Origin of the sequence: Tepidanaerobacter sp. EBM-49, from assembly GCF_001896645.1 — a bacterium.
Taxonomy (GTDB): Bacteria; Bacillota; Thermosediminibacteria; order Thermosediminibacterales; family Tepidanaerobacteraceae; genus Tepidanaerobacter; species Tepidanaerobacter syntrophicus.
This window is the reverse complement of sequence record NZ_MPPE01000054.1, coordinates 1-43,795: the sequence shown is the minus strand read 5'-3', so window position 1 is coordinate 43,795 and position 43,795 is coordinate 1. Positions and strand designations below refer to the sequence as shown.

Below are 43,795 nucleotides of genomic sequence, written 5' to 3'. Positions count from 1 at the left end.
TATAAACACTACAACTGCGCCTATTATCATGGCATTGTGCATACCTTTTGTATCTTTATACATTAGGCAACCCATAGCTCCATGCGGTTGACCTATAGTGACAAGCCCTAATGAAACAAACATTGAAAATGCATAGGCTGGGCTCCAAACCCATGGAGACACTAAATCAGGATTGATGTCAATTATAGTTTTGTAAGCTGCTTCCATTGGACTTATTTTTATTATTAACATAATAAACAAGACTACTATCGCAAAGGTCATAACTATACCTTGAAAAACTGTAGCTGCTGAGACGCCTTTTATTCCACCTGTGACGGTATAAATCAAAATTACTATACCAAACATCATCAGTGCTGTAACATAAGGCAATCCAGTCATTACTTGGATTAACCTACTTCCTCCACTGAGTTGAGCTACTATATTAGAGGTGTAAAAAATCCAAATAGCAATAGCACTAAACCAGCGCACAGCTTTGCTGTTGTTGTATCTATATGTCAAGATATCCTGATATGATTGAGCATCTATGCGTCGTGCAATAATTCCCACCTTTTTACCTATTTGTCCCAGCACCACAAAGTTCATAAAGCTTTGAGATAAAACTACAAATGGAAATACCAGACCGACGCTGTATGCAAGTCCTGGACTGCCTAAAAATGTGCCGGCGCTGCATAAGCCTGCAGCAAGCATAAATACAATTACAAGTGTTCCCATTCCGCGACCGCCGGTATAAAATTCGCTAAGGTAATCGTCTAATTTTGTTTTAGCCATTGATCGCCTAGAATATTCCGCTATGCCTAGCAAAATCAGAGAATATGCTATAAAAGAAATTATTACAGTAGTTCTGGCACCTGATATATCCATGCGTCATTCACCTCTTTTTTTCTTTTATTTGTTCAATTGTTTGTTCAATCCACGGTTCTACGCTAATAGGAATGAATATTTTTGAAACTAGATAATATATTAAAAAGAGAAATATTACTGTAATCAACAAAGAATAAAACCACCAAGCAGGCATACCTAATATAAAATTGTAATTTCTAGGATCGCCTTTGCCTACAGTATATGCAACTATAAGCATTATAAATGTGTAGCATAACTGCACCGCGAAAACAATCAGCATTTCCTTTTTGGCTATAACAAATCTTTCATCAACTTCTACTTCTTTTATGTCATAGTCTTGGTCATTTTTCATTCTTTTCACCTCCGTTAAATTTTTTAACTAATTTAATTAAATCTTAAGACCTTACCTGCTTTTACAGGCTGCGGCTTGCCATTATTTACAAGTATTTGCCCATTTACAATTACATAATCAATTCCCTCGGGGTACTGGATAGGATTAACATAATCGGCGGTATCTTTTACTTTTTGTGGATCAAAAATAACTATATCTGCTGCATAATTTTCTTTTAGCAGTCCCCTATCTTTTAAGCCAAGAACGCTTGCGGGCTTGCCGGTCATTTTATAAATCGCTGTCTCTAAATCCAGTACCTTTTCTTCCCGAACATATTTTCCTAAAATACGAGGAAATGTCCCGTACAGCCGAGGATGAGGTTTTGCTCCCATAATGCCATCGGTGCATACATTATGTTCTTTCCTTTTCATAATCTCTACAACATGTTCTTCCTTTCCATAGAAGTCCACCATACCTACAACATTTTCTTCTTCGAGCAGTAAATCAAATACTGCATCAAAGGGGTCTTTTCCCCTTATTTCTCCGATTTCAACTAAATTTTTGCCAACAAGATCACGGTTCTTTTCTGTTTTAACAAATGTTACATAAATTCCGTCTAAGCCTGCAAAGTCAATGAAATTATCCCATCCCGGTATTCCGTTGATTATGTCCTCTTTCATCTTTTTCCTTAATTCCGAGCTTTTAAGTCGTTCCAGAAGTTTATCTGTTCCTCCGTCGTGGACCCAGGGCGGTAAAATTACTCCAAGCATTGTACTGCCTGCTACATAAGGATATTGATCAAAGGAAACTGTAATACCATCCTTATTTGATTTATCCAGCTTTTCCATTACTTTTGGAAATTTATCCCAATTTTTCTTACCGGCAACTTTAAAATGGGAAAAATGCACTCGGCAGCCGCTTTCTTTTCCGATAGTAAGAATTTCATCCATAGAATCTAATATACTATCTGCTTCGCTACGCTGATGTGTTACAAAAACAGCGCCTGCATCATGAAGTATTTTCCCTAAAGCAATAAACTCATCGATTTTGGCATAGCAACAAGGTGGGTATATCATCCCTGTAGACATACCAAAAGCGCCTTCTTGAATGCTTTTTTCTAAAAGTTTTTCCATTGATTTAAGCTCTTCCGAAGTCGGTTGGCGATCATCAAGCCCCATAGCTGAAAGGCGTAGATTGCCATGAGGTGCTAAGAATGCAATGTTCGGGCCAAGCTCAAGCTCTTCTAACCGGCTTAAGTATTCACCAGTGGTCCTCCAGGTCCACTCTACTTCATACTCGCCTTCTAAGCCTGCCATAGCTTTCTTCCAAGAAGAAATGTATTCATCTTTTATAGGTGCAAGCGACATCCCATCTTGACCAATAACTTCAGTTGTAACTCCCTGGCGAATCTTTGGCGAAACAAAAGGTTCTGCAAATACGTGTAAATCCGAGTGACTGTGGGTATCGATGAATCCGGGGGATACTACCTTATCTGATGCATCAATTATTGTTTTACTTTCAGCATCCTTAAGGTCGCCGTCTATTGCTTCGATCTTACCATCATTTATACCTATATCTGCCTTCTTGCCTTTGGCACCTGTTCCATCGACTACAAGGCCATTTTTAATTATGATATCGAAAACGCTCATCTAAAACCCTCCTTGATTTAGCTTAATAAAGCCTTGATTATTTCATAATAGCCGCATGTTGCTTTTAGAAGCTGCTCGATTTCTATATATTCATCTACTATATGTGCAAGACTCTCTTTAGACGGACCAAAGCCAAGTGTTTTGATATTCGCTTCTCCCGCATAGTGACTGCCGTTAGTGCAAAAAGAGTAATGGGTTATTTCAGGCTGAAAGCCTGCGCTTTTTAGCCCCTCATAGGTTTTTTGGATAAAATCTTCTTTTTCATCGTAGAGCCATGCCGGGAAAAATCTTTCTCCCTGTATTTTTGTGCCTGTATAGCACTTTTCCTCCCCTAAAGCATAGGACACTTTTGCTTTAAAGTTCGGGTCATCTTTTTCCATCCTTGCAATAATATCTTTTATCGGCCGCAAAACGCTTTCTTTTGTTTCGCCCACTAAAAGTCTCCTGTCAAATGTTGCTCTGCAATAATCAGGCACCACGGATGCTCCGGGATAAGGCGATGATTTTATATCTGTAAGTTCTAAGATTCCATCTCCCAAGAAGTCGTGATGAATGGGCTTTATTTTGCGGATTTCATCAATCAAATTTGTCATACTATAGACAGCATTTATTCCTGCTTTAGGATTTGAAGAGTGGGCGCTTTTGCCAAAAGTCTCTATGACTATTTCCGCTCTTCCTCTCTGCCCGCGCTTAATGTTGCACTCTGAAGCTTCTCCTATGACAACATAATCAGGGTTTACTTTTTCGCTGACTTTTCTAGATGCTATTCCCTCAAAGCATTCCTCGTGGACAACACCTGCAATGTATATATCTCCAGCAAAATCCTTCTTTGTGCTTCTTGCATAATTTGCAGCCGCACACACCATTGCGCTTATAGCGCCTTTCATATCTGAAGCTCCTCTACCATATATCCTCCCTTCTTCAATAATCCCTTCAAAAGGTGCCTTGCTCCACTGACTTTCGTCAGCAGGTACAGTATCCATATGACCGTCAAACAAAATAACTTTGCCGGGTTTACTGCCTCTCATATGGCCTATTACATTACCATAATCATCAGTTAAAATCTCATCAAACCCCATTGCCTTGAAAGTATCATCCAGTTTTGCGGCAAGCATTTCCTCCTGGCCGGAATAGCTTCTGATTCTTATTAAATCCTGACATAGATTTATTACTTCTTTTTGTTGATTTTCTTTTAGCATTTCTTTTTCACCTCTCATATTTTTACAAAAGATCGTATGAAGGATATTTTCCATCCCAAACTATTTTTCTGTAATCCACCGGATCTGTATCGCCTTCTGTGCTTATAAGGAGGATTTTTGACTTTTCGTCAATCCTAAGTAGATCCTTCATTTTGCTGAGTTTTTCAGCTTCTGCTATCAAACTTAAAACTCCCATGCCTACAGCTCCTGACTCTCCGGAAATTACTTGCGCATCTCCTTTTATCGGGCTGCCAAGTATCCTTACACCTCTTGCTGCCGTATTATCAGAACATATAGCATACATATCAGCATAATCTCTTAAAATTTCCCAACTTATTATATTTGGCACGCCGCATGCAAGCCCTGACATAATGGTATCAAGACTGCCTTTTACGGCATGGGGCTTTCCGTCATTTGCCTTCGCTGATTCATATATGCAGGCAGCTGTTTCAGGCTCAATTATAAGTGTTACAGGTCTTTCTTCCTTATAGCGCGATGCTAGATAGCCCTGGACAGCGCCTGCAAAGGAACCTACTCCCGCTTGGAGAAAAACATGCGTAGGCTTATCTTCACCAAGTGCCTCGATTTGCTCTATCGCTTCGTCGATTAACGTACCATATCCTTGCATTATCCAAAGGGGTATGTCTTTATATCCTTCCCAAGCCGTATCTTGTACAATAACTCCTCCGTGCTTTTCGGCATATTCCATTGCAATTTTTACAGAATCGTCGTAATTGTATTCTGTAATCGATGCCTCAGCGCCCTCATTTATTATATTTTGCAGGCGAATTTTTGAAGAACCCTTTGGCATAAAAACTACGCATTTTTGCCCCAGCTGCCTTGCTGCCCATGCTACGCCCCGCCCATGATTACCATCGGTAGCAGTTACAAAAGTGATATCTCCTATTTTTTCTCTAATTTCCTTCGAACGCAGTTTTTCAAAGGTTATTTCTTCTTGTGGCATGCCAAGCTTTTGGCTTAAATACATGCCTATAGCAAAGGAACCGCCCAAAACTTTAAAAGCATTAAGACCGAATCTATAAGATTCGTCCTTTACCCAGATTTTATTTACCTCAAATCTTTTGGCAAGGTTGTCTAAAGTATGCAGCGGTGTCACTGAATATTCAGGAAAGCTTTTGTGAAAATTACGCACCTTTTTAACTTGCTCTTGTGACATAACATCTACAGAAACCTTTTCGCTATAATTTTTTCTAGCATTTTTATTATAAATAAACTTAATCGGTAAATCGTTCATTAGTCGATACCTGCCTTTTAGTATTTTAAAGCTTCATGATTCTTTGCTAAAATATAATGCAAGTATTATGCCTAAACTTTCAAAATCAATGATAAAAAATAAAAGCCTTGTATCAGAAGGCTTTAGGCGGTTTTTCGTATGATTAATTTTTATATTGTTTCTTTGAAGTTTCGATTATATTTATCATTATGATAAATATAATCACCTAAAAGCAGTTTTGGCTAATGTTGAAGGCGTGACATCATTTATCAAAATGATAGATGATTATCAAAATGATAATTGGTAAGTTTATTGTATATCATACTTTTTAAGTTTTCTGTACAAGGTAGCAATTCCTATACCCAGCGCATCCGCAGCTTGCTGCTTCCCTGCTACGGTATTTCCGTATAAATGAAGGGCACGTTCTATTAAACCTTTTTCCAGCTCTTCCAATGTAATTAAGCTGTCATCTCTATTTAAATCAGTCTTTATTTTTTGAGGAAGTAAGTTTACAGTTATTATGCCTTTGTCGTCTAGCATGTTTATCATGTACTCCACTGCATTCTCAAGTTCACGGACATTTCCGGGCCAGCTGTAACTATATAACAAATCCCAAACCTTGCTTTCAAAGCCGATAACTTTCTTTTTAAAGAGCGCCGAATATTTATGAACAAAGTAATCTGTCAGCACCCGTATATCATCTTTACGTTCACGAAGGGGCGGTATATAAAAGGGTATGACATTGAGCCTGTAATAAAGATCCTCGCGGAACGCCCCTTCTTCAATAAGTTTTTCAAGGTTTTTATTTGTTGCGGCAATTATCCTGACATCGACAGGCACAGGCGTATTTGAACCTAACCTTACAATCTCTTTTTGTTCAAAAACTCTAAGAAGTTTTGCCTGCAGATAAAGAGGCATATCCCCTATCTCATCCAGAAAAAGGGTGCCCTTATTGGCAAACTCTATTTTGCCAATTTTTCCATTGGGGTCTGCTCCGGTAAAAGCTCCCTTTACATATCCAAAAAGCTCACTTTCAAGAAGTGTATCAGGCACTGCTGCACAGTTAATTGCTACAAAAGGTTTGTTTTTCCTATCGCTTTCGGCATGTATGGCTCTGGCAAATATTTCTTTTCCGGTGCCGCTTTCCCCTGTGATAAGAATCGTTGAAGATGATGGAGCAATCTTTTTGACCTTATTTTTAAGCATTTTTATTGACTCGGACTCGCCGATAATATTTTCGAGATTCACATTCTCTCTTGTAGTTGTTGCAGAAAACATTTTCTGTTTTAGTGAGTTTAAATCAGTAAATATGAATACTTTGCTATAATTAAAGTCACCTTCGAAAATTTCATATTCCTCTCCAATTAAGATATAATTTTTAGTTCCTGCCTTAAGCTCATATTCTTTCATATTTAAAAGAGAATTTCCGGTTGTTCTTATTTTTATTTCGGGGAATGTATCTGCCGTATCATTTATACTGAAAATACTCTTTGCTATACTGTTTGCTTTTAAAATTTTTTCATTCTTATCTAACACAATGACCCCTTGATCTATTTTATCGATTATGTCATTTAACATATCTATAAGAGTGAGCATGTTCTGTTTTTCGATTTCTTCTTTTGCTTTTGATGAAATAAGATCAGACATCTGCTCTAAAAATTCCATAAAAGTCTCTGAATTACTTAAAATGTGCTCCTTCTGTATCTCGCTAAAGCACACAAAGCCCATCACACCTACAACATTTTCTCCAATTTTTATAGGCATGCTCATTTCAAAGGTTTCTTCGCAATGACCTTCTTGAGCGATTTTAGGGCAGTTTTTGCATATTTCATGCTTACCGGGTTCTGAAATAATTTGCTGTTTACCTGTTTTCATGACATTCTTATACACATAGCCTTCATTTTCCATATTCTTGTTTATTCTGCCGGAAAACATGCCTGTGCCCGCTATACGCTCAAAATTATCGTCTACGATTTCTACATCAACACCCAAAACCTGAGATAAGACTTTGGCATATTTTTCAACAGTATTCTGCATGCTTTTTAAAATACTTGCCAACTTTATTTCCTCCTGTAGGCTATCTTTTAGTAAAAATTTTGTTTTTATCACTTTGATAATTTAAGTTTATCAGTTTTAAAAAATAATACAATCAAATTTGTTCTTTAAAAAATATTTATCTTACTCAGGATGCATTATACACTCACAATACACATTAGCAATATCTATTAAACTTTATAATACATATTAATACACATATGAAATTGCCTTGATAAAATCAAGCTTTTAAGTTATGGCATAGTTTTTGCTTCTATGTTAATTCCGGATAATATTATAAGATAAAAAAGAAGGGATGATTATTTTGGACGCTATCATGAATTTTTTAAATGATCACTTTATGCCTTTCGCAGGAAGGCTTGCGGAACAGAGACATCTTAAAGCTTTGCGTGAAGGAATTGTTGCTGTAATGCCACTTTTGTTGGTTGGCTCTCTATTTTTAATAATAGCTTACCCGCCTATAGAAGCTCTAGATACCGCAGTTGCACCTTTTAGAGGCGAACTTTCCAAGGTTTCTAATGCTACTTTTGGAATCCTTGCACTTGTAGCATCTTTTTCGGTTGCATACTCACTTTCGAATTCTTACAAGCTTGACAGCCTAGCATCCGGTATAATAAGTGTATCGGCATTTTTACTTTCGATGCCAGCTACAGATAATGGTAATATTCCTGCAGAATGGCTAGGAAGCAAAGGCTTATTCGTTGCTATGATAATAGCAATACTAGCAGTAGAAATTCAAAGATTTTTCATGGAGAAAAACATTTTTATAAAAATGCCGGCTGAGGTTCCGCCTTTTGTTGCCAGGTCTTTTGCAGCTTTGCTTCCGGGATTTGTTGCGTTGCTTTTAGTTTGGATTGTTAACATTGTATTATTGACAACTACAAAATTAACCTTGCCTGAAGCAATTAACATTGTTCTCGGTATACCTATCATGAACCTAGGCTCTTCTTTACCTGCTACTCTCGTAGCAATAGTTGTAATTCAACTTCTCTGGTGTGTTGGTATACAGGGAGCCGATATTGTAGCAGTATTTTTAGGACCAGTATGGTTATCTTTATCTGAACAAAATGCAGTAGCTAAAGCAGCTGGGGAAATGCTGCCGAATATAATAACAAACCAGTTTATTTATGTATTTGTTTTTGTCGGCGGTGCCGGTGCAACTTTTGCTCTTGCTCTTTTGTTATTAAAGGCTAAGTCTTCGCAGTTAAAAGCTATTGGCAAAGTTGGAATCTGGCCCGCAATATTTAATATCAATGAGCCTATAACCTTTGGCATGCCAATAATAATGAATCCTGTAATGTTTATTCCGTTTATATTGGCTCCTTTGGCAGCAGCCATTACAACATATATTGCAATGGCAACTAATTTAGTCGCTAGACCTTATGCGATAGTCCCATGGACAACTCCGGTTTTTATCAGCGGTTTCTTAACAACCGGGGATTGGAAAGCCATTATACTGCAATTAGTTAATATTATTATTGCCGCTATCATCTATTATCCATTCCTTAGAATGTGGGATAAGATGAAATTTGATGAAGAAACAAAACAAGCAATGGAGGAAGATGTATGAAAATATTATTAGTTTGTGCAGGCGGTATGTCAACAAGCCTGATTGTTGAAAAAATGAAAAAAGAAATTGAGAAGCGAAAAATAGAAGATATTAAAGTTGACGCTAATACTATTGAAGAATTAGAGCAAGTCATCGATGACTATGATGTAGTTATGGTTGGTCCGCAAATTCGATATAAAGAGCCATATATCAAAAACCTATGTGCTCAAAGAGGCAAAAAATATACAATAATTCCACCTGCTATATATGGATCGGTAGACAGCACTAAGATTTTAGATCTTGCTATAAACCTTATAAACAATTAAAGGAGTTCTCGAAAATGGATTATGAACAGATAATTTTATCTATTATAGCTCACGCTGGAAATGCACGCAGTCTCTCCTTTGAAGCATTGCAGCTTGCAAAAGAAGGCAACTTTCAAGAAGCCCGTCAAAAAATAAGTGAAGCCAAAGAAGAATTGATCAATGCCCATAATGTGCAAAGTGATATTTTGCACAAAGAAGCTGCCGGTGAAAAATATGATATTAGTTTACTGCTTATCCACGCTCAAGACCATCTTATGGCAGCAACATTGGCAAAGGACCTTATAGAAGAGTTTATCGAGCTTTATGAAAACGCTTTTAAAAACAAAAAATCGATAGAATAAATAGAAGCTGGAGTGAATTTTTGTGAAAAGAACATTTGAATTAAATTTTGAAGACATGATGAATATCTCAAAAAAGGATTTGCTTTTATCAATAAGCTCATCAGAAGGCAGAACAGTAATGGCGGAAACCGATGTCGCAAAACAACCCATAGTATACGGTGTAAGCAATCCGGAACTTGCTGCCGCCTTTGGTGCAGATATGATTACACTGAATTCATTTGATTTTGACGCACCGTTCATCTTTGGTATAGATGATAAAGACTTGGCAATATCAGATGCATCTGATATGGTAAATAAATCTGCTGAAATTCAAAAAATCCTTCGTAGAAATTCTGCTGATAGAGATTATATACGCAAAATAAAAAATGTAGTTGGAAGATTGTTGGGTGTAAACATGGAGCCGGTTCCAAAAAATACTAATTATTGCGAGGGCAGAAAATTAAACAAAAAAAATTTGGAGAAAGCGTCAGCATTGGGTTTTGACTACATAGTCATAACCGGAAATCCCAAAACAGGAATTACAAATGAGGATATTTTAAAAGGAATCGAGGAAGCTGCAGATGTTTTAAGTGATAAAGCTGTAATAATCGCGGGGAAGATGCACGGCGCCGGCAGTGATAATATCTATGATCCAAAAGTGCTCCAAGACTTTTCTAAGGCAGGTGCAGACATTATTTTAATAGGGGCGCCGGGAACGATACCCGGCTTAGATTTTGAGTTATGTCGCCGTCAAATAAGCGCAATTCACGAAACTGGAAAAATGGCTTTAACTGCCATAGGGACTTCGCAAGAAGGTGCCAATTTAAACGTGATACAAGATATGGCCTTAATGTCAAAAATGGCAGGAGCAGATATTCAACACATCGGCGATGCAGGTTATGGCGGTATTGCTTTACCGGAAAATATATCAGCCCTTTCTATTGCAATAAGAGGAAAAAGGCACACATATCGCCGGATGGCTTATTCATTAAGAAAATAAATCTTAAGTATAAGTATCGCTGAACATTAATGTGTTCCGCGATACTTTTTTATATTTTCCTGTTATTTTATTGTATCTTATTGACACATCAGGGCACTTTATTATCCATTCGTTATCATTTCGAGCAATATGTTGTAATTCTTAGCGCAGCGAAGAATATATTGGTGAAACAATTGTTATTACAAGAAATGAATTACCTTCACTAAATTTGAATATATTTCATCAGGGAAACTAATATTAAATGATTTCTCCATGGATTCCAGTGCTGAGGCGACTGTCTTAAAATCTTCCGGATATTTCTCTTTTAGAGAGCTTATTTGAGCGGTATTGATTTTAGGCTTAAAGGTGCCTGTTTGGATTTTCTCTATTGCGCAGGAAATGTGAAGGATAAAGCCTACTATCATATCCTCGTTGAGTATTATGTTGTGCTTTTTTAAGCTTTTATAGAAAGTGATAAAGTCTTTAATATACTTTTCCGAATCAATACTTGTATTTTCCTTGACTACTTCTTTCATTTGCTCTATAAGAACAATATTTTTGTCCAAGAGCTCTGATTTCAAAAAGCTTTCCGCTTTATTTTCAAGAAGGTCTTTTGGTGAAAGATATTTTAATGTAATATCTTCCGGTTTTACAGAACTAATTACTGCAAGGATATTTTTTTCTTGTTTTATCTGAGCGATTTTTCTATTGTAATCTTCCACTGAATTTATATCTATAGGAATAACATCTGCATTTTTACAAGTGTTATCTAAATATCTTTCCACAATATCCTTCATTTTCAAGGCTGCACCTTCGCCTGTAAAGCACGCAGTTACTATTACATCATCTCTTATGCCCTTGTTATAGTTTAGGTTATCAGCATAATAAATGCGGCCAATATAAGGACTAAAATTTATGACTGCATCATACACTTCATCAAGGCTTGCCGCCATTGTCGCTTTTCTTGAAGCTTCAAGTACCATTGGAGTGCTTACCATTTCGATGGTCTTTATGGGTATACCGGTTCTCTCATGGATAATATCGCCAAAAAACACCAGGGACCCCATGTCTGCCAAAACGATTACACCTTTGCCTTCATTTATTTTAATTACCAATTCAGTTAGTTCTTCAAGAGCTATTTCCGGCTTTTTATCAAGAGGCAAATTATAGCCTACGGCGTGTCTTTCGCCCAGCAGTTTTGCAGCTACATCCACCATAGAAGTAGCTGTAGTTTCCCCATGCATTGCAACCACTACCCCGACGCGAGACGACTTGTTTTCTTTTCCGTTTTCTTCTGTTATTAAGAACATAGTAATAAATCCTAATTCATCTTCCGGTATATCAACTCCAAAATTATTTCTTAATAGTTCAGCCATTTTAAAAGAAACACCGAATTCTTTTGGATACAGTGTCTTGATTTCATTGGTACGTGGATTAAAAATAATTTTATTGGCTTTAATCCTTTCTAAAGTGCTGGAGACATGCATAGAAATGCTGTACAATATTTTTTCGCTAAAAACTCTATTCAATTGGCTTGCTGCATAATCCAAAAAACACTTAGCTATGGCAACAATTTTTTTATCGACTACTTTGTAAAGTTGCTCCATGCTTTGCTCATTAAGTCTTGAAATATATTTTTTTAAAATGTTTTCTATGTCAAGCGATAGCATTAAGTCAATATCTTTCTCTGTCAATCCCTTTCGTTTTAAGACATTTCTTTTTTCTTCAATAACCTCATAAATATTAAGTGTATTTGTTTTATCAAGGATTTGAGGTTTATCCTTTTCTGCTCCAAAAACTGCTTCACTTTTCAAGTCAAGCCTTTTAAGTTCCTCTCGGTGTTCCCTGTAATGCAGTATGCCGTTTCTTACATACTCGGGCAAATCTTCGCTTCTAATCTTGAGGCAATCCTCTTCTTTGCCGGATATGTAACGGATAAAAGACTTTGCGCAGCTTAATTTTATATCACTTTTAAGCTGCCCTATATTATTTGGACAATCATAGAGTAATAAGGCTCTCATGGAATTTTCAGTTACATGAATATCAGTTTTTAGATATTTTGCTTCTTCTGTAAAGAAAGTTTTTATGAGTTCTAAGCGCTCGCTAAGTGTGCGCTGCCTAAGGGGTGGAAGTTTTACTATCATCGGTATTCGCCTTATAAAGGTTGAAAGAAGAGAAGATTCCGGCTCCTCTGTAGTAGCGCATATAATTAGAATTCGCGCTTCATGTAACGCATCTATTTCTCCAAGCCTTCTATACAAACCTTTATCTATAAGATAAAAAAGCATTTCTTGTCCCTCGGGCGGCAGTCTATGAACTTCGTCAAGGAAAAGTATTCCCCCATCAGCTTTGGCCACAAGACCCGCTTTATCCTTATCAGCCCCTGTGTATGTCCCCTTTTTTACTCCAAACAATTGAGAAATAAGAAGCTGTGGATTATGGGCATAGTCGGCACAGTTAAATGTTACAAAGGGAGCCTCTTTTTTTAGTATTCCAATTTCCTTAGCATGTCTATAAATCGCTTCAGCAAACATAGATTTCCCTGTACCGGTTTCGCCCAGCAGTAAGGTATGAAGGCCCATAGGTGGATACATAATAGCCGCTTTTGCCTGCAATACAGCTGTCTTAAGACTATCATTTGCTCCGATAATTTTATCCAAAACCCCCTGAGCTTTCTGATTGCTCTTCTCTATGGAAAGTTTATGTCTTGTTAATAAATCAAGATCTTCTGCTTTAATCTTATAAAAAACGGGTTTTCCACTTACTTTTTCCAGCTTTCCCTCTCGCACAAGGTAGTTCAAGTCGCTGGAAGCATTAGAACGGTATATCTTTAAAATCTCTGCAACTTCTTTGGCACAAACTCCGAAAAGTTCACCATTTTGCTCTAATTGTCGCATACACTCAGATTTTACTGTTTCATATACTTTCTGATATCGCTTCATTACGGTAGCTCCTACTTACTGTATTTTGTGAATATCTTAATATCTTGCAGTATTCCATGGCAATAAACATTCACTAAGCTATACTCTTATATCCATAATAACACATTTCTTATTCACAAAAGCCCGAACGCGTAATTAAGCATTCGGGCTTTTGTGATAAACGTATAGGTTTTAGCTAATATTTCTATTATTTTGCAGTGGCGCATTTGTTGTTAGTTTTTATCTCTTTTTCGCCGTCACGCACCATTTCGATAGCATTCATGCGACATTTTTCCTGACAAATCCCGCATCCGATGCACAGCTCCGGATTTACGGTATGAACTTTTTTTACCTCTCCCGTAATTGCCTTTACCGGGCAATTCCTGGCACACACGGTGCAACCGGTGCACTTTTCTTCGATAATTACCGCTTTTTTACGCTGGCTAAATGCTGAAACAATTGATTTGGTCGGACATTTCTCAACACATAGCATGCAGCTGCGACATTTTTCATAGTCAATTACTGCCACGTTATTGTTGACATGGATAGCATCAAAAGGACATACTTTTTCACATTGTTTGCAAGCTATACATCCTTTGCTGCACACCTGCCTTGTCTCTTTTGGTTTCATCGTGGCCCGGCAGCTTACCCATACCTCATTTTTCTCGGAAACTAGCGCTAAAACGTTTTTCGGACATGCTTCGGCACAAAGGCCGCAGCCAATACATTTTTGTTCGTCTATTACAGGAAGACCATTATCTCCCATAATTATAGCATCAACAGGGCAAACAATTGTGCAGTCGCCAAAACCTAGGCAGCCAAAAGGACAGGCTTTTGGGCCGCCGTTTACCATGGATGCTGCTTTACATGTTTTTACTCCATGGTATTCCGCTTTTGTTTTAGCTTCATTATTTCCTCCTTGGCACAGAACCCTTGCAATTTTTCTATCTCCTGAGGCACCTATATCATCAACGCCCATAATCTTGGCAACCTTTTTCGCAACCGCTTCTCCCCCTACAGGACAAGTATTAACCGGTGCTCTCCCCTCAGCAATTGCTTTTGCCGCGCCTGAACAGCCGGGATATCCGCACGCACCACAGTTAGCTCCCGGCAGTACTTCAAGAATGGCATCTACTTTCGGATCCGTCTCTACTGCCAGCTGCTTGGACGCTATTGCAAGACCTGCACCCAGCAATAAGCCCAGGCCACCCATGCTCAATATTGAAATTAATATTATATTAGACATTTTTTTACCTCCCACGCTTTGTCTTACGCTAGTGGCACAAGTCCTGTAAAACCTAAAAATATCATCGACAGCAGACCCGCTGTAATAAATACAATTGCAGGCCCTTTAAGTGCATCCGGAACGTCTGCAAATTCTAATTCTTCCCTTATGCCGGACATTAAAGCTAGTGCCAATGTAAAACCTACTCCTGCTCCAAATCCCAGGGCAATACTTTCTACTAAATTATAGTTGTTCAGCGGTATCAAGAGCGCAACAGCCATAACAATACAGTTGGTAGTAATTAGCGGCAGAAATATGCCGAAGGCATTATATAAAGTAGGACTTACTTTTAAAACTATCATCTCCACAAGCTGCACCAATGACGCTATAACAAGGATAAAAGCAACTATTTGAAGAAAATCTTCCAATCCGAAGGGAACTAATACATAGTTTTGAATAAGATATGCCGCAACTCCCGTCATGGTAAGTACAAATGTTGTTGCTATACCCATTCCGATTGCTGTTTCAGTTTTATTGGAGACGCCTAAGAATGGACAGTTGCCAAGAAATCTGGAAAAAACAAAGTTATTTACAAAAATCGAACCAACAATGATAAAAAATAATTCTTTTGCCATATATAATCACGCTCCTTTAACGGCCGTCCGCGCTATTGGCTGTTTTTCTAGTTATAAGATTCATGAGGCCAACCAAGATACCCATAACTATAAAGGCTCCGGGCGGCAAGATTGCAATAACCCATGGCGTAAAACCTGCTCCGAGAATTTTATACCCAAAAACCGATCCTGTTCCCATAATTTCTCTTATTATACTGATTAGAGTAATTGCCCATGTGTAGCCTAAGCCCATGCCAAGTGCGTCAGCAGTTGCTCTAAGAGGGCCTACTTTTGAAGCAAACGCTTCTGCTCGTGCAAGGACAATACAGTTAACCACTATTAGAGGGATAAATATTCCCATGACATTGTATAATGCAGGAAAGTATCCTTTCATAAAAAGGTCGACCACGGTAGTAAAAGTAGCTATTACTATAACATAACACGGAATCCTGACCTTTGAAGGAATTATGTTTCTGAGCAGTGATATTAATATACTTGAACATGTCAGCACAAAAGTAAGAGCCATTCCCATTGCAATACCGTTGTTTGCTGAAGTAGTTACTGCAAGTGCTGAACATATACCTATAACTATTCGAAATATTGGATTTTCGTTCCAAATACCATTTACAAAATCCTTTATTAGCTGCATAACTAAAAATCACCTCCTACAGGGTACAGTTTTACTATTTCATCTAGCGAGGCCTTTATTGCCTTTGTTACCGCGGTAGAGGATATTGTGGCACCCGAAATCGCCTGTACATCTTGTTTGACTATAAATTGGTCTTTAACCGACTTGCCATTAAATTGTCCCGTAAAAGACTCTTCCGTGATTTTTGCGCCAAGACCCGGTGTCTCGCTCATAGACAGCACTTCAACACCTGTAAGCTTGCCTTCAGTAGGATTATATCCCACCATAAGCTCAATTACACCATTAAAGCCGGAGCCTGACGCAGGGAATGCTATCCCCTTCTTGTTTCCTTGATCATCAAGTCCAATATATACTGTAATTCCGTCTTTTTGCACCTCTTCCATTTTGGTTGCACCCGGAATTACCTTAAGCACTGATTCTTGCAACTTTTGTAGCTCCTGCTGTTGAATTTTCGGATTAGTAACTGCATAAGACAAGGCTAGAACCGCCCCAGATGCGCACGAAATAACAAGAAGCACTACTATCATTTTTACATATTGGTTCATTTGGCTTTCACCTCACCATAGATTCTAGGGACGGTAAATCTATTGATTATCGGTGTAAAGGCGTTCATAAGGAGAATAGAAAACGACACGCCCTCCGGATACCCGCCGAAAAATCTTATCAAAACTGTAAAAAACCCTGCTCCAATACCAAAGATTATTTTTCCTTTCTTTGTAATAGGTGTTGTAACCATATCTGTTGCCATAAAGAATGCCCCTAGCATAAGGCCGCCTGCAAGTAAATGAAAAATAGGATCCCTGCCTAGAATAAGAGATAAGATCGCAACTGTACCTAAATAGCTTGCGGGTATTCTCCAATCTGCATAACCTTTAAATATCAAAAACAGACCTCCGATAATAATAAGTAATGCTGATGTCTCTCCTAATGATCCGCCTACATTTCCTAGGAATAGTTTCATATAATCTGTTGATATTCCCTGCATTTTCATCAGCGAAAGGGGTGTCGCCCCAGTAGTCCCGTCTACGGGATTTATCCATGTGGTCATCGGGCCTGTGAATGATACCATCAAAAATACTCTGCCTATAAGGGCGGGATTAAACGGATTGGCTCCTATTCCACCGTAAATTTGTTTGCCTAAAGATATAGCCACCACAGCACCTACTGCTGCCATCCAGTAAGGCAGTCCCGGTGGTAGATTAAGGGCCAGAAGCATTCCTGTTACCAGAGCACTTCCATCTTTAATAGTGATGGGTCTGTTTCTAAGTTTTTGAAAAATGGCTTCCGTTATTACCGCAGCCACGCTGCTTACTATCACAAGAGCTAAAGCCCTAGGTCCAAAGAAATATATGCTTCCAATGGTGGGCAGTAACAAAGCTGCGGCTACTGTTAACATTATCTTTGACGTGCTTTCTCCTGAATGTATATGAGGAGAAGACGTTACAATCAAATTATAGTCCTCCATTATACAGCTACCTCCTATCTTGTCAGAAAAAATCTACTTCTTATTTTTCTTCCTTAAAGCTGTTATAGTATTCTTTGCAATCCTTATATGTTGTGTCAGCGGTATATGTGCCGGACATACATATGCACAGCAACCGCATTCTATACAATCCATTGCGTGGTAGTCTTCAGCGTCCTTCCATCTGCCTTTTTCCGAGAATTTAGCAAGTCTTGTAGGTAAAAGGTTTATGGGACAAGCATCTACGCAACGCGCACAATTAATACAGGTCGATGGTTCAAAAAGCTTTACATCTGATTTTTCTAAAACCAATATGCCGGAGGTGCCCTTTATGGCCGGAACATCCAGTGTAGACTGGGCCAGGCCCATCATCGGGCCACCCATTAAAACCTTGCCGGGAGTGCCTTTAAAGCCGCCACACTGTTCTATAATATCAATAAGGGGTGTGCCTATTCTTATTAAAAGATTGCTTGGCTCGTTTATCCCTGAACCGGTTACCGTGGTTATTCTTTCAATAAGAGGCATACCGGTTTTTAGCACTTTTGCAATAGCCGCACACGTGCCGGCATTGTTAACTATTACTCCTACATCCATAGGCAGGCCGCCGGAGGGAACTTCTCTATCAGTTACAGCTTGTATAAGTTGTTTTTCGCCGCCTTGAGGGTACTTTGTAGCTAAAATTATAACTTGAATCCCTTCGCTTCCGGCGATGGCTCGGTTTATACCGTCTAACGCATCTATTTTATTGTCTTCTATTGCTATAATTCCTTTGTTCACATTGACTGCTTTCATAATGGCCTTAAGGCCTAAAACCACATCTTCCGGATGTTCTAGTAACAGCCTGTGGTCTGCTGTGATGTAAGGTTCGCACTCTGCAGCATTTACAATGATTGTATCTATATTTTTTTCCGGCGGTACCGCAAGTTTAACATGTGTGGGAAAACCTGCGCCTCCTAGTCCCGCCATGCCGGCTTCGCGTATTATACTTTTTATCTCTTCTGGCGTCAGCTTATCTAACGGTTTAGGAGGGTTAATATCCTCATAGGCCTCGTCTTTCCCGTCAGATTCGATAACAACGGACATCATTAAACCTCCGCCCGGCCATAATCTAGGCTCTACTGCAATTACCTTCCCTGAAATGCTGGCATGAACCGGCACCGAAACAAAGGCTTTGGAATCTCCTATTTTTTGGCCTTTCTTTACCATATCTCCAACTTTTACCAGCGGCTCACAGGGAGCACCTACATGCATACCCATAGGGAGTATAACCTTGCTGGGTAAAACAGTTTCCTTTATAGGTTTATTCTTGGTCAATTCTTTATTGTATGGTGGATGTATACCACCGTTAAAGGTCTTAACCATTCTTTCGCCTCCTTCTTTGAGCTAACCTAGTTATTATTCGACAAGTTTTACTAAAAACCTTCATTTAAAAATAATATTATGGCGATTTAAGAATTGCGTCTGTATACATACCAATAAGCAATTCCTATTACAATAGCTCCTCCTAATATATTGCCTATGGTAACAGGAATTAAATTTGAAAAAAGACCCACCGCGTTCAAAACACCTATTGAAGACGGATCAATCTTGCCTACTTCAAGATAGGCCGCATTTGAGGCGGCAAAAATTCCGGCAGGTATAAAATACATATTGGCCACGCTGTGCTCAAAGCCTGACATCACAAAGAGCATAATAGGAAACCAAATAGCGCAAATTTTGCCTGCGATATCTTTTGCGGCAGTAGCCATCCATACAGCAAGTACCACCATTATATTACATAAAATTCCTCTAACAAGGGCCTGGCTAAAAGGTAATGATGCTTTTGTTATTGCTGTTTTAATTACGGTAGCTCCTAAAAGCTGACCGCCACTGTCAAGTAAGCCGCTGCAGCTTATCAGGTATGCAATAATTACTGAACCTATAAAATTTGATATGTAAACCGTAATCCAATTTCTTAAAAGCTGTTCCAAGCTGATTTTTTTATCCATAAGGCCTATTATCATAAGGTTATTTCCTGTAAAAAGTTCGGCTCCGCAAATTACTACTAATATAAGACCGGTTGGAAAAACTGCTCCGCTTGCAAACTTTGCAAGGCCGGGATTTGTTATACCATAGGATATCATTTGTGATGCAAAACCCGCAAAAGCAATATAAGCTCCTGCTAAAATTCCTAAAATAATTAAATTTACCAGTGAATTTTTTGCTTTACCCACAGACACATTGTCAAATGCCTCTGCTATTTCTTTTGGACTTAAGAAATTATTCATTTTTTCACACCTCCGCTGTTATTTTTGTTTTATTTAAAAAATGAAAACGACGGTTAAATTATATACCAGAAATACAATCTATTCAAGGAACAGCAATTTTAGTTTCCGCCATAGTCTAGCTAAAATTTTATTAAAAGAAAGTGGAAAGCGGGCTTTTCTTATTCTCTAAGCTTTCGCTTTCCACTAATATATTTAATTTATGAGATTTAAAGATTTGGTTTACGTCTTTTCTTATTATTTCATAACGGGATAGAGCTCGCGTTTTACATAATGAGTGTGAAGCAGCTCATGAGATTTTTCGCCAAGGGGTTTGCCTAAAAACTCTTCATAGACAGCTTTAATTGCAGGATTTTCATGGGATTTTCTAAGGGGCATATTCCGATCTACTTCATATATTGCTTTTGCCCTTTCTTCCCTATAATCTATCTCCCAGCGCTCGTCTGAACTTAGTATCGGCTGTCCGCCTCCGCCAACGCAGCCGCCGGGGCATGCCATTATCTCGATAAAGTGATAGTTGGCTTCGCCATTTTTAACTCTTTCAAGTACGGCTCTTGCATTTGAAAGACCATGGGCAACAGCTACGTTTACTTTAAGTCCGTCTATGTCGATTGTCGCTTCTTTAACGCCTTCTACTCCTCTTACCTGAGTAAAATCTATGTTTTTTAGCTCTTTCTTGGTAACAATCTCATATACGGTTCTTAAGGCAGCTTCCATAACACCGCCGGTTGCACCGAATATAGCGCCTGCGCCGGTGGATATTCCAAGAGGCTCGTCAAAATCCTCATCGGGAAGAGTATTAAGATTTATTCCTGCTTCCTTTAGCATCCTTGAAATTTCCCGAGTAGTCAGGACCGCATCTACGTCCTGATATCCGCTAGAGAACATCTCGGGACGCTGGCACTCGTATTTTTTGGCAGTACAGGGCATTATAGATACTGAAAAGATCTTTGCAGGGTCTATTCCGATTTTTTCAGCATAGTACGTTTTTACCAGAGCTCCAAACATCTGCTGCGGAGACTTGCATGTAGAAACATTTTCAAGAAATTCCGGATAATAATGCTCACAGAATTTTATCCACCCCGGACTGCAGGAAGTTATAAGGGGAAGTTTACCCCCGTTTTGGAGCCTGTCTAAAAACTCAGATCCTTCTTCCATAATTGTAAGGTCGGCTGAAAAATCCGTATCGAATACCTTGTCAAAGCCAAGCCTTCTGAGGGCAGCAGGCATTTTATTTGTTACAATTGCTCCACGCTTTTTGCCGAATTCTTCTCCTAGAGATACCCTTATTGCAGGAGCGGTTTGAACTACGACAAATTTTTCCGGATCGGCCAAAGCCTGCCATACTCTGTCTGTATCATCTTTTTCCTTTAAAGCTCCAACTGGGCAAGCTGTTATACACTGACCGCAGTTAGTGCAGGGAACATCATTTAAGCTCATATCGTATACCGGAGCAATTACCGTATTGAACCCTCTGTAGTTAGGCGATATTACACCTACACTTTGCACATCATGGCATGTGCTTACACACCTGCGACATAATATGCATTTTGATGTATCTCTCACTATTGAAGGTGAGAAATCGTCATATTGAGACTTGCTTTTTTCTCCGGGATATCTAAGAGACTTTATACCTAATTCTTCTGAAAGCTTTTGCAGCTCACAGTTTAGATTTCTTATGCATGTGGGACATTCCAAATTATGATCTGAAAGTAAAAGTTCCAAAGTCACCTTTCTTGATTCTCTTACTGCAGGAGAGTTAGTAATAACTTCCATGCCTTCTGAAACCGGTAAAACGCAAGCAGTCTGCAGAGCCTTGCCGCCTTTTACCTCTACAACACACATGCGGCAAGCTCCTATTTGGTTTACTCCTTTTAAAAAGCAGAGCGTCGGAATTCTGATTCCAGCTTTTCTTGCGGCTTCAAGCACTGTAGCATCTTTGGAAACTTCCACTTTTACTCCGTCTATAGTTAATGTTACCATATCACCCATGTTTTTCTCTCCTTCCGCTATATCTTGACAATGGCGTCAAATGGGCATCTGTCAAAACAGCTGTTGCATTTTATGCATTTATCCGTATCTATTTTATATGGCTGCTTTCTTTCACCGCTGATCGCACCTGCCGGGCACACCTTTGCGCAAACACCGCAGCTCTTGCATTTTTCAGGCACAACTTCATAATGTATTAAAGCCTTGCAAGCACCGGCCGGGCATTTTTTATCCCTTATATGTGCCTCATATTCATCTCTAAAATATCTTATTGTAGAAAGCACAGGATTGGGAGCTGTCTGGCCAAGGCCACATAAAGCTGAAGCTTTAACGCTGTTTGCCAGATTTTCTAAAAGCTCAATATCTCCTTCTCTTCCTTCACCGTTTGTTATTCTTTCTAAGATTTCAAGCATTCTTTTGGTACCGATTCTGCACGGCGGGCATTTCCCACAAGATTCTTCCTGGGTAAAGGTTAAGAAGAATTTTGCTATATCTACCATGCAGTTATCTTCATCCATGACTATCATACCGCCGGAGCCCATCATAGAGCCTGCTTGTACAAGAGTGTCATATTCAATTGGCATATCCAGCAAGGATGCCGGCAGACAGCCGCCCGAAGGTCCGCCAGTCTGGACAGCCTTAAATTTTTTGTTGTTGGCAATGCCTCCGCAGATATCGTATATTACCTCTCTCAGTGGTGTTCCCATCGGGATTTCTACAAGGCCTGTATGGTTGATTTTTCCTCCTACTGCAAATACCTTAGTTCCTTTGCTCTTTTCTGAGCCGATGCTTGAAAACCAGTCAGCACCTTTTAATATAATTTCAGGCACATTAGCAAAAGTTTCTACATTATTTATTATTGTAGGCTTGCCCCAAAGTCCCTTGTTTGCAGGAAATGGCGGTCTTGGTCTTGGCTCTCCACGGCGCCCCTCGACTGAAGCCAAAAGTGCTGTTTCTTCTCCGCATACAAAAGCTCCTGAGCCTAGTCTTAAGAAGATATCAAAATTAAAGCCGGTTCCAAGGATATTTTCCCCTAAAAGTCCATGGTTTCTAGCCTGTTCAATTGCTATTTCCAATCGTTTTACAGCTATAGGGTATTCAGCTCTTACATATATATAGCCTTCGCTTGCACCAATGGCATAACCTGCAATTTCCATCGCTTCCAATATAGTATGGGGATCTCCTTCCAAAACGCTGCGGTCCATAAAGGCACCGGGATCTCCTTCATCAGCGTTGCATACTACGTACTTTATATCTCCTTCAGCATTTGCAGCAAACTGCCACTTGTTGCCTGTGGGGAATCCACCGCCTCCACGACCTCTTAAACCCGATTTTTTAATTTCATCAATTACTTCCTGCGGTTTCATTTGAGTCAGTGCTTTGGCTAAAGCAGCATAACCGTCATTTGCTATATACTCTTCAATTATTTCAGGATTTATAAGCCCGCAGTGTCTAAGAGCTATACGTTTTTGCTTCTTGTAAAAATCGATATCCATCAGTGAGCGGAAACGTTCTTTGGTATCAGGTTCTTTATATAAAAGGCGTTCTACTATGCGGCCTTTAAGCAAATGCTCTTCAACAATTTCGGGAACATCTTCGGGTTTGACTGTGCAGTAATAACTTCCTTCAGGATAAATTAGTACATTTGGTCCAAGTTCACAAAGACCAAGGCAGCCTGTTTGAACCACCTTAACCTCTTTTGAAAGACCCTTTTTTTCTATTTCTTTTTCAAAAGCATCCAGGACTGCTTCGCTGCCGGAAGCTGTGCACCCGGTTCCTTTACACACAAGGACATGGGCTCTGTATATTTCCATTTCTATAACCTCCTTAAGTTATCCCATCTGTTATACATTTGGCACTACATATTCATCAACAACTTGATTATTTATTATATGCTTTACTACAACCTCTCTTGCCTTTTCTGGCGTCATATTGACGTATGTCACCTTCGGCTTACCGGGTTGAATGACATCTACTAATGGCTCATACTGGCAAAGACCTATGCAGCCGGTTTCAGTAACAATTACGTTATCTATATTCCTCTTCTTTAATTCATCTAAGATCGCAAGCATGACAGCTCTTGCACCGGCGGCGATACCGCAAGTTCCCATACCCACTACTATACGGGTCTTTGTTTCATTGTCCACTCTTAGATTTATCATATCTTTTGCTTGCTCTCTAATCTTTTCAAGCTCCTCTATCGACTTGATTACTGGCATTTTACGCACCTCCATCAATTTCCTTCAAGCCGCTCTCGATGAATTTTTTTATCCAGTCGAGAACCAGCGGATTATTTATAGGCACTTCATGTAGTATCTTTTTTATCTCGCGAGTATCAAAAACAAATTCCTTATCTTGCACTTTATGTCTGTATACAAAGTCAATTTCCGGGTGTGATGCAACAAGCGACACCATCGTATCTGACATACTTCCCAAGGGAGCTCTGTCAATATGGCTTAATATAAATGTGGCTTCAATTGTTGTTCCTTTACCTTTTTTAGAGTAGATCTTTAAATCTCCTCCGCAGCTTTGGGCAGCTTGTGCAAAAAGAGGGATGCCCATTCCTACTTTTCGAGTTGTCCTCGTAGTAAAAAACGGGTCTGACACTTTGCGAGATGTTTCTTCGTCCATACCTGTTCCGTTGTCTTTGATCTTGATAGTTAATAAATCTTTCTTTTTGTCTTCTTCAATTTCAATTTCCACAAGGGATGCTTTTGCTGCTATTGAATTTTGAGCAATATCTAAGATATGCAGCGAAAGTTCTTGCATGATTACTCAAATCTCTTTAAGATATCCGGAACTTTATCAGGGGTCATTCTTCCATAAACTTCATCATTGATAATCATAGCGGGGGCAAGTCCGCAGGCGCCTATGCAGCGGCAGGAATTAAGGGAGAACTTTCCATCGTCTGTGGTATCTCCTACATCGATACCTAACTCAGTTTTTAACCTATCGAGGACTTTCTCTGCTCCCCTTACATAGCAAGCTGTTCCAAGGCATGTTCTTATTTGATATTTTCCTTTTGGTTTTAAACTGAAAAACGAATAGAAGGTAACAGTACTGTAGACTTCACTTAATGTAATATTTAGTGCCTCTGAAACCATCTTTTGAACTTCCATCGGTAAATATCCGACGATATTTTGAGCTTCTTGCAGTGCTTGTAATAGAGTACCTCTTTTACCTTTGTATTTTTCCAACATTACTTCTACTTGTTTTAGTTTTTCAGCAAACTCTTGTTGCTGATTTAAAACTACTGACATTATTTCTTCCTCTCCTTCGCTTTAAATGTTATAATGAGTTCTTTCACAATATGAATAAGCATATGCATTTATATCTACCTAAGTTACTACTACCTTCCTCCCTTCCAAACCCTTAAGAGCCATAACAACTTCGGCATAATTTAAAGATTCTATATGGAAAAAAGTTTTTTGATAAACCATGTCTTTTAATCTATGAGCATCAGAAGATGTAATCAAGGTGTACCTCTCAAGGCCCGGAAATTTAGTTATAAAATCATTTTTGGAGATCATCCTGGAAAATTCTACTCCGTCAATTCTTAGGCTTTCAGGTATAAAACCAAGCTGACTTATTATGCTGTAGCTACCTCTATCTACATGAGCAGGGATAAGCAGTCCACCAAGCTCTGCCACCATTTTAGAAATATCTTCTACCGTAAAAGAAGTTGATGCAAGCAGCATCCGACATTCTTCATCTAAAATATTGCCTTGGCCGTCTACTATCCACTGATGGCCAAAATACTCAGGCCTATTTTTTATAGAAGGCAGAGAACCGTATACGTATTCTTGCCACTTTAAAAGTGTTTGCATTTTTTCAAAAAAACACAGCAGATGAACTTCTTCCACGCTCTGCACTTCCATACCCGGCACCACTAAAATATCATAGCCACTAGCCAAGTCTATTATTGCTTGAATATTCTTAGCTGAATTGTGATCGCATATTCCTATTATTTTAGTGCCAAGCAGTTTTGCCATATTTAAGATGTTTACGGGAATCATCTCGTCATCGGCGCACGGTGACAAACAGGTATGAATATGAAGATCTGCGCCAAATTCTTTAAGCATTGCCTAAGTCTCCGATAACAATAAATTATACAGTATACCACAGAGCTCAAAAATCGATTTTTCGCTGGAATATATTGCAATATTTTCGGCTTCGGCCTTTTTTATGGTATCTTCGCCTACGGTTACACTTTCGGCAACAATTATTGCCGCAAGATTTAAGAGTGAGGCTACTGCTACTATATTCTGATGGCTTTGAATCGTTATCCAAACCTCATCTTCTTTAGCATGGGCCATGACCCAGCTTAAAAGGTCTGAAGCGTACCCGCCTTTAACTTTTCTATCGAGGTTTGTGATTTTTGTAACTAACTTTAGCGCGAGTAAATCTTGCATAGTTTTTAAATCCATTTATATTTCACTCCTGCCTTTCCTTTGCATCTAAGGTTGGAGGCAGCTTTTGTGCAAGATCATACATCTCGCCGGCCAGCTGCTTTACTCTGTCTCGCAGTTTAAATATACAATCTTCCTCATTCGCTTGTCCTTTTACAATATCTTCAGCCAGTGCCCTGCAGTTTGGAGAGCCACAGCTTCCGCAATCAAGGCCCGGCAAATCCTTTACAGTTTTTTCTAAAAGCTCCATCTTGCGGATAGCCTCTGACAAATCATCATCCAATTTCATTGAAGGCTTTGGTAAAATTGCATTTTCTAAGTCGAAATAACCCTTACGAAAATCTTCGATTACCTTTTCTTTCTTAATTGGGCTTTTGGTGCCCAGTTTTTCTGACAAACGTCGTATCTTGACTCGCGCAATATATTGGCTTTCAACTGCAAGTGCGCCGCCTATGCAGCCGCCTATGCACGCCTGGCATTCAATGTAATCTATGTCAGGGAGTTTGTTCATCTCAATTTCTTCTAGCACTCCAATGCAGTTGTGTATACCATCTACTGCCAGATAATTATCTCCGCCAATTGCTAAATTTTCTCCTCCTGCTCTGCCCCAGCCGATTCCAAGGCCGGAAGCTTCACCGAATATTGATGCCTGTTCTTCTTCATCATCTCCCAGATTTTTTACTATGTCTCCAAAAATCTCTGATATTGAGATTACTCCGTCTACCGACGATTTATTTAATCCTAACGGCTGCCTTACAGCAGTAACTTTAGCAGGGCATGGGCTTATAAAGAAGGCGCCAATTTCTTCGGGCCTCAATCCCATTTTTTCGATTATAATTTCCTTTGCTCTTTGTGCGGCAATTTCCATAGGAGGTTTCACCGGCATTATATTTTTTATAAGTTCCGGAAATCTCACCTGTATAAGCCGTAAAACAGCAGGACAGGATGATGAAATAAGCGGCCGCATTTCTTTGTGCGTATTAATATACTCACGAATTGCAATCGAAACTTCCTCCGCTGCCAAAGGAACCTGGTAGACTTCATCAAAACCGATTTTCTTGAGAGCGAAAATAATGCTTTTTATAGAAGCTTCTTTTTTAAATTGTCCAAAAAAGCTGGGGGCGGGAAGTGCAACATTAAATTTAAACTCTTTTAATTTAGATAAATTATCTGTAATTGCATATTTTGCACCGTTAGGACATATCCTTATGCACTCGCCGCAATCAATGCACTTATTCTCCAAAATATGTGCCTTTCCTTTTCTAACTCTTATCGCTTCCGTCGGACACCCCTTTATACAATTTGTGCAGCCCTTGCATTTATCAACATTAAGAGTAACAGAGTGATAGTACTCTTGTTGCAACGATATCACCAACTTTCAGCCACACTATAGGTAAACAACCATTCTGACCTTTGTGCCCTTTCCAACAACTGAATCTATCTCAAATACATCTGAGAATTTTTTCATATTTGGTAAACCCATTCCAGCTCCAAAGCCTAATTCTCTTATATGTGCAGGAGCAGTAGAGTAACCTTCTTCCATAGCCTTTTGGATGTCTGGTATACCCGGTCCTTCATCTTCTGCAACTATTTCGATGTATGAAGGTGTAATTTCAAAAACTAGCTGTCCTTTATATGCGTGTATCACTATATTCATTTCAGCTTCATATGCAGCAATTGAGACTTTCCGTGCGATAGCAGAATCTATGCCAAGCTGCTTTAAAATCATTTTTGCTTGTTCTGTAGCCCTGCCTGCATTGTTAAAGTCATTACCGGATATACTGTAAACGAGTCTCATAGTCTGTGACCGCTCTTTTTCTTTAGCTTTCGCGTTTTCTGCGGCCCTTCGTTCATCTACACGCTGTCTTAAGCCGGCTTCATATAAAATGCCGCATGCTTCATACAGCGGCAGCTTTGTATTTAAAAGGGGAATTTTAACCTGTTTTGCAAGACTTATAACATCAGCTGGCGGAACCTTGCCCCTGACGAACATAATCGCCACAAAATCGCTCATTACAGCTGTCTGGATAATCTGTCTATGAGTAAGTCCCGTAAGAAGCAAAGCATTTGTTTTAGTATCTGCAAGAATATCGCTCATCAGATCAGCACCGCACGCGCTGGTAACTTCAGCCTCTAAAAATTCTTCTCCCCACAATACATTAGCCTGAAGGAGCTCCTTTATTTCTGACAGCTTCATTAAATTTCCTCCAAATAGTAGGTCAAATATTCAAGTTGAGCAGATAAATCTACCCTCCTTAATACAATATTATCAGGCACCGTAATATTTATAGGAGCAAAATTCATTATTCCTCTTATGCCGGCTTTTACCAATTTGTCTGCAACTTCTTGAGCTGCTTGTGCCGGAACTGCAATAATACCAAGTTCGATTTTAAATTCTTTTACCTTTTCTTCTAAAACATCTAAATGATAAATATTTATGTTGGAAAGTTTTTTGCCTATTTTCTTAGGATCATTATCAAAAATGCATGATATGTCAAAACCTCGTTCATGAAAACCTTTGTACTGAGAAAGCGCTCTGCCTAAATTCCCGGCTCCTATGATTGCCACAGGCCAACGCTTGTCAAGGCCTAAGATTTTCATTATATGCATGTAAAGTTCTTTAGAATTATATCCTACGCCTCTTGTTCCAAATTCCCCAAAATACGCTAAGTCTTTTCGCACTTGGGCAGGAGTTACACCTGTGGCATCTGCAATACTCTGAGACGAAACAGTCGTTACTCCTTTTTCATAAGCTTCTATCAGATATCTTGAATATAATGATAAACGTCCAATTGTGGCGTCTGGAATTTTGGCTTTTTTAATCATCTTTCAAACGCTCCTTCGCAATTATTTTAGCATAACGTATTTGATTTTACAATAGAAAAAGTGAAATAAGTCACAATGTTATATTATTGTCAAATGTTTGTTAAAAATTTAACAATATGCTAAATATCTTCTTGTCCGAAAGTTTTATCTATTATCTTAAAATTATAATTTTTAACTCCCGAAGTTGCATATACCTTACGGTCAGTCGTTACAAAAATTGCTTCTACACCTTTTTGCCTTTCAATAAATTTTGTTCCTAAATCTAAACCCATAGAAAATACCATAGTTGACATAGCATCTGCATCTATTGAGCTTTCCGATATAATTGTTACACTTGCAAGACCGTTTTCTACAGGAAAGCCTGTTGCTGTGTCTAAAATATGATGATATCTTTTTCCGTTTTCTTCAAAATATCTTTCATATATCCCTGAGGTAACCAATGTTTTATCAGCGACTTCTAAGGTTGCAAAACTGCTTCCGCGTGGTTCAAAAGGATTTTGCACTCCTATCTTCCACAGCTTTCCATCCGGTTTTTTCCCTAGAGCATAGATATTTCCTCCCAAATCAATTAAACCACTTTTTACTCCGTTTTCTCTTAAAATTCGTGCCGCTTCATCGGCGGCATAACCTTTTGCAATTGCTCCTAAATCTAGAGCCATTCCTTCTTTTTTTAAAAAAATTGAGTTGCTCTTTTCATCCAGTAGCACTTGGGTGTAATCTACCAATTCTAGAGCTTTTTCTATTTCATCAGGTCTAGGAATGCGAGCTTTGTCAGTTCCTATTCCCCATAATTTTACCAAAGGCCCGATTGTTATATCAAATCTTCCCTGGGATAACCGAGAATATTCCAGCCCTTTTTTAACTACATAAAATGTGTCAGGGCTTACCTTGTAAGATTCCTTTCCTGCTAATTTATTTACTTCAATTATTTCACTAGAATCAGCATTTACTGTCATCTTACTTTCGATATCGCCAATTCTGGCAAATGCCTCATCGATACTAGAAGACGCATTTGGCCCAAATGCCTCGATTTTTATTATTGTATCAAGCATAAAATTTGTTTTTTCGATTACTTTCTCGTCTTCTTGGTTATTTTGGCAGGCACAGGCGCAAAGCGTACATATAAAAATTAAGAGAATAAATTTTGATTTTGCTTTACCGATATTGTGTTTCGCAGTGGATTCCTCCCTTTTAGTCTTCTAAAGAATGGATGAATATTCCGCTTTGCAGTTTGGGCTCAAACCAAGTAGACTTTGGCGGCATTATCAAACCCATATCCGCAATTTTTATAAGATCGTCGATAGGTGTTGGATACAGCGAAAAGGCAATACTTGCCTTTCTGCTGTCAACGAGTCTCGCTAATTCATCTATGCCTTTTACGCCTCCGACAAAATCAATTCTGTTATCTTCTCTTGGGTTTGTAATTCCAAAAATAGGTGATACTACAAGATTTTGCAGTATAGACACATCAAGGCTTCCTACGGGATCATTTTCATCAAAGCTATTTTCTCTTACCCTAAGTCCATACCATTTTCCGTTTATATACATTCCAAAAAAATGCTTGGCCCTTGGTTTAAAAGGATCTTTTCCTTCATAAACCAACTCAAAATTTCCTTCGATTTTCTCCAGCAATTCTTTTTCACTAAAGCCGTTTAAGTCCTTTATTACTCGATTATATTCCATAATAGTGAGCTGTTTATCCGGGAAAATTACTGAAAGAAAGTAATTATACTCTTCGTCGCCGGTATGATTAGGATTGCTTTGCCTCATTTCTAATCCAACCTTTACAGCTGCAGCCGCCCTGTGGTGTCCATCAGCTATATATAATGAACTTACTTTAGAAAACATTTCAGTCAATTTTTTGATAGTAGTTTCATCATCTACAATCCAAACAGTTTGCTTTACGTTGTCAACTGAAACAAAATCATAAATCGGTTTATGATTTAAAATCCATGATTTTATTTCATTGCTTATCTGTGGGTCTTCCTGATAAAACATCATAATCGGCCCGGTATGGGCTTTAGTATATTTTACATGGTTTATTCTGTCCTGTTCTTTCGCTTGAAGTGTGTTTTCATGCTTCTTTATAACATTGTTTACATAATCGTCTATCGAGGTGCAAGCCACTATCCCTTGTTGGATTTTTTCATCTCTAGTCAATTGATAAATATAAATACAGGGATTTTTATCTTTTTTATATACTCCTTCCTTAATCATCTGTGACAATTTTTCGCCGGCTTTTTTGTAAACCCTAACATCATACGGATCGACAGGTTCGTCGAAATCGATTTCCGGTTTATCCACATGCAAAAAAGAATAGTTGTTGTCTTTAACTAGCTTTTTTGCTTCCTCGGTTGTAACCACATCATACGGCAACGCCGCAACCTGTGCCACTTTATCTTTTGTAGGTCTTAATGCTCGAAACGGTCTTATTACTGCCATAATATTCCCCCCGGTGTCAAGATTGGTTTTGTCAAACTACAAATTAAGGCCATCAAGCAATACAAAGCAATCATTACCTGATGACCTGATTTTAGCATATGTAGCATTTGCCTTTCAACAATAAATAGTAAACTTGGTAAAATTAATATAAATGGCATGCAACAAAATGTTCATTACCGATATCTTTTAAAATTGGCTCTTGCTGGCTGCACACAGGCATAGCATATTGGCATCGGGTATGGAACCTACAGCCAGTTGGCGGATTTATCGGCGTTGGCACGTCACCTTCCAAAATAATCCTTTCTCTTTTTGCTTCCGGATCAGGAATAGGTATTGCAGAAAGAAGTGCTTTAGTATAAGGGTGGAGTGGATTTGAATAAAGTTCGTTTTTCTCCGAAACTTCAACTATTTTCCCTAGGTACATCACGCACACCCTATCGCTTATGTGTTTTACTACGCTTAAATCGTGGGATATAAATAAATAAGTTAGTTGAAATTTTTGCTGTAGTTCTTGCATAAGATTCAATACTTGTGATCTTACAGAAACATCAAGAGCAGAAACCGGCTCATCACAAATAATAATTTCCGGATTTACAGCAAGGGCTCTGGCTATTCCTATCCTTTGGCGCTGCCCGCCAGAAAACTCATGAGGATATCGCCGTATATGCTGGACATCCAGACCTACAATATTTAAAAGCTCGAGTATCCTTTCTTCTTTTTCTCGGCCTTTTGCAAGCCCAAAAATATCCATAGGCTCTCCTACGATATCGCCTACTGTCATTCGCGGGTTAAGTGAGGCATAGGGATCTTGAAATATAATCTGCATTTTTTTTCGTAGTTCCCTCATTTCTTCTTTTGTCAGCTCCAGTATGTTTTGGCCATTGTATGTAATCTCCCCTTCAGTTGCATCAATAAGCCGTAAGATAGCTCTACCCAACGTTGATTTGCCACAGCCGGACTCGCCGACAAGGCCCAAAGTTTCTGCTCGCTTTATAAAAAGGTCCACACCGTCTACTGCCTTAACATATCCCACTGTCTTTCGCAGCAAGCCGCCTGTAATGGGAAAATACTTTTTTAATCCCTTAACTTCAAGGAGTCTACCGTTTTTAAATTCCAATATCCTCGCCCCCTTCCCACTGGTCGCTGTATTTCCAGCAGCTCACCTGATGATTATTGCTGCTAATTAATTCCGGCTCACGGTTTACACATATATCTTTCGCTTCAGGGCAGCGCGGGTGAAATCTGCATCCTTTTGGCATGTCAAAAGGATTTGGCACCGTTCCTTCAATGACGTAAAGTTTTTCTCTGGGCTGATCTAGCCTTGGGATCGACTCCATAAGGCCTATTGTGTAAGGATGTTTCGGTTCCTTGAAAATAGTTCTGACATCTGCATATTCCACAACTTTCCCTGCATACATAACAAGTACATTCTCCGCCATTTCTGCTACTACGCCCAGGTCATGAGTTATGAGCATGATAGAAGTATTAAGTTTTTTCTTTAGGTCCTTCATCAACTCCAGTATCTGTGCCTGAATGGTCACATCTAAAGCTGTTGTGGGCTCATCTGCTATAAGAAGAGACGGATTACATGAAAGAGCCATTGCAATCATCACTCTTTGCCTCATGCCGCCACTCATCTGGTGTGGAAAATCATAGACCCGTTTTTCGGCCGAGGGTATCCCAACCAATTTTAACATTTCCACAGCTTTATCCATTGCCTGTTTTTTATCTAGGCCTTGATGTAGTTCAATTGCTTCTGCTATCTGCTCGCCTACTGTAAAAACAGGATTAAGTGATGTCATTGGCTCTTGAAATATCATCGATATATCATTTCCCCGAATTTTGCGCATTTCAGCTTCAGATTTTTTGAGAAGATTCTCTCCTCTGAATAAAATTTCACCATCCACAATCTTGCCCGGAGGGCTGGGAACAAGACGCAAAATTGAAAGAGATGTTACGCTTTTACCACAGCCTGACTCACCTACTATTCCAAGCGTTTCTCCCTCTTTTATGGAAAAGTCTACACCGTCAACAGCAGGAACAACTCCATCCTCAGTAAAAAAATATGTTTTGAGGTTTTTTACTTCAACTAAGTTTTTAGACATAATGCGCCTCCTTACTGCTTAAGCCGGGGATCTAGAGCATCCCTTAAGCCGTCGCCAAAAAGATTAAAGCCCAACACTAGTAGCATTATAGCTAAACCCGGAAATACAGACCACCACCACTGGCCTGAAAGAAAATATTGCTTGCCTTCGCTAATCATATATCCCCAGGCAGGTTTAGGGGGTTGGATACCGAATCCCAAAAAGCTAAGAGACGATTCGAGCATAATTATGCTTCCTATTTCTAAAGTTGTTTGAACTATAATAGGTGCCAAAATGTTGGGCAATATATGTTTTAGCAAAATCCTGCTGTCTTTTCCCCCCATGGCTGTTGCAGCTTCCACGAACTCCATCTCTTTTACTTGAATAACCTGGCTTCTGGCAACTCTGGCAAAAGACGCCCACGAAACTATACCAATAGCCATATACAAAAGAGGCAGACTTGGAGGCAGATAGGCTACAAGAGCCAAAACAAACAGCAAAAATGGAAATGCAAATATTACATTTGTCAGCCATGTTATAAAATCGTCAATGAAGCCACCATAATAACCGGCAATGCTTCCAAGTGCAACTCCTATGACAACTGATATGGCCGTAGCCGCAAAGCCTATCTGCAGTGAAATTCGTGCGCCATAAATTACTCTTGTGTAAATATCTCTTCCGTATACATCAGTTCCAAACCAATACTTAGCACAGGGTGGGCAAAGTCTTGCAGAGGGGCCCTCTGTCCAAATAAATTGTTCGTAAGGATCATATCGTGTTATATAGGGTGCAAAAATCGCAGCAAGACAAATAATTATAATGAGCCACATGCCAAACATGGCGAGCTTATTTCTTTTAAGTCTACTCCACCCATCTGCCCAAAGACTGCGGCCTTCCATTTTTTGATTAGGTTTTGTTTCTTTTTGCTTATTTTCTGCTTTCATTTCCATGATTCTACCTCCAATCAATCGTATTTAATTCTTGGATCAAAAAATGGATAGGAAAGGTCTACTATAAGGTTGGCTAAAACAAAGATAAAAGCCATGAATAGAACCACGCCTCTTATAACCGGAAAATCCCGATTTGTCAGCGCCTCTACGCTAAGTCTTCCAAGGCCAGGCAATGAAAATATCTGTTCTGTGATGACCACACCGCTCAAAAGACTTGCAACTTCAATACCGATTACAGTTACAACTGGAATTAAAGCATTGCGCAGTGCGTGTTTCATTATAACAACCCGTTCAGATAAACCCTTAGCTCTTGCAGTGCGGATATAATCTTGTCTTATTATCTCCAGCATGCTCGAACGGGTAAGCCTTGCAATGAGAGCTGCAGGTCTAAGTCCTAGAACAATTGATGGCAAAACATAATAAATAAGCTCGCCGTTTCCGGTGCCGGTCCCAGGAATCCAACCAAGTATCACACAGAAAAGCACCACAGAAAGCAGAGCCACCCAAAACACAGGCGCAGATATACCAAGAATCGCAAAGAACATCGCCCCATAATCAATCCACGAATACTGCTTTACAGCAGAAATAATTCCTAGAGGCACGCCTACGGCAACGGCTATAATTATAGCAAAAAATGCCAGCTTAAAAGTCACCGGTATTCGCGTTGCTATTGCCTCCACTACTGTCATATTATTTCTATATGAACGTCCAAGATTGAGAGTAAGGGCATTTTTCATAAAGTCGAAAAATTGGACAGGCAAAGGTTTGTCCAGCCCCATTTCATGCCTTATTTTTGCTATAGTTTCAGGATTACCCCTTTGCCCCATCATAATTCTGGCTGGGTCTCCTGGAACAATCGTGGTAAGTATAAACACTACAGCAATTACGCCTATTAGTACAGGAATTGCTCCTACAAGCCTTCTTATAACATAGTTTAGCAAATCCCCTTTCCCTCCTTTTACGATACTTTCGAAGAATTTGTGTATGGCTTCCTTAAATAAGGAAGCCATATGGTAAAACTTTTATTTTTGTATGTCAAGCTCGGTGTATTTAAGTGAATATGCTCCAAAGAAAGGCACTCTCATATTTTTAACGTATGGCTGAGCCAGACCATGAGTGGTATAGTGATATATAAAGAGCCACGGTGCCTCCTCGCGAGCTATCGCTTCAGCCTCTTTATATAGTTTTTCACGAACTGCAGGGTCTGTTTCTTTTCTGGCTCTTAAAGTTAGGTCATCGAATTGCTTATTGCTAAAACCTGTATAGTTGCCATTAGGTCCGATGTTATTTGAATGAAGCAAAACATATAAGAAGTTATCCGGATCCGGATAATCGGCAACCCATCCCATTCTAAAAAATGGAATTTCCAGTCTGTCTGCAGCATCTAACAATGCTCCCCAGTCTACGTTCTTTAATGCAACATCAATGCCCACCTGTTTAAATTGGGCTTGAAGGGCTTCGGCTATTCGCTTATGGCCTTCGCTGGTATTGTAAACCAGTTCAACCTTTATTCCATTGGGATAGCCGGCATCTTTCAAAAGTGATTTGGCTTTCTCAACATCATATGTGTATTTCGGTTGGATATTTTCATCATAACCCATCATTCCCGGAGGCAGCGGCCCGCTTGCCGGAAGTGCTCTGCCGTTCATAACCATGTTTATAAGGCCTTCTCTGTCAATTGCATAGTTGAAAGCCTGTCTAAGTGGCTTGTTATCTTTAAAAGGAGCCATTGTCAAGTTAAATCCGTAATAGTATGTTCCGAGCTCTGCTCTCTCAATGAAATTTGGCATTTTCTTGGCTTCTTCATAATACGGATCGTCTACTTCTTCAATTATATCAAAGTTGCCCAGTCCAAATTCCGTCCACTGCATTGCCAAATCAGTAACAATACCAAATTCTACACCGTCAAGATACGGCAGTTGGTTGCCATCTTTGTCCTTTGCCCAATAATTTTCGTTTTTGGAAAGAACGATTTTATCATCTTGGACCCATTGTTCAAATTTGAATGGTCCTGTTCCTACGGGATGGAAATTAAATTGTTCTGTGCCATATTTTTCTACGTCTTCTTTGGGAAGAACATTGAAAGTATTATACGCCAAAACGCTCAAAAACGGAGCAAAGGGATAATCAATTTCGATTTTTAAAGTATAATCGTCGATCTTGGTAATTCCCGCAATTTGTTCTGTTTTTTTGTCTTGATAGTCCTGATAGCCTTTAATCATGTCAAGGAAATAAGCCCTTGGTGAATTTGTATCTGGATTTAATATGTAGTTAAATGTCCAAATCCAATCATCGGCAGTTACTTCTCTGCCTCCGTTAGCTGTTGGTTTGCCTTCAATTGAGTCATGAAACTTGACACCTTTTCTTAGGTGAAATATATATTCTGTGCCATCTTCAGAAATGTCCCAAGACTCCGCTAAAAGCGGCTGTACTTTTCCATCATTGTCATAGTCTACTAATGTTTCAAATATCTGATAAATAACCCTTGCAGAAGAAGTGTCTGTTGCAAAAACCGGATCAAGCTTTGGCGGATTAGACATAACGCCTACTCGCAAAATTTTACTTTCGCTTTGCTGTGGCTGTGTGGTGCCTTCTTCGGCTGGCTTTTCGCCACCGCATCCGGCTAAGGTTGTAATAGCTAACAGCAAAACAAGTAATACTACCAGGCTTTTCTTTAACATTAAATCCCCTCCTGAAATTAAATTTTTTACAGCATCTTATTAAAACCCTTATTCTATATATTCGATAAATATCCAGAAAATCCTTTTAATTTTTTTGTATATTTATGCCGAGATTACTAAAAAAAGCTGTTTTAAAAACAGCTTTTTGGAGAAGTCATAAAAACTTATTAAATTTCTTTAAGCAATCTTGTAAGTATCGAGTTTACCATCTGGGGATTTGCTTTTCCTTTTGTCTCTTTCATTATTTGACCCACAAGAAACGACATTGCTTTTTCTTTTCCGTTTTTGTAATCCTCAACAGATTTGGGGTTGTTTTCAATGACCTTTTTTGCTATACTTTCAAGTTCCGCCTCATCGGAAATCTGTATAAGATTTTTTTCCCTTACTATGTCTTCAGGGTTTTTGCCTGTTTTAAACATCTCTCTAAAAACATCTTTGGCTATTTTGCCGCTTATAATGCCCTTATCAATCATTATTAGCATATCGGCAAGTTGTTTCGGTGTAAATTTCAGGTCTTTTATTCCTTCGCCGGTTTCATTCAAAACGTTCATTAATTCAACCATTATCCAGTTGCTGATTATTTTAGGATCATGATAATATTTTACAGTTTCCTCATAAAAATTCGCCAGGATTTTAGATGCAGTAATTATAGAGGCATCGTATTCCGGAAGGCCGTATTCTTTAATAAACCGCTCCTTTTTTACATTAGGAAGTTCCGGAATATGGTTTCGTATATCTTCTTTCCATTCATCAGTGATAATAATTGGGGAAAGATTTGGCTCCGGAGAATAACGATTACTTCCTTTACCACGCATAAAAATCGTGATTCCTTGCGCCTCGTCCCATCGGCGGGTTTCGCCATCGACTGTCCCACCGTTTTCTAAAATATCTCTCTGGCGTTTTTCTTCAAATTCAATAGCTCTCCTAACAGCTCTCAGTGAACCTAAGTTTTTCACCTCAACTCTTGTTCCCAGTTGTTCTGAGCCTTCAGGTCTAAGAGAAATATTAATATCGCATCTCATGGAACCTTCTTCGATTTTGCAGTCTGACACTTCTATATATTGGAGTATAGTCCTTAAATTGTTTAAATAAAGCCATGCTTCTTCTGCAGAACGCATATCAGGTTCTGATACTATTTCTATTAGAGGCATTCCTGCTCTGTTTAAATCTAAATGGGAATAAGATCCGCCTTCTTCATGAACCAGTTTGCCTGCGTCTTCTTCCATGTGCATTATTCTTATGCCGACTCGCTTTTTTTGGCCATTAGGCTCAATTTCTACATAGCCGTTTCGCGCAAGAGGTATGTAGAACTGAGATATCTGGTAGGCTTTTGGAAGGTCAGGGTAAAAGTAGTTTTTCCTGTCAAACCTAGAAAAATCTGCTATCTGGCAATTTAACGCAAGTCCTGCCTTAGTCGCAAACTCAACAACGCTTTTATTCATAAGCGGAAGTGCTCCGGGCATCCCAAGGCAAATGGGACAGCAGTGGGTATTTGGATCTGCTGCAAATTCAGTGCTGCATCCACAAAATATTTTTGTTTTTGTAAAAAGTTCAACATGCACCTCAAGACCTATTACGCTTTCATATTTCATCGCTCAAACCATCCTCTCCTTGATACGCCTTGTGTGATAACCATTATTTTGTTCAAATGCATAGGCTACTTGCAATATTCCTGCCTCATCAAATGCTTTCCCTATAATTTGAAGACCTACAGGAAGCCCTTTAGAAAATCCGCAGGGTAGAGATATAGCCGGCAGACCTGCAAGATTTACTATTGAAACACACAGGTCATTCATATGCATTTTAAAAGGATCATCAGAGCTTTCGCCTATCTTAAATGCCGTAGTAGGAGTTGTGGGAGTTATTAAAAAATCATATTTTTTAAATGCTTCGTCAAAATCTTTCTTTATAATTGTCCTTATTTTTTGAGCTTTTAAGTAGTACTTGTCATAATATTTTTCGTCTGACAGATAAGTTCCGAGAATAATATGCCATTTTACATCAAAACCAAAGCCCTCGCCTCTGGTTTTTTTATAAAAATCTTTTAAGTCCTGATAATCGCTAGATGTTCTATATCCATACCTTATACCATCATACTGGCCGAGTTCCGAGCTCGCTTCAGCGGCCAAAGTTACAAGATAGGCGCTCATGGCGTACTCAGCATTTTTCAGGCTTATTTCTTCGCATATACATCCAAGATCTTCATAAACTTTAATCGCATTTAAAACAGCATCTTTTACGTCTTTACTAACTGCTTCATGGTATAAGAGTTCTTTTGGAATGCCTATTTTTAAACCCTTTACATCATTCTTGAGCTTTTGCAGATAGTTATCTACCGGAATATCGGATGAAGTAGGATCAAAACTATCTTGCCCTGCAATCGCAGAAAGTACAATGGCGCAATCTGTCACATTTTTTGTAATCGGTCCTATAGTATCCATTGTTGCCGCAAGGGATGCAACTCCAAATCTTGAAACTCTGCTGTAAGTAGGTTTAAGGCCAACAACTCCACAGTAAGAAGCGGGTTGTCTTACCGATCCTCCGGTATCTGAGCCTAAAGCATAAATGCACTCATCGCTTGCCACTGCAGCTGCCGAGCCGCCGGAAGAACCGCCGGGCACTCGTGACAAATCCCATGGATTTTGTGTTGTATGGAAAAACGAAGTCTGAGTAGATGAACCGATTGCAAATTCATCCATGTTAGTTTTTCCTAAAATTATAGCATTCCTCTCTCTTAGCTTAGAAATTACAGTAGCGTCATATGGAGGCACAAAATTTTCCAGCATCCTTGAGCAGCATGTGGTCTTTAAGTTTTTTGTACATATATTGTCTTTTGCCGACATGGGAATTCCTGCTAGAGGGTCTGTAAAATCAGCTTTTTTATCTATTAATTTAGCTGATTTTAAAGCCCCTTCTTTGTCAATCGTAACATATGCCCCAATTTTGCTCTCGCACTCATCTATTCTATTTAATATATCTTCTGTCAGTTCTTGAGCTGTTATTTCTTTTTTCTTTAAAAGCTCATTTGCTTTTTCAATAGTAATTTCGTGAAGTTTCAAAACATTACCCCCGATCATATGTAACTTATTCTTCTATAATTCTTGGCACTAGGAAAAATCCCTTATCTTTTTCTGGTGCATTTGCTAAGGCCTTATCAACAGAAAGGCTGTCCCATATAGTATCTTCTCTGAAAACATTTTTGTCTGTTATCGGATAAACTGTCGGTTCAACTTCCTGAATATCTAGTTTACTTAGTGTTTCAAAAGATTGTTGCAACGAATCAAACTCTTCTGCAATTTTATTTCTCTCTTCTTGAGATAAAAAAATGTGGGCTACATCTGCCATACTTGAAATTGTTTCATCATCAATAAACACTGCTCTCACCTCTTATATTGTTTGCTTTAGAATGTATTTTATATTTTATCATACTTGCAAGTTAGCATACAATGTACCTTTACTCTTGCAAGAAATTTTTCGTGAACTTACTTAGCCTGATATGTCTTTATAAAATAGGAACGAGTTGGAGTAAACATGATTGTAAACGGAGAATTTCCATAAGGCGATTGCACATATATGTCTTGTATCGCCACATCGTCAACTTTGGGATATGTTGTAAAATATTTTTGCAAAACTCGACCAAAAGGCTTTGCCAGTATATTTGCGAGCAAAAAGGCCAAGATAACGTTTATCAAAGACAAATGATGTCCATAAAAAAGCACGATTATAAAGGCTAGAGAAAATAAGAAATTGGCTGCGGCAATGGAGGTTCCACACCTTGGATGTATAGCCAGATCTGTTTCTCCATTTATCATACGGAATTGAGCTTCCTTTACAGCGCTCATGACTTCATAAATAGGCGGAAGATCCGGCCCCGAAAGGGAAAAACCGTTAGAATATGCAAGTCCGCCGGCTTGCAGAGGTCTTCCGTATCGCTGCTCAAGCACATTTATAGTTGCGTGCTCCAAACTATGATTTTTTCTGACTCTTCGATCTGTAGCAATCTTTATAATTTGCCACGGAATCGTAATTATATTATAGAAAGAGTTAAAAACAATAACATATGGAAGCAAAAATAAAAAGCCTATTCCAAGAAAAATCAGCATCGGCAAAAGCAAATAAGGAAAAAGTATGGCTAACATTAAAAATATCAGCAGTGATATGAGCATCGGAACAACCTCCTTGCGATTTATCTTATGTTATTATAACATATCCGGCAGATTGTGTGAAAAAAATAAATGCTTGGCAGACACGTACTTATATAACCGCCAAGCATTTATTAATTTCAACTTCTCTTAAAAACCTATAGATTTATAGCTGCTTCATAACCTTCCGCTATAGCTTCTAATGCTTTTCTAGGCTTTTTAGCATCTCCTACAACATATACCTCATCTACTACACCCTCTATTGCCTCAGCAAGTTCATTTACCGGCGATGTTCCTACTGCTATAATTATTGTGTCAAATCCTGAAAGCGTTTTTTCTCCTTCAGGAGTCTCGATTATTGCACCATCCTGTGTTATCTCCTTAACTGGTGAATTAGTGATTATGTTTACTCCATGATGGAAAAATCTGTCCATTAAGAAGTATTTAGGACCAAGACCAATATCTTTTGCTATGTCATCTAACATTTCCACAATCGTAACCTTACGTCCATACTCTAGTAATAAATCAGTTGTTTCACAACCAACAATTCCACCGCCTATTACCAAAACATTTTTACCTGCTACTTTGTTAAATTCCAACACATCCTTGGCAGTTACAACATTTTCTTTATCAATTCCGGGGATGTTTGGTATTAGAGGTTTGCCGCCAGTGGCTACTATTACTGCGTCTGGTTTTAATTCTTTTACCAAATCTTTAGTAACCTCAGTATTCAGCCTCACATCTATATTGCTTTTTTCAACCTGAGTTACAAAATATTTTAATCCGCGGGATATTTCCTGTTTACCCGGAGGCACGCATGCAAGAAGGAATTGGCCTCCTAGTTCTCCTGATTTTTCGCAAAGGATAACTTCATGACCTTTAGATGATGCCGTAAGAGCTGCTTCAAGGCCGGCAGGTCCGCCCCCTGCAATAAGAACTTCTTTAGGATTTTCAACCTTTTCTCTCTTTATTTCAGCCTCTCTTCCTGCTTCAGGATTCATAAGGCAGGAAACTCCTCCGCCCGTCATTAAAAGTTTATCTATACAGCCTTGATTGCAAGATATACACCAGCGTATATCATCGATTTTTCCATCTTTAATCTTATTTGGCAATTCAGGATCGCAAATCAAGCCCCTGCCAATAGCGATAATATCAGCTTTATTGTTTTCCAATACACTTTCTGCTATATATGGATCATTTAACTTTCCTACAACGATTACCGGCACATTTACAGCTTTTTTGATTTTAGCGGCAGCTTCCACATTAAGTCCCGGCTCAACTCCCATTGGAGCTATGAGATATGAAAATAGATTGTCGTAGACTCCGGTAGATATGCTAAGACAATCTGCTCCAGCTTCTACTAGCATAGGCGCAATCGCTACAGATTCAGCTACTTTTCTGCCTCCCCACACTCTTTCATCTGCAGAATATCTAAATATAATGGGAAAATCCGGTCCCACTTCTTTTCTGACAGCTTTTATTATCTCTATTGCAAACCTCATCCTGCCTTCAAGATCACCGCCCCATTTATCACTTCTCCTGTTTGAATAAGCTGACATAAACTGAGCGATTAAATAGCCATGTGCCCCGTGTATTTCTACAGCATCTAATCCTGCTTCCTTTGCCCTCCTTGCTCCTTGCGCATAGTTGTCTATTGCTTGGTATATTTCTTCTTCTGTCATTACCGAAGGAATATCTTGGCAAAGGGGGCATGATATCTTAGATGGCGCCTTCGGCGGTTTAATGCCCTGATAAGATGCTTGGCGCCCGGGATGATGTAATTGGACACATAGTTTAGAACCTTCTTTATGTATCCTTTTTGCAAGTTTCTCCCATCCCGGAATCAGCCTATCATCGTATATGCCTAACATCCCCGGATCTGCTGTGTACGAGTCTATTTCCGTTACTTCAGTTTCAATCAAAGCAGCACCACCTCTTGCTCGTGCTGCATAATACTCTATATTTCTTTCCGATACACTATTGTCTTCATTGGCAAGTATTGTACCCATAGGTGGCATAACTATTCTGTTTTTAAGCTCCATTCTGTTAATTCTTATGGGTTTTAATAAGCAATCAAATGAACTCATAAATTTTTACCTCCATATCAATTTTATTATTAACACTTATTTAAGTATTCTATATTAATAGTAAAAATCCTGCAAAACTACCAGAAATTTAGTATCAAGCAAACTGATTATAATTATAGAATTTATTTTCAATATCAGCTGCATCCTTTAAAATTTAAAATAGGGTAAATTTTTTAAGACCTCTATGAACAGTTGATGTGCTGCATTTTCTGCCAGGCCTTTATCCCTTAAAGGCATTAGCTATTTTAAGCATTGACGCCTTGTAATCTTTGTAAAGCAGTTTAACTTCATAGCTATCGTCATCGCTTTTGTAAATTGTAGAACAAAAAAGTATATGCATCTGCCCTTGTTTTAAAAGATGGCATTTATAGATATATGGTTTTCTTCTTTCAAAGCCTCGATTTTGTCCATGATTTTGAAATAAAAAAGCCATAAACGAACAAACAATTCGTTTACAGCCCTAATAGAACATCTGATGCTCTAGATTCCCCTTACCCACCCTCGCTTTAAATTATAAATTAGTACATGGTAGTAACAATAACAATCTATTTGTACTGGTGTAACATTT

40 protein-coding genes are annotated in these 43,795 nt (G+C 38.9%); 4 read left to right on the top strand and 36 right to left on the bottom strand.

Going from position 1 to position 43,795, the window contains the following annotated elements; translation table 11 throughout:
- From BUE08_RS09765 to BUE08_RS09740, 6 genes are all read right to left on the bottom strand, one after another.
- Positions 1 to 861: sodium:solute symporter family transporter (locus tag BUE08_RS09765; protein ID WP_502689443.1), on the bottom strand; the 861-nt coding region annotated here is incomplete at its 3' end.
- Positions 862 to 868: 7 nt separating this feature from the next.
- Positions 869 to 1,192, bottom strand: coding sequence for a YhdT family protein (locus BUE08_RS09760; protein ID WP_213996580.1), 324 nt, complete (start codon positions 1,190 to 1,192; stop codon positions 869 to 871).
- 32 nt (positions 1,193 to 1,224) lie between these two features.
- Entirely contained in the window at positions 1,225 to 2,820 is a 1,596-nt protein-coding gene (locus BUE08_RS09755; RefSeq protein ID WP_213996581.1) for an N-acyl-D-amino-acid deacylase family protein, read from the bottom strand.
- Between the two features lie 17 nt (positions 2,821 to 2,837).
- Positions 2,838 to 4,019 carry a YgeY family selenium metabolism-linked hydrolase gene (locus tag BUE08_RS09750; RefSeq protein ID WP_286680828.1) on the bottom strand — a complete coding sequence of 394 codons (1,182 nt, stop codon included), beginning with the start codon at positions 4,017 to 4,019 and terminating at the stop codon, positions 2,838 to 2,840.
- A 22-nt stretch (positions 4,020 to 4,041) separates the two neighbouring features.
- Positions 4,042 to 5,274 (bottom strand): diaminopropionate ammonia-lyase, encoded by a 1,233-nt coding sequence (gene dpaL, locus BUE08_RS09745; RefSeq protein WP_281795715.1) that lies wholly within the window; start codon positions 5,272 to 5,274, stop codon positions 4,042 to 4,044.
- Positions 5,275 to 5,562: 288 nt separating this feature from the next.
- Complete coding sequence (locus BUE08_RS09740) at positions 5,563 to 7,311, bottom strand: sigma-54 interaction domain-containing protein (RefSeq protein WP_213996586.1); 1,749 nt, start codon at positions 7,309 to 7,311, stop codon at positions 5,563 to 5,565.
- Between the two features lie 301 nt (positions 7,312 to 7,612).
- Between BUE08_RS09740 and BUE08_RS09735 the strand changes: the two genes are divergently transcribed.
- From BUE08_RS09735 to BUE08_RS09720, 4 genes are read left to right on the top strand one after another with little or no spacing between them, the layout of a single operon-like run.
- Positions 7,613 to 8,878: a PTS sugar transporter subunit IIC gene (locus tag BUE08_RS09735; protein WP_059033491.1), complete on the top strand. Its 1,266-nt coding sequence runs from the start codon at positions 7,613 to 7,615 to the stop codon at positions 8,876 to 8,878.
- Entirely contained in the window at positions 8,875 to 9,183 is a 309-nt protein-coding gene (locus BUE08_RS09730; protein ID WP_059033489.1) for a PTS sugar transporter subunit IIB, read from the top strand. Before BUE08_RS09735 ends, BUE08_RS09730 begins: the two co-directional genes overlap by 4 nt.
- A gap of 14 nt (positions 9,184 to 9,197) precedes the next feature.
- On the top strand, positions 9,198 to 9,524 hold the full coding sequence (locus BUE08_RS09725; protein ID WP_059033487.1) for a PTS sugar transporter subunit IIA: 327 nt from the start codon (positions 9,198 to 9,200) through the stop codon (positions 9,522 to 9,524).
- A 22-nt stretch (positions 9,525 to 9,546) separates the two neighbouring features.
- Positions 9,547 to 10,503 carry a DUF7916 family protein gene (locus BUE08_RS09720; protein WP_213996587.1) on the top strand — a complete coding sequence of 319 codons (957 nt, stop codon included), beginning with the start codon at positions 9,547 to 9,549 and terminating at the stop codon, positions 10,501 to 10,503.
- Positions 10,504 to 10,682: 179 nt separating this feature from the next.
- Here the strand turns inward: BUE08_RS09720 and BUE08_RS09715 are convergent, their stop codons facing one another.
- The 30 genes from BUE08_RS09715 to BUE08_RS09570 form a co-directional block, all read right to left on the bottom strand.
- Complete coding sequence (locus BUE08_RS09715; protein WP_213996589.1) at positions 10,683 to 13,424, bottom strand: sigma-54-dependent transcriptional regulator; 2,742 nt, start codon at positions 13,422 to 13,424, stop codon at positions 10,683 to 10,685.
- Positions 13,425 to 13,611: 187 nt separating this feature from the next.
- Positions 13,612 to 14,649 carry an RnfABCDGE type electron transport complex subunit B gene (locus BUE08_RS09710; RefSeq protein ID WP_213996590.1) on the bottom strand — a complete coding sequence of 346 codons (1,038 nt, stop codon included), beginning with the start codon at positions 14,647 to 14,649 and terminating at the stop codon, positions 13,612 to 13,614.
- Between the two features lie 23 nt (positions 14,650 to 14,672).
- Complete coding sequence (gene rsxA, locus BUE08_RS09705) at positions 14,673 to 15,263, bottom strand: electron transport complex subunit RsxA (RefSeq protein ID WP_059033480.1); 591 nt, start codon at positions 15,261 to 15,263, stop codon at positions 14,673 to 14,675.
- Positions 15,264 to 15,279: 16 nt separating this feature from the next.
- Complete coding sequence (gene rsxE / locus BUE08_RS09700; protein WP_213996591.1) at positions 15,280 to 15,891, bottom strand: electron transport complex subunit RsxE; 612 nt, start codon at positions 15,889 to 15,891, stop codon at positions 15,280 to 15,282.
- A gap of 2 nt (positions 15,892 to 15,893) precedes the next feature.
- Positions 15,894 to 16,436, bottom strand: a complete 543-nt coding sequence (locus BUE08_RS09695; protein WP_059033475.1) for an RnfABCDGE type electron transport complex subunit G — start codon at positions 16,434 to 16,436, stop codon at positions 15,894 to 15,896.
- Positions 16,433 to 17,356, bottom strand: a complete 924-nt coding sequence (locus tag BUE08_RS09690; RefSeq protein ID WP_213950979.1) for an RnfABCDGE type electron transport complex subunit D — start codon at positions 17,354 to 17,356, stop codon at positions 16,433 to 16,435. The genes BUE08_RS09695 and BUE08_RS09690 overlap by 4 nt, the downstream gene beginning before the upstream one ends.
- A 33-nt stretch (positions 17,357 to 17,389) precedes the next feature.
- Positions 17,390 to 18,715, bottom strand: coding sequence for an electron transport complex subunit RsxC (rsxC, locus tag BUE08_RS09685; RefSeq protein ID WP_213950978.1), 1,326 nt, complete (start codon positions 18,713 to 18,715; stop codon positions 17,390 to 17,392).
- An 86-nt stretch (positions 18,716 to 18,801) separates the two neighbouring features.
- Positions 18,802 to 19,620, bottom strand: a complete 819-nt coding sequence (locus tag BUE08_RS09680; RefSeq protein WP_213950977.1) for a formate/nitrite transporter family protein — start codon at positions 19,618 to 19,620, stop codon at positions 18,802 to 18,804.
- Positions 19,621 to 19,854: 234 nt separating this feature from the next.
- Positions 19,855 to 21,609: an NADH-dependent [FeFe] hydrogenase, group A6 gene (locus BUE08_RS09675; protein ID WP_059033467.1), complete on the bottom strand. Its 1,755-nt coding sequence runs from the start codon at positions 21,607 to 21,609 to the stop codon at positions 19,855 to 19,857.
- Positions 21,610 to 21,626: 17 nt separating this feature from the next.
- On the bottom strand, positions 21,627 to 23,420 hold the full coding sequence (gene nuoF / locus BUE08_RS09670) for an NADH-quinone oxidoreductase subunit NuoF (protein ID WP_213996592.1): 1,794 nt from the start codon (positions 23,418 to 23,420) through the stop codon (positions 21,627 to 21,629).
- Between the two features lie 30 nt (positions 23,421 to 23,450).
- Entirely contained in the window at positions 23,451 to 23,825 is a 375-nt protein-coding gene (locus BUE08_RS09665) for a (2Fe-2S) ferredoxin domain-containing protein (protein WP_083497734.1), read from the bottom strand.
- 1 nt (position 23,826) lies between these two features.
- Entirely contained in the window at positions 23,827 to 24,375 is a 549-nt protein-coding gene (locus tag BUE08_RS09660) for an ATP-binding protein (RefSeq protein WP_059033463.1), read from the bottom strand.
- Between the two features lie 2 nt (positions 24,376 to 24,377).
- Positions 24,378 to 24,866 carry an NADH-quinone oxidoreductase subunit NuoE gene (gene nuoE, locus BUE08_RS09655; RefSeq protein WP_059033461.1) on the bottom strand — a complete coding sequence of 163 codons (489 nt, stop codon included), beginning with the start codon at positions 24,864 to 24,866 and terminating at the stop codon, positions 24,378 to 24,380.
- Positions 24,867 to 24,944: 78 nt separating this feature from the next.
- Positions 24,945 to 25,688 (bottom strand): PHP domain-containing protein, encoded by a 744-nt coding sequence (locus tag BUE08_RS09650; RefSeq protein ID WP_213996593.1) that lies wholly within the window; start codon positions 25,686 to 25,688, stop codon positions 24,945 to 24,947.
- A 3-nt stretch (positions 25,689 to 25,691) separates the two neighbouring features.
- The gene (locus tag BUE08_RS09645) at positions 25,692 to 26,033 is read right to left on the bottom strand and encodes an AraC family transcriptional regulator (protein ID WP_059033457.1); all 342 of its coding nucleotides are present in this window, start codon (positions 26,031 to 26,033) and stop codon (positions 25,692 to 25,694) included.
- 7 nt (positions 26,034 to 26,040) lie between these two features.
- On the bottom strand, positions 26,041 to 27,387 hold the full coding sequence (locus BUE08_RS09640) for a [Fe-Fe] hydrogenase large subunit C-terminal domain-containing protein (protein ID WP_083497758.1): 1,347 nt from the start codon (positions 27,385 to 27,387) through the stop codon (positions 26,041 to 26,043).
- A gap of 15 nt (positions 27,388 to 27,402) precedes the next feature.
- On the bottom strand, positions 27,403 to 28,212 hold the full coding sequence (locus BUE08_RS09635; protein ID WP_059033453.1) for an ATP-binding protein: 810 nt from the start codon (positions 28,210 to 28,212) through the stop codon (positions 27,403 to 27,405).
- On the bottom strand, positions 28,212 to 28,841 hold the full coding sequence (locus BUE08_RS09630) for a redox-sensing transcriptional repressor Rex (protein ID WP_059033451.1): 630 nt from the start codon (positions 28,839 to 28,841) through the stop codon (positions 28,212 to 28,214). Before BUE08_RS09630 ends, BUE08_RS09635 begins: the two co-directional genes overlap by 1 nt.
- Before the next feature lie 119 nt (positions 28,842 to 28,960).
- Positions 28,961 to 29,893 carry an FAD:protein FMN transferase gene (locus BUE08_RS09625; protein WP_274964170.1) on the bottom strand — a complete coding sequence of 311 codons (933 nt, stop codon included), beginning with the start codon at positions 29,891 to 29,893 and terminating at the stop codon, positions 28,961 to 28,963.
- Between the two features lie 139 nt (positions 29,894 to 30,032).
- Entirely contained in the window at positions 30,033 to 31,283 is a 1,251-nt protein-coding gene (locus tag BUE08_RS09620; protein WP_213996597.1) for a DUF1015 domain-containing protein, read from the bottom strand.
- A gap of 142 nt (positions 31,284 to 31,425) precedes the next feature.
- The gene (locus tag BUE08_RS09615; protein ID WP_273039759.1) at positions 31,426 to 32,400 is read right to left on the bottom strand and encodes an ABC transporter ATP-binding protein; all 975 of its coding nucleotides are present in this window, start codon (positions 32,398 to 32,400) and stop codon (positions 31,426 to 31,428) included.
- A complete protein-coding gene (locus tag BUE08_RS09610; RefSeq protein WP_213950970.1) occupies positions 32,390 to 33,388 on the bottom strand; it encodes an ABC transporter ATP-binding protein in 999 nt (332 codons plus the stop codon). The genes BUE08_RS09615 and BUE08_RS09610 overlap by 11 nt, the downstream gene beginning before the upstream one ends.
- Before the next feature lie 11 nt (positions 33,389 to 33,399).
- Positions 33,400 to 34,311: an ABC transporter permease gene (locus tag BUE08_RS09605; RefSeq protein ID WP_059034290.1), complete on the bottom strand. Its 912-nt coding sequence runs from the start codon at positions 34,309 to 34,311 to the stop codon at positions 33,400 to 33,402.
- A gap of 20 nt (positions 34,312 to 34,331) precedes the next feature.
- Positions 34,332 to 35,258 carry an ABC transporter permease gene (locus tag BUE08_RS09600; RefSeq protein ID WP_059033442.1) on the bottom strand — a complete coding sequence of 309 codons (927 nt, stop codon included), beginning with the start codon at positions 35,256 to 35,258 and terminating at the stop codon, positions 34,332 to 34,334.
- Positions 35,259 to 35,339: 81 nt separating this feature from the next.
- Complete coding sequence (locus tag BUE08_RS09595) at positions 35,340 to 36,998, bottom strand: ABC transporter substrate-binding protein (RefSeq protein ID WP_059033440.1); 1,659 nt, start codon at positions 36,996 to 36,998, stop codon at positions 35,340 to 35,342.
- Positions 36,999 to 37,165: 167 nt separating this feature from the next.
- Positions 37,166 to 38,590, bottom strand: a complete 1,425-nt coding sequence (gene gatB / locus BUE08_RS09590) for an Asp-tRNA(Asn)/Glu-tRNA(Gln) amidotransferase subunit GatB (protein ID WP_281743662.1) — start codon at positions 38,588 to 38,590, stop codon at positions 37,166 to 37,168.
- Between the two features lie 3 nt (positions 38,591 to 38,593).
- A complete protein-coding gene (gene gatA / locus BUE08_RS09585; RefSeq protein ID WP_286680827.1) occupies positions 38,594 to 40,057 on the bottom strand; it encodes an Asp-tRNA(Asn)/Glu-tRNA(Gln) amidotransferase subunit GatA in 1,464 nt (487 codons plus the stop codon).
- Positions 40,058 to 40,082: 25 nt separating this feature from the next.
- Positions 40,083 to 40,373 (bottom strand): Asp-tRNA(Asn)/Glu-tRNA(Gln) amidotransferase subunit GatC, encoded by a 291-nt coding sequence (gene gatC / locus BUE08_RS09580; protein ID WP_059033406.1) that lies wholly within the window; start codon positions 40,371 to 40,373, stop codon positions 40,083 to 40,085.
- Positions 40,374 to 40,480: 107 nt separating this feature from the next.
- Positions 40,481 to 41,164, bottom strand: coding sequence for a DUF6391 domain-containing protein (locus BUE08_RS09575; RefSeq protein ID WP_213950966.1), 684 nt, complete (start codon positions 41,162 to 41,164; stop codon positions 40,481 to 40,483).
- Between the two features lie 134 nt (positions 41,165 to 41,298).
- Positions 41,299 to 43,227, bottom strand: a complete 1,929-nt coding sequence (locus BUE08_RS09570; RefSeq protein ID WP_286680826.1) for an oxidoreductase — start codon at positions 43,225 to 43,227, stop codon at positions 41,299 to 41,301.
- Positions 43,228 to 43,795 lie beyond the last annotated feature (568 nt).

Excerpts from the sequence above, each read along its gene's own strand:
- BUE08_RS09760 (WP_213996580.1), bottom strand. The coding sequence starts at position 1,192 with ATGAAAAATGACCAAGACTATGACATAAAAGAAGTAGAAGTTGATGAA.
- BUE08_RS09755 (WP_213996581.1), bottom strand. The coding sequence starts at position 2,820 with ATGAGCGTTTTCGATATCATAATTAAAAATGGCCTTGTAGTCGATGGA.
- BUE08_RS09750 (WP_286680828.1), bottom strand. The coding sequence starts at position 4,019 with ATGCTAAAAGAAAATCAACAAAAAGAAGTAATAAATCTATGTCAGGAT.
- dpaL (WP_281795715.1), bottom strand. The coding sequence starts at position 5,274 with ATGAACGATTTACCGATTAAGTTTATTTATAATAAAAATGCTAGAAAA.
- BUE08_RS09730 (WP_059033489.1), top strand. The coding sequence starts at position 8,875 with ATGAAAATATTATTAGTTTGTGCAGGCGGTATGTCAACAAGCCTGATT.
- BUE08_RS09725 (WP_059033487.1), top strand. The coding sequence starts at position 9,198 with ATGGATTATGAACAGATAATTTTATCTATTATAGCTCACGCTGGAAAT.
- BUE08_RS09715 (WP_213996589.1), bottom strand. The coding sequence starts at position 13,424 with ATGAAGCGATATCAGAAAGTATATGAAACAGTAAAATCTGAGTGTATG.
- BUE08_RS09710 (WP_213996590.1), bottom strand. The coding sequence starts at position 14,649 with ATGTCTAATATAATATTAATTTCAATATTGAGCATGGGTGGCCTGGGC.
- rsxA (WP_059033480.1), bottom strand. The coding sequence starts at position 15,263 with ATGGCAAAAGAATTATTTTTTATCATTGTTGGTTCGATTTTTGTAAAT.
- rsxE (WP_213996591.1), bottom strand. The coding sequence starts at position 15,891 with ATGCAGCTAATAAAGGATTTTGTAAATGGTATTTGGAACGAAAATCCA.
- BUE08_RS09695 (WP_059033475.1), bottom strand. The coding sequence starts at position 16,436 with ATGAACCAATATGTAAAAATGATAGTAGTGCTTCTTGTTATTTCGTGC.
- BUE08_RS09690 (WP_213950979.1), bottom strand. The coding sequence starts at position 17,356 with ATGGAGGACTATAATTTGATTGTAACGTCTTCTCCTCATATACATTCA.
- rsxC (WP_213950978.1), bottom strand. The coding sequence starts at position 18,715 with ATGGTTAAGACCTTTAACGGTGGTATACATCCACCATACAATAAAGAA.
- BUE08_RS09680 (WP_213950977.1), bottom strand. The coding sequence starts at position 19,620 with ATGAATAATTTCTTAAGTCCAAAAGAAATAGCAGAGGCATTTGACAAT.
- BUE08_RS09675 (WP_059033467.1), bottom strand. The coding sequence starts at position 21,609 with ATGGGTGATATGGTAACATTAACTATAGACGGAGTAAAAGTGGAAGTT.
- nuoF (WP_213996592.1), bottom strand. The coding sequence starts at position 23,420 with ATGGAAATATACAGAGCCCATGTCCTTGTGTGTAAAGGAACCGGGTGC.
- BUE08_RS09665 (WP_083497734.1), bottom strand. The coding sequence starts at position 23,825 with ATGCCAGTAATCAAGTCGATAGAGGAGCTTGAAAAGATTAGAGAGCAA.
- BUE08_RS09660 (WP_059033463.1), bottom strand. The coding sequence starts at position 24,375 with ATGCAAGAACTTTCGCTGCATATCTTAGATATTGCTCAAAATTCAATA.
- nuoE (WP_059033461.1), bottom strand. The coding sequence starts at position 24,866 with ATGTCAGTAGTTTTAAATCAGCAACAAGAGTTTGCTGAAAAACTAAAA.
- BUE08_RS09650 (WP_213996593.1), bottom strand. The coding sequence starts at position 25,688 with ATGCTTAAAGAATTTGGCGCAGATCTTCATATTCATACCTGTTTGTCA.
- BUE08_RS09645 (WP_059033457.1), bottom strand. The coding sequence starts at position 26,033 with ATGGATTTAAAAACTATGCAAGATTTACTCGCGCTAAAGTTAGTTACA.
- BUE08_RS09635 (WP_059033453.1), bottom strand. The coding sequence starts at position 28,212 with ATGAAGCTGTCAGAAATAAAGGAGCTCCTTCAGGCTAATGTATTGTGG.
- BUE08_RS09630 (WP_059033451.1), bottom strand. The coding sequence starts at position 28,841 with ATGATTAAAAAAGCCAAAATTCCAGACGCCACAATTGGACGTTTATCA.
- BUE08_RS09625 (WP_274964170.1), bottom strand. The coding sequence starts at position 29,893 with ATGCTTGATACAATAATAAAAATCGAGGCATTTGGGCCAAATGCGTCT.
- BUE08_RS09620 (WP_213996597.1), bottom strand. The coding sequence starts at position 31,283 with ATGGCAGTAATAAGACCGTTTCGAGCATTAAGACCTACAAAAGATAAA.
- BUE08_RS09610 (WP_213950970.1), bottom strand. The coding sequence starts at position 33,388 with ATGTCTAAAAACTTAGTTGAAGTAAAAAACCTCAAAACATATTTTTTT.
- BUE08_RS09605 (WP_059034290.1), bottom strand. The coding sequence starts at position 34,311 with ATGAAAGCAGAAAATAAGCAAAAAGAAACAAAACCTAATCAAAAAATG.
- BUE08_RS09595 (WP_059033440.1), bottom strand. The coding sequence starts at position 36,998 with ATGTTAAAGAAAAGCCTGGTAGTATTACTTGTTTTGCTGTTAGCTATT.
- gatB (WP_281743662.1), bottom strand. The coding sequence starts at position 38,590 with ATGAAATATGAAAGCGTAATAGGTCTTGAGGTGCATGTTGAACTTTTT.
- BUE08_RS09575 (WP_213950966.1), bottom strand. The coding sequence starts at position 41,164 with ATGCTCATATCACTGCTGATATTTTTAATGTTAGCCATACTTTTTCCT.
- BUE08_RS09570 (WP_286680826.1), bottom strand. The coding sequence starts at position 43,227 with ATGAGTTCATTTGATTGCTTATTAAAACCCATAAGAATTAACAGAATG.